The organism is Micromonospora sp. NPDC005299 (genome assembly GCF_042872345.1).
Taxonomy (GTDB): Bacteria; Actinomycetota; Actinomycetes; order Mycobacteriales; family Micromonosporaceae; genus Micromonospora.
Genome location: NZ_JBIAKG010000002.1, coordinates 1 through 57671 on the forward strand (window position 1 = coordinate 1; position 57671 = coordinate 57671).

44 protein-coding genes and 2 pseudogenes are annotated in these 57671 nt (G+C 71.0%); 30 read left to right on the forward strand and 16 right to left on the reverse strand.

The annotated features are described in order from the left end of the window. The 3 genes and pseudogenes from ACFYPD_RS05335 to ACFYPD_RS05345 form a co-directional block, all read right to left on the reverse strand. Positions 1-316 (reverse strand): annotated as a pseudogene (locus ACFYPD_RS05335) (short-chain dehydrogenase); the annotation flags it as partial. Between the two features lie 254 nt (positions 317-570). Then, a complete protein-coding gene (locus ACFYPD_RS05340; protein WP_387109233.1) occupies positions 571-1458 on the reverse strand; it encodes a hypothetical protein in 888 nt (295 codons plus the stop codon). Positions 1459-1625: 167 nt separating this feature from the next. Next, positions 1626-1874 carry a hypothetical protein gene (locus ACFYPD_RS05345; protein ID WP_387109236.1) on the reverse strand — a complete coding sequence of 83 codons (249 nt, stop codon included), beginning with the start codon at positions 1872-1874 and terminating at the stop codon, positions 1626-1628. Between the two features lie 179 nt (positions 1875-2053). Between ACFYPD_RS05345 and ACFYPD_RS05350 the strand changes: the two genes are divergently transcribed. Further along, positions 2054-2734: a TMEM175 family protein gene (locus tag ACFYPD_RS05350; protein ID WP_387109239.1), complete on the forward strand. Its 681-nt coding sequence runs from the start codon at positions 2054-2056 to the stop codon at positions 2732-2734. A gap of 73 nt (positions 2735-2807) precedes the next feature. Then, positions 2808-3215, forward strand: coding sequence for a DUF2267 domain-containing protein (locus ACFYPD_RS05355; protein ID WP_387109241.1), 408 nt, complete (start codon positions 2808-2810; stop codon positions 3213-3215). A gap of 80 nt (positions 3216-3295) precedes the next feature. Here ACFYPD_RS05355 and ACFYPD_RS05360 read toward each other — a convergent pair whose 3' ends face one another. Continuing rightward, complete coding sequence (locus ACFYPD_RS05360; RefSeq protein ID WP_387109244.1) at positions 3296-3490, reverse strand: DUF2267 domain-containing protein; 195 nt, start codon at positions 3488-3490, stop codon at positions 3296-3298. Between the two features lie 312 nt (positions 3491-3802). On the opposite strand from ACFYPD_RS05360, the pseudogene ACFYPD_RS05365 reads away from it, so the two are divergent. Then, positions 3803-4153 (forward strand): annotated as a pseudogene (locus tag ACFYPD_RS05365) (nicotinate phosphoribosyltransferase); the annotation flags it as partial. Positions 4154-4237: 84 nt separating this feature from the next. On the opposite strand, the gene ACFYPD_RS05370 reads toward ACFYPD_RS05365, so the two are convergent. Further along, entirely contained in the window at positions 4238-5197 is a 960-nt protein-coding gene (locus ACFYPD_RS05370) for an aldo/keto reductase (protein WP_387109247.1), read from the reverse strand. Between the two features lie 125 nt (positions 5198-5322). On the opposite strand from ACFYPD_RS05370, the gene ACFYPD_RS05375 reads away from it, so the two are divergent. Then, the gene (locus ACFYPD_RS05375; RefSeq protein ID WP_089011398.1) at positions 5323-5904 is read left to right on the forward strand and encodes a type 1 glutamine amidotransferase domain-containing protein; all 582 of its coding nucleotides are present in this window, start codon (positions 5323-5325) and stop codon (positions 5902-5904) included. Positions 5905-6547: 643 nt separating this feature from the next. Here ACFYPD_RS05375 and ACFYPD_RS05380 read toward each other — a convergent pair. Genes ACFYPD_RS05380 through ACFYPD_RS05390 form a run of 3 tightly spaced genes read right to left on the reverse strand, consistent with a single transcriptional unit; the run spans position 6548 to position 10023 of the window. Further along, entirely contained in the window at positions 6548-9076 is a 2529-nt protein-coding gene (locus ACFYPD_RS05380) for an ABC transporter permease (protein ID WP_387109249.1), read from the reverse strand. A 1-nt stretch (position 9077) separates the two neighbouring features. Next, positions 9078-9854: an ABC transporter ATP-binding protein gene (locus ACFYPD_RS05385; RefSeq protein WP_387109252.1), complete on the reverse strand. Its 777-nt coding sequence runs from the start codon at positions 9852-9854 to the stop codon at positions 9078-9080. 37 nt (positions 9855-9891) lie between these two features. Beyond that, entirely contained in the window at positions 9892-10023 is a 132-nt protein-coding gene (locus ACFYPD_RS05390; RefSeq protein WP_387109254.1) for a hypothetical protein, read from the reverse strand. A 137-nt stretch (positions 10024-10160) separates the two neighbouring features. Between ACFYPD_RS05390 and ACFYPD_RS05395 the strand changes: the two genes are divergently transcribed. Continuing rightward, a complete protein-coding gene (locus tag ACFYPD_RS05395; protein WP_387109257.1) occupies positions 10161-10412 on the forward strand; it encodes a heavy-metal-associated domain-containing protein in 252 nt (83 codons plus the stop codon). Here ACFYPD_RS05395 and ACFYPD_RS05400 read toward each other — a convergent pair. From ACFYPD_RS05400 to ACFYPD_RS05410, 3 genes are all read right to left on the reverse strand, one after another. Continuing rightward, a complete protein-coding gene (locus ACFYPD_RS05400) occupies positions 10409-13399 on the reverse strand; it encodes a BTAD domain-containing putative transcriptional regulator (protein ID WP_387109260.1) in 2991 nt (996 codons plus the stop codon). The genes ACFYPD_RS05395 and ACFYPD_RS05400 overlap by 4 nt on opposite strands. 128 nt (positions 13400-13527) lie before the next feature. Further along, positions 13528-14604: a flavin-containing monooxygenase gene (locus ACFYPD_RS05405; RefSeq protein WP_387109263.1), complete on the reverse strand. Its 1077-nt coding sequence runs from the start codon at positions 14602-14604 to the stop codon at positions 13528-13530. 13 nt (positions 14605-14617) lie between these two features. Further along, entirely contained in the window at positions 14618-14815 is a 198-nt protein-coding gene (locus ACFYPD_RS05410; protein ID WP_387109266.1) for a heavy-metal-associated domain-containing protein, read from the reverse strand. Between the two features lie 218 nt (positions 14816-15033). Here ACFYPD_RS05410 and ACFYPD_RS05415 point away from each other — a divergent pair, with 218 nt between their 5' ends. Both ACFYPD_RS05415 and ACFYPD_RS05420 read left to right on the forward strand, forming a co-directional pair. Next, a complete protein-coding gene (locus ACFYPD_RS05415) occupies positions 15034-18273 on the forward strand; it encodes a heavy metal translocating P-type ATPase (protein ID WP_387109269.1) in 3240 nt (1079 codons plus the stop codon). A 29-nt stretch (positions 18274-18302) separates the two neighbouring features. Continuing rightward, positions 18303-18938 (forward strand): DJ-1/PfpI family protein, encoded by a 636-nt coding sequence (locus ACFYPD_RS05420; protein ID WP_387109272.1) that lies wholly within the window; start codon positions 18303-18305, stop codon positions 18936-18938. 243 nt (positions 18939-19181) lie between these two features. Here the strand turns inward: ACFYPD_RS05420 and ACFYPD_RS05425 are convergent, their stop codons facing one another. From ACFYPD_RS05425 to ACFYPD_RS05440, 4 genes are all read right to left on the reverse strand, one after another. Further along, entirely contained in the window at positions 19182-19910 is a 729-nt protein-coding gene (locus tag ACFYPD_RS05425; RefSeq protein ID WP_387109275.1) for a DUF1345 domain-containing protein, read from the reverse strand. Positions 19911-20723: 813 nt separating this feature from the next. Beyond that, positions 20724-23366, reverse strand: coding sequence for an NPCBM/NEW2 domain-containing protein (locus ACFYPD_RS05430; protein ID WP_387109277.1), 2643 nt, complete (start codon positions 23364-23366; stop codon positions 20724-20726). A gap of 96 nt (positions 23367-23462) precedes the next feature. Further along, positions 23463-25394 (reverse strand): glycoside hydrolase family 97 catalytic domain-containing protein, encoded by a 1932-nt coding sequence (locus ACFYPD_RS05435; protein ID WP_387109280.1) that lies wholly within the window; start codon positions 25392-25394, stop codon positions 23463-23465. A 125-nt stretch (positions 25395-25519) separates the two neighbouring features. Further along, on the reverse strand, positions 25520-28402 hold the full coding sequence (locus ACFYPD_RS05440; RefSeq protein WP_387109283.1) for an alpha-L-fucosidase: 2883 nt from the start codon (positions 28400-28402) through the stop codon (positions 25520-25522). Between the two features lie 349 nt (positions 28403-28751). On the opposite strand from ACFYPD_RS05440, the gene ACFYPD_RS05445 reads away from it, so the two are divergent. The 14 genes from ACFYPD_RS05445 (at position 28752) to ACFYPD_RS05510 (ending at position 41178) form a co-directional block, all read left to right on the forward strand. Then, complete coding sequence (locus ACFYPD_RS05445; RefSeq protein ID WP_387109285.1) at positions 28752-28916, forward strand: hypothetical protein; 165 nt, start codon at positions 28752-28754, stop codon at positions 28914-28916. 87 nt (positions 28917-29003) lie between these two features. Then, a complete protein-coding gene (locus ACFYPD_RS05450) occupies positions 29004-30293 on the forward strand; it encodes an extracellular solute-binding protein (RefSeq protein WP_387109288.1) in 1290 nt (429 codons plus the stop codon). A 183-nt stretch (positions 30294-30476) separates the two neighbouring features. Further along, positions 30477-31349, forward strand: a complete 873-nt coding sequence (locus ACFYPD_RS05455) for a carbohydrate ABC transporter permease (protein ID WP_387109291.1) — start codon at positions 30477-30479, stop codon at positions 31347-31349. Beyond that, entirely contained in the window at positions 31346-32176 is an 831-nt protein-coding gene (locus ACFYPD_RS05460) for a carbohydrate ABC transporter permease (protein ID WP_387109293.1), read from the forward strand. The genes ACFYPD_RS05455 and ACFYPD_RS05460 overlap by 4 nt, the downstream gene beginning before the upstream one ends. An 88-nt stretch (positions 32177-32264) precedes the next feature. Beyond that, positions 32265-33113, forward strand: a complete 849-nt coding sequence (locus ACFYPD_RS05465; protein WP_387109296.1) for a fumarylacetoacetate hydrolase family protein — start codon at positions 32265-32267, stop codon at positions 33111-33113. Then, entirely contained in the window at positions 33110-34492 is a 1383-nt protein-coding gene (locus ACFYPD_RS05470) for an L-fuconate dehydratase (RefSeq protein ID WP_387109298.1), read from the forward strand. Before ACFYPD_RS05465 ends, ACFYPD_RS05470 begins: the two co-directional genes overlap by 4 nt. Continuing rightward, positions 34492-35265, forward strand: a complete 774-nt coding sequence (locus ACFYPD_RS05475; RefSeq protein WP_387109301.1) for an SDR family NAD(P)-dependent oxidoreductase — start codon at positions 34492-34494, stop codon at positions 35263-35265. Before ACFYPD_RS05470 ends, ACFYPD_RS05475 begins: the two co-directional genes overlap by 1 nt. A 14-nt stretch (positions 35266-35279) precedes the next feature. Beyond that, entirely contained in the window at positions 35280-35591 is a 312-nt protein-coding gene (locus ACFYPD_RS05480; protein ID WP_387109304.1) for an L-rhamnose mutarotase, read from the forward strand. Continuing rightward, positions 35588-36598, forward strand: coding sequence for an aldo/keto reductase (locus ACFYPD_RS05485; protein ID WP_387109306.1), 1011 nt, complete (start codon positions 35588-35590; stop codon positions 36596-36598). The genes ACFYPD_RS05480 and ACFYPD_RS05485 overlap by 4 nt, the downstream gene beginning before the upstream one ends. Further along, positions 36595-37446 carry an amidohydrolase family protein gene (locus tag ACFYPD_RS05490; protein WP_387109309.1) on the forward strand — a complete coding sequence of 284 codons (852 nt, stop codon included), beginning with the start codon at positions 36595-36597 and terminating at the stop codon, positions 37444-37446. Before ACFYPD_RS05485 ends, ACFYPD_RS05490 begins: the two co-directional genes overlap by 4 nt. Before the next feature lie 44 nt (positions 37447-37490). After that, positions 37491-38162: a FadR/GntR family transcriptional regulator gene (locus ACFYPD_RS05495; protein ID WP_387109312.1), complete on the forward strand. Its 672-nt coding sequence runs from the start codon at positions 37491-37493 to the stop codon at positions 38160-38162. A 216-nt stretch (positions 38163-38378) separates the two neighbouring features. Next, on the forward strand, positions 38379-39152 hold the full coding sequence (locus ACFYPD_RS05500; RefSeq protein WP_387109315.1) for a (Fe-S)-binding protein: 774 nt from the start codon (positions 38379-38381) through the stop codon (positions 39150-39152). 17 nt (positions 39153-39169) lie between these two features. Beyond that, positions 39170-40579 carry a LutB/LldF family L-lactate oxidation iron-sulfur protein gene (locus ACFYPD_RS05505; RefSeq protein ID WP_387110578.1) on the forward strand — a complete coding sequence of 470 codons (1410 nt, stop codon included), beginning with the start codon at positions 39170-39172 and terminating at the stop codon, positions 40577-40579. Beyond that, positions 40576-41178, forward strand: a complete 603-nt coding sequence (locus ACFYPD_RS05510) for a lactate utilization protein C (protein ID WP_387109317.1) — start codon at positions 40576-40578, stop codon at positions 41176-41178. The genes ACFYPD_RS05505 and ACFYPD_RS05510 overlap by 4 nt, the downstream gene beginning before the upstream one ends. 90 nt (positions 41179-41268) lie before the next feature. Here the strand turns inward: ACFYPD_RS05510 and ACFYPD_RS05515 are convergent, their stop codons facing one another. After that, entirely contained in the window at positions 41269-41799 is a 531-nt protein-coding gene (locus ACFYPD_RS05515; RefSeq protein WP_387109320.1) for a winged helix-turn-helix transcriptional regulator, read from the reverse strand. A 58-nt stretch (positions 41800-41857) separates the two neighbouring features. On the opposite strand from ACFYPD_RS05515, the gene ACFYPD_RS05520 reads away from it, so the two are divergent. The 9 genes from ACFYPD_RS05520 (at position 41858) to ACFYPD_RS05560 (ending at position 57487) form a co-directional block, all read left to right on the forward strand. Continuing rightward, the gene (locus ACFYPD_RS05520; protein WP_387109323.1) at positions 41858-43411 is read left to right on the forward strand and encodes an MFS transporter; all 1554 of its coding nucleotides are present in this window, start codon (positions 41858-41860) and stop codon (positions 43409-43411) included. A 187-nt stretch (positions 43412-43598) separates the two neighbouring features. Further along, positions 43599-46034, forward strand: coding sequence for a low temperature requirement protein A (locus ACFYPD_RS05525; protein WP_387109326.1), 2436 nt, complete (start codon positions 43599-43601; stop codon positions 46032-46034). A gap of 297 nt (positions 46035-46331) precedes the next feature. Next, a complete protein-coding gene (locus ACFYPD_RS05530) occupies positions 46332-47273 on the forward strand; it encodes an ABC transporter ATP-binding protein (protein WP_387109328.1) in 942 nt (313 codons plus the stop codon). Beyond that, the gene (locus tag ACFYPD_RS05535; RefSeq protein WP_387109331.1) at positions 47270-48625 is read left to right on the forward strand and encodes an ABC transporter permease; all 1356 of its coding nucleotides are present in this window, start codon (positions 47270-47272) and stop codon (positions 48623-48625) included. The genes ACFYPD_RS05530 and ACFYPD_RS05535 overlap by 4 nt, the downstream gene beginning before the upstream one ends. An 88-nt stretch (positions 48626-48713) precedes the next feature. Then, positions 48714-51386: a bifunctional YncE family protein/alkaline phosphatase family protein gene (locus ACFYPD_RS05540; RefSeq protein WP_387109334.1), complete on the forward strand. Its 2673-nt coding sequence runs from the start codon at positions 48714-48716 to the stop codon at positions 51384-51386. A gap of 266 nt (positions 51387-51652) precedes the next feature. Continuing rightward, complete coding sequence (locus ACFYPD_RS05545) at positions 51653-54118, forward strand: alkaline phosphatase D family protein (RefSeq protein WP_387109336.1); 2466 nt, start codon at positions 51653-51655, stop codon at positions 54116-54118. Positions 54119-54159: 41 nt separating this feature from the next. After that, on the forward strand, positions 54160-54315 hold the full coding sequence (locus ACFYPD_RS05550; protein ID WP_387109339.1) for a hypothetical protein: 156 nt from the start codon (positions 54160-54162) through the stop codon (positions 54313-54315). Positions 54316-54593: 278 nt separating this feature from the next. Next, the gene (locus tag ACFYPD_RS05555) at positions 54594-56429 is read left to right on the forward strand and encodes a glycoside hydrolase family 15 protein (RefSeq protein ID WP_387109341.1); all 1836 of its coding nucleotides are present in this window, start codon (positions 54594-54596) and stop codon (positions 56427-56429) included. A gap of 215 nt (positions 56430-56644) precedes the next feature. Then, positions 56645-57487: an enoyl-CoA hydratase/isomerase family protein gene (locus tag ACFYPD_RS05560; protein ID WP_387109344.1), complete on the forward strand. Its 843-nt coding sequence runs from the start codon at positions 56645-56647 to the stop codon at positions 57485-57487. Positions 57488-57671: the final 184 nt, after the last annotated feature.

The window sequence follows — 57671 nt, forward strand, 5'->3', positions numbered from 1 at the left end:
GCAGGAAGCCGGCCGTGGCACCCACGGTGGGGGAGGCGAGCGGGACGCCCTGGGTCTCGTCGTCGATCCGGCCCGGGGCGCCGGTGGCGGTGGCCTCCGTCACCGCGCGGTCGGCCGCCGCGATGGCATCTCGCCGTTCCTCGCGTCGCCGCTGCTTGATCATCTTGTAGAGCTTCGCGGTGGCCCGTTGCACCCGCACCACGTCGGGGTGATCGGGCGGCAGGTCCTCCAACGCCTCGAAGACGCTGAGACAGGTCTCCAGCCGCCTGCGGTCAATGCCGTATTGACCGGTTTCGGTAATGTTGTCCGCCGTCATGCCGTCGCTGTCTCGTCCCGTTCCCTGCGCCGGATCTACCCGGCCCACCCCAAGTCCGACCCGGAACTGTACGCACCGCACGGTCTCCGACGCATCCCGCGTCTGTTCAACAGCCCAAAGATCGTGGAGGCCAACCTCGCCCGGTGTACGGAAACTGTGCATATCCAGCCGCACGAAGCTCGGAGCAGCCATGGGCAGGCCGGCCGGCCGCGCCGCCACCGACATTTAGCGTTTGGCGCCACGGCGGACGGCGGTCAGCTCGGCGGCTGTTGCCCCTGCGGTCCTACCAGCCGCGCCGTGACCTGCCTCAGTGGGTGGCTGCTGTTGACGATCCTCTTCATCCGTTGCCACGCCGCTCGGGCCGGAGATCCGCCCAGCACGCTGCCCAGACCCCCACCGCCGCCAGCCGCCGCCCCGCTGTTCTGAGCCAGTTGCTGGGTGGTCTGTCCGAGCTGTTGACCGACCTGCTGGGTGGCCTGCTGCAGCGTCTGCGACAGCGGCCCGTTGGGCCCCAGCGCCTCCTGCGCCGTCTGCCCGACGTGGTCGAGCGTCCGCGCGAGCGGCCCCTGCGGCCCGAGCACCTGCTGAGCTGTCTGCCCGACCTGGTTCACGGCGGTGTCCACCGTCTTCACCACCGACTCGATGATCTGAGGGTTGCGCTCGATGGTGCGGAGGGCGCTGTCGAGAATGCCGCGGAGCTCCTCGAGCCGAACCTCGAGCATCGCCTCGGCCTCGACGCCCTTGATATCGATCTTCACCGTGCCGAGATGCGCCTGAACGCCCACGTCGAGCTGGAGCAGGCTACCCAGCCGGGCTCGCAGTGAGACGGAGGCGTCCAGGTTGTCGACCTCGACGTAGATCTGTTCGACCTTGACCTGCGGGATCTGAAGGACGACGTCCGGGTCTGACACCGTCTTGCTGCTGTGCCCGCCAGCCGGCTGGGGAAGGTCGTGCTCACCACGCTGCGGGGCGGCGGGGCGTTTGCCGGGCTCGACACCCGTTGGCCCGCCGGCGGGACCGAGGTTCTGGCCCCGACCGGCGACTTCCGCGCCCTCCTCGGCGTCGCGCTGCCGATCGACCTGCTCGCGCGGTTGCCCGGGCGACTCCCGTGCGCCCGTGTCCCGGCTCTCCGGTTCGGCCATCCCACACTCCTCGGGGCCTCGCCCAGCATGCGGACCGGATGGAGCCGACCATCGGTATGTGGCTCCGATCCTCGGCCCACCCCCTCGGACCGGGCCGCGGTCTACCCGTGTGCCGACGCATCAAACGACTCAGCGGTGCAGCCGAGGAGACGGCGGATCAGCTGCGGCTAAGAGCGAGGGGCGAGCAGGCGAGCACCTGCTCCCACCCGTGCCCGCGCCCACGACGATCCCCATGACAGGTCGGCGTGCCAGTAGCGATGGGTGTCGTCGTTGCTGGCGATGACGATCATGCCGGTCGCGCTGGTGACGGCCTGCTTGGTGGTCGTCACGTTGTTGAGATTGGGCGACTGGCTGTCCCGGATGCCGGCGTAGCACGCCCGTCGGGGAAGGCGGAGCTGCGCCACCAGGTCGTTCATGGCCGTGTGTACATCAGGCGCCGCCGTCGTTCCCCCTGCGGCGGCTCATGGCCCAACCGCGGGCCGCCAGGTCCATGATGCCCGCTAGGCCCCCTGGTTCGAGATCTGCACTATTGATTCGCATTCGGGGCGGCCGTGCCCGGCTGTTTACCGCGGGCGCCCCTGGGTAGGCGCGCTCGGTGAGCGGGCCAGACACGGACCTCGGCACCCGGTCGGACACCAGCCGTGCCGTGGCGTTCAGCGACGCCATCTTCGCCATCATCATCACGCTGCTGGTCCTGGATCTCCGGGTGCCGGACGTCCCGCCCGGCCGCCTCCTGTCCGGACTGCTCGGCCAGTGGCCGTCGTACGTCGCGTATCTCGCGTCCTACTCGTACGTGGCCGTCGTCTGGCTCAACCACAAGGCGGCGTTCAACCGCATCCAGCAGATCGATCGCGGCCTGCACTGGATGAACCTGCTCGTGCTGTTCACCACGGCGCTGCTGCCGTTTCCGACCATCGTCGTGTCACACGCGCTGCAGGAGCACGACAACGCGGACCAGCGTGTGGCCATCGCCTTCTACGCGCTGATCGGCGCGTTGCTGTGCGCGACTTGGCTGGCGTTCTACCACTACCTGGCCCGGCACCCCGACCTGCTGAAGGAGCAGGTCAAGGACGGGTTCTTCCACGTCGAGCGGTTCCGGGCCCTCGCCGGGGTCGTTCTGTACGTCCTGGCGGGGGTGGTCGGCTACCTGGTGGCGCCGCTGGTCGGCCTCGCCATCTTCCTCCTCCCGCCCGTCTTCTACGCCGTCACCAGCGCCGGCCTGTACCAGTTGCGGGTGACCCGCCGGATCACCCACCGCCCTCCGCCACCCGGCTGAGGGCGGGCGAACCGCCGTTTCACCCCGGCGGGCGCGGGTACCCGCCGCAATCCGGTTCGAGAGGGGATCCGAGGTGGACTACACCGAGTTCATCCAGTCCGTGGCAGCGCGACCGAAGGTTCCGCCGGGGCAGGCGGAACCGATCACCCGCGCCACGCTCGAGACGTTGGCAGAACGGATCACTGGCGGCCAGGCAAGGGACCTCGCCTCCCAGCTCCCTGAGGAGCTACAAGGCCTGGTGCGTAGGCCCACCGAAGATCCGGAACGGTTCGGGCTCGCCGAATTCTTCGAACGGGTGCAGTCACGGGCCGGGGTGGATCGCCAGGTGGTCACCGACGCAGCACGGGCGGTGCTGGATACCCTTCGTGAGTCGGCCAGCGCGAAGGAGTACGGAGACCTTGTCGACCAGTTGCCGCAGGAGTTCTGGCAGTTGACCGGGCCGGGGACGGGACGGCTCGAGCCCCGCCGGGTCGGCACCTAGGGCGCGCGGACCCGCCAGAAACCTCGGGCGGTAGCGGCGCAGGCGCCGCTACCGCCCGTTGGAATCGGCGGTGAGACCCGCTACCTGCGGCCGCCCTGCCCGTCGAACGGCGGCACCGGGCCGGCGACCTGCGACAGTTCGGTCGGGAGCTGCGCGACGACCTGGTCGTACTCGCCGGCGGAGACGGCCTCGCGGAGGGTGTCGAAGACCGCGCGGGCGCCCGCTTCCGCGAGAGCCCGGTCCACCTTGGCTCGTCCCGGCACCCATGTCCTCATGCCGGTACGGAAGCGGACCGGCGCCGGCCACGAGATGGGCGCCAGGGCCCTCGGGTTTCTCCTCGCCCGGCATCGCCGCGCTCACCAGTGCCACGGCAGCGATCCTGCAGTCCATCGGCGCGCGGCGGATCCCCCACCGCGCGCCTCGATCCCAGCATGTTCTGACGGCTGGTTCGCTGCGCCCCGTACGCCGCCGGGTCGGCGCTGGACGGGACGGGACCTCTTCCGGGCCGAGACTTCACGGCGCTGCGGTCCGTGCCGCTGTTGTCGTGCAGGCCGTGGGGGCGGCCAACCTGACCCCCAATTGCCGTCCGTCGCCTGCCGCCGCAACGCGGCTTCCTGGTCTCCGCCGGGCTGGCCGAGGCGCTGGCGTCTATCGAAGGCTTCGACTTCGCTGAGGAGGACCTGGGCTGTCTGCGGGATGTCGGCTTCGATCAGTCGTCCCTGGAGACGTTCGCCCGCCCGCTGCCGGCTGGCCGCCGCGCACGCACAGGTGATCGACTTCGCGTTTCACGTACCCACGGCATCGACGTCGGTGCGGCTGTGGCGCGGGCGTCCGCCATCGCCGCCACCGGCCGGTGGGCCACGTGGAGGCCGCCCGACGGTATGGGCTGCGGGCCGTCCGGCACGATGGCGCACTCTTACGTCGAGGCCTTCCCCGACGGCGCTCACCGCCCTCCACCGCCGGATCGCCGAGCGGATGGCGCCGACCTCGACCGGTGCCGTCCGCCGAAAAGGTCGGTGACGCTACAACATCTCCAGCGGTTGCGGGCCGGCCGGTGGCGGGAACGCCGTGTCGAGTGCCGCCACGTCCTCCTCAGTCAGATACAGGTCGCGCGCTTCCGCGTTCTCCCGGGTGTGTTCGGGCTTGGACGACCGAGGGATGGCCGCAACCATCTCCAGCCGCAGCAGCCAGGCCAGCGCCACCTGAGCGGGCGTGACCCCGTGCCGGGCGGCGATCTCCGCGATCTGGGGGTGGCCGAGCAGTCGGCCCTGCTCGATCGGCGAGTACGCCATCACCGGGATTCGGTGCTCGCGTAGCCACGGCAGCAGGTCGTACTCGGGACCGCGGCGGGTGAGGTTGTACAGGATCTGATTGGTCGCGCAGGAGTTCCCGCCCGCCTCGAGTAGCTCCGTCATGTCGGAAAGATCGAAGTTGCTCACACCCCACTGCCCGATGTCACCGGCGTCGACGAGTTCGGCGAACGCCTCGATCGTCTCCGCGAGTGGATGCGTGCCGCGCCAGTGCAGCAGGTAGAGGTCGATGTGGTCGACGCCGAGTCGTTGCAGGCTGCGACGGCAGGCCTGCACGGTTCCCCGTCGGCTGGCGTTGGACGGCAGCACCTTGTCGACCAGAAAGACGTCGTCGCGTCGTCCGATGATCGCCTCGCCGACGAGTTCCTCGGAAGCGCCGTCACCGTACATCTCCGCAGTGTCAATCATGGTCAGGCCCAGGTCGAGCCCGGTGCGTAGGGCGGCTAACTCGTCCCGCCGCCTCGCGGGGCGCTCGCCCAGGTACCAGGTTCCCTGGCCGAGCACGGGCATCGTCTGGCCGGACGGCAACTCGATCGCGGCGGCAGCGAGGGTCATGTCGACCTTTCCGGGGGCCTGGGTACCAGTGGGTTGCTGCGTTACCCGCTGCGACAGGCAGCACTCCCTCGTAGCGCGACCTTTCTCCGCGCGAGCCCTCGCTGGTGCAGCGGGCATGTGGCCGGATTGTCCGCCCTCGAGCGGCGTTCGCTGGCCTGTTTGCCGGTGCCCGCACCGGGAAGGCGATCGCGAGCGAGCGATGCGCCGCCGACGGGGCGGCGCCGCGAAGGGAGGCCGCAGAAATGGCGCAGAGCCAGCAGCCACTGACCGGCAAGCGAGTCGCTTGCCTCGCCGCCGACGGGGTGGAGGACGTGGAGTACACCCAGTCCCGGGCCGCCGCGGAGCAGGCGGGGGCCGAGGTCCACCTGATCTCGTTGAAATCCGGCGAGATCCAGTCGATGAACCAGGACATCAATCCGGCCAACCACTATCGGGTGGACCGGACCGTGAACGAGGCCAATGCGGCCGACTACGACGCCCTGTTGCTGCCGGGCGGGACGGTCAACCCTGACCGGCTCCGGATGAATCCGCAGGCGATGGACTTCGTCCGGGCGTTCTTCCAGCAACAGAAGCCGGTGGCGGCGATCTGCCACGGTCCCTGGTCGTTGGTCGAGACCGGGATCGTCAACGGCCGGACCGTCACCTCGTTCCCCAGCCTGCGCACCGACATCCGCAACGCGGGCGGGAACTGGGTGGACCAACAGGTGCAGGTCGACAACGGCCTGGTCACCAGCCGCAGCCCCAGCGACCTTCCGGCCTTCTGCGCCAAGATGGTCGAGGAGTTCGCCGAGGGCAAACACGTCCGCCAGATGGCGACAGCCTGACCTGGGTGGGGCTCAGGGCCGGGAGGATCAAGCCCGGCCCTGAGTCCCGGCCCGGCGGGTATGTCGCCAACCGGAACGGCGCCGCTTGCGCCGAGCAGCGGCCTTTGCCTCACTCCGCACCCGGCGCAGTAGTCGTACCGGGGCCGGCGTGGACGTTGCGCTTGTGTCCATCGCAGACGTTGCTCGCCCGCGCCGGCGTCGCCGAGGCGAGCAACGCCTATGCCGTCAAGACCGCCGGCGCTACCGGCTCGACCAGTTCACCGTCAACGTCGATGTCGGGACGCTGCGCGACCTGCTGCGCGACGCGATCATCGCCACCCGACCACGGCTCCGCGAACCGCTGCCTGTGACCATTACACCGTGCTGCTGGCCGAAGCCCAACACTACGAATGGCTTCAACCGCACCAGGAAGCCGTACGCCGCTGAGGCACCGAAGCCCACCCTCTGCTCGCCGAAGGCCTGCACGACAGCGCCCCGCAGGCGGCATCCGACCTGCTCGACAAGGCCATCGGACCGGGCTGCCGGCCCGGCGGATACCGATGGTGTCGTTCATGGTGCTCTCCTTGAAAAGCGTTCATGGTGCTCTCCTTGAGAAGGTGGCGGCCGGGCGGCACCGGACGTGGCCGGTGCCGCCCGGGAGGGATCACGGGGTGCCGATGGCGGCGAGGACGTCCAGCCGGGCGGCGCGCCGGGCGGGCAGCAGGCCGGCGAGCAGCCCGGCGGCGAGGGCGACGGCCAGCACCAGGAGCAGCCGGCCGGCCGGCACGGCGAGCACGGTCGGAGCATCCCGACCCAGCGCCCGGACCGTGGCGGCGGCGAAGCCGCCGCCCAGCGCGATCCCGAGGACGCTCGCCAGCGCGGCGACGAGGACAGCCTCGCCCCGGATCATCCAGCTCAGTTGTCGGCGGGTCATTCCCACCGCGCGGAGCAGCCCGATCTCCGCGGTGCGCTCGGTGATCGACAGGGCGAGGGTGTTGGTGATGCCGAGCAGCGCGATCAGCACGGCCAGCGTCAGCAGCACCGTCACCAGACCGAGCACCTGGTCGATCATCTGGGTCCGGCCGGCCACCGCGGCGGCCTGGTCGCGCAGTTGCGCGGTCGGGGTGTCGGCCAGGGCCGCCTTGATCGCCCGCTCGGCGGCCACCCGGTCGGTCCCATCGGCGGTGTGGATCAGCACGCTCGCGTCCATCTCCTCGCTGTAGAGCCGGGCGAAGGTGTCCAGCGAGATGAGGTAGTCGGTGGAGAGTGCCCGAGCATCCCCGTCCCGCAGCAGGCCAACCACGGGAAGGTTGCGGATGCCGGTGCGGGAGAACGTCATGCGGAGTTCGTCCCCGACGGTCAGGCCCCGGTCCCGGGCCACGTGCTCGGCCAGCACGATTCCCCCGCCGTCCAGCGCCGCCAGGTTGCCAGCGGTGAAGTGCAGGGACGTTACCCGGGGCAGTGTCGACGGGTCCACGGCGGTGAGTGCCTGAGTGGCGTCCCCGTCGCGCCAGTGGCCGTAGCGCAGCCGGGACGCGACCGCCACCTCGGGCAGCCGGCTCACCCGGTCGTACACGGCGGGGGAGAGGCCGCCGAGCATCTCGTTGCGGGCGCTCTCCACGACGTGATCGGCGGTGATCACCTCGGCGTAGGACGCCCGGACCGAACTGTTGACAGAGGTGCCGAGGACGGCCATGAAGCTGATCAATGCGAGTCCGAGCGCCAGCGCCAGGGCGGTCGCCGCGGTACGGCGCGGGGCGCGGGCCGCCGACGCGGTGGCCAGCCGGCCGGTCACCCCGGCGGCGGCCAGCGGCCGGCCGACGAGGCTTACCAGGGCGGGGGTGATGGCCGGGCCGAGCAGCGCGAGCGCGCCGACGGCGCCGAGCGCGGCGACGCCGAGGAGCGGGACCGGCGCATTGGCGGCGAGCACCGCTGCCGTCGCGGCCAGGCCGGCCGCGGCGGCCAGCGCACCCCAGACCACCCGGAGCCGTCCGGTGCGGGCGGCGGCCGCCTCCCGCAACGCCGCGACCGGCGCCACCGCGGCCGCGCGCCGGGCTGGCCCGACCGCCGAGCCGACTGTGACGAGGACGCCGACGGCGAACGCCACCAGGACGGTACGGGCGGTCAGCACCAGCCCGCCCTCCGGCAGCGGTACGCCGAACGCCCCGGCCAGGTCCCGGATGCCGGTGGCGGCGGCGACGCCGAGGCCGAGCCCGACGGCCGAGGCGGCGAGCCCGACCAGCAGCGCCTCGCCGAGGACGGAGCGCAGCACCTGCCCGCCGGTCGCCCCGGCGGCCCGCAGCAGGGCGAGTTCCCGGGTGCGCTGGGTGATGACGATGGAGAACGTGTTGGCGATCAGGAACGCGCCGACCAGCAGGGCCGCCGCCGCCAGGGCGAGCAGCACCAGTTGCAGCCAGCTGAGCTGGTCCCGGGCGGCCGCCGCCCCGGCCGCCGCGATGTCCCGGCTCGGGGTGACCTCGTAGCCGGCGCCGACGGCGGCGCTGATCCGGTCCCGTAGTTCCTCCGGGGCGACGCCGGGCGCGGCGACCACCGCCACCTCGGAGATGTCGGAGCCGAGCCGGAGGAGGCGCTGCGCCGACGGGAGGGTGACCAGGGCGACCGTGCTGTTCGGCAGGCCGTCGCGGGCACCGAACCCGGCCAGTCCGACCACCCGCAACCGGGCGGTGTCGGTCGCCCGGACCGTCACGGTGTCGCCGAGCCCGATCCGATGACGGCGGGCGGTGTCCTCGTCGATCACCACGTCGTCGTCGGCGGTCGGCGGCCGGCGGCTGCGGACGGTGAACGCGCCGACCGGCGCCGGCACCCAGGAGGAGAGAACGGAGGCCCCGCTCGGCACGACCGCCGTGCCGTCCACCTCCAGCAGGCCCTGGCCGCGGACCAGTGGCCGGGCGGCGGCCACGCCGGGCACCGCGCCGATCCGCTCCGGCAGGCCCGCCGGCAGTGGGTCCCGGGCGACCTCGACACCCATCGCGGAGTCGAAGGCGGCCGCGTCCCGCACGGTCAGGTCGACGCCGGCGGTCGCGGTGCGGAACTGGTCGTCAAGCAGCCGGCCGGAGGTGTCGGTGAGGATCAGGCCGCCGGTGGCGAAGGTGACGCCGAGGACGACCGCGAGCAGGGTCAGCGCCAGCCGGGTCCGGCGGGCGAGCGTGGTACGCAGGGTCAGGCGCCACATGTCAGTTCCCTCCGGTGGCGGCGGGCGTGGCCAGGCGCGCCATGTGAGACAGGATGGCCGGCACGGTCGGGGCGTCGAGCTCGCCGTCGATCCGGCCGTCGGCGAGAAACACCACCCGGTCGGCGTACGCGGCGGCGTGCGGGTCGTGGGTGACCATCACGATGCTCTGTCCGAGCTGGTTGACGGCCTGTCGCAGGAAGCCGAGCAGCGCCTCGGCCGCCTGCGAGTCGAGGTTCCCGGTCGGCTCGTCTGCAAAGACGATCTCCGGGCCGGTGACCAGCGCGCGGGCCACCGCGACCCGCTGCTGCTGGCCGCCGGAGAGTTCCCCGGGCCGGTGCCGTAACCGGTCGGTCAGGCCGAGGATGGCGACCAGGTGGGCCAGGCGCTCGGGGTCGGGCCGGCGGCCGGCCAGGGTGAGCGGGAGGACGATGTTCTCCCGCGCGGTCAGGGTCGGCACCAGGTTGAAGGCCTGGAACACGAAGCCGATCCGGTCGCGGCGCAGCAGGGTGCGCTGCCGCTCGGTCAGCTGGCCGAGGTCCGTGCCGCCGAGCAGGATCTGCCCGGCGTCGACGGTGTCGAGGCCGGCCAGCGCGTGCATGAGCGTCGACTTGCCGGAGCCGGACGGACCCATGATCGCGGTGAACCGGCCGGCCGGGATGGACACGGTGGCGCCGTCCAGGGCGCGGACGGCGGCGTCGCCGCGGCCGTAGGTGCGGACGACGTCCCGGGCCTGCACGGCGACGGTGGTGGCGGGTGCGGGGGCGGTGCTCGTGGTCATTGGAGATCTCCTGTCTGGTGCGTCGGGGGCGGGTGGCTCAGCGGGCGGTTCGGCGGTGCAGCGAGGTGCGGGTCGCGCGAACGATGGCGGCGTGCCGGTCCCGGCGCAGTTGGCGGACCAGCTCGGCGCGCTCCAGCTGGAACAGCTCGGCGGTGAGCAGGTGGTTCATGGCAACTCCTCGGTCAGGTGCGGATCGGTGACCCGAGGAGAGTGGCCCGACGCGCTGTTCGGACGCTGGCCGTCGATTGGCGGGGGCGGACGGCGGATGGACAGCCGACCGCCAGCGGCCCCGGCCAGGCTGGCGGCATGGTGGAACGGAACGACCCGACGGCACCCGCCGCGGGCGCGACGCGGGTCCTGATGGTGACGGTGCCGCCCGGCATGTGCCGGCGTTGCGTCCGCGCGGTCAGCGGGCGGGTGAGCGACCTGCCCGGGGTGGTGTCGCTGGAGTTCGACGTGGACGCCGGCACGCTGCGGGTGGGCGGGGAGGTGGATCCGGCCGCGCTGCGCCGGGCCGGCCTGACGGTCCGCCCGGACGGCCCGGACTGCTCCGGTTAGCGGCTTGCCTTCAGGTCCGCGGCGGCTCGCCGGGCCGCGTCGGCCTCCTGCGGCCGCCCCGCAGCCGTCGCCGCGTCGGCCGCCAGCGACCAGAGCCGGCGCCGCGCCCACGGGAACTCCCGCTCCTGGAACAGGTCCAGGGCCCGTCGGCACTCGTCCGCCGCGCCGACCGCGTCGCCCGCCGCGTACCCGATCCGGGCCCGGCCCCAGGCTGCCCAGGCCTGGCAGCGCGGGTTGCCGCTGCGGCGGGCCGTGTCGTCCGCCTCGGCGAGCATCGCCGCCACCCCGTCGACCTCGCCCCGGTCCAGCCGGCTGTGCGCGAGCTGCACGAGGGTGAACGCCGTCGCATGGGGGGAGGGGTTGCGCCGCGCCTCGGCCGCCGCTTCATCGAGCGTGGAGATCGCCTCGTCCGGCCGGCCGGCCTCGCGCAGCGCGATGCCGAGGTGCGCGAGGATCCCGGCGGGCAGCAGCAGGTCGCCCGCCTTCCGCGTCCACTCGAGGCTGCGGGCCCACTGTTCGGCGGACCGCTCGAAGGCGCCGGTCCGCAGATCCAGCAGCGCTTCGACGTAGTGGACCGTCCCGTGCCACCAGGGGTCGTCGGTGTCGCCCCGCTCCCGGATCGCCTGGGCGACCATCGCCCGGTACCGGTCCGGGTCGCCGTCGTACTGGCCCTCCCACGCGACGACCAGCCGCGAGGTGGCGGTGTTGACCCGGTCGCCCAGCTGCTCGAACGCCACCACGCTGTCCCGGGCCGCGGCCCGGGTCTGCGCGGTGGGGTAGTAGACGCCGAGCAGGCCGATCCGCTGCAGGGCGGCGGCCCGGGCGGCCGGCGTCGGGACGCCGGCGGCGAGCAGCGCGGTCAGGGCGCGGACCCCCTCGTACCGGGGGCCGTAGTTCCAGAACAGGAAGAGGGCGTCCGCCAGCCGCAGGCCGGCGTCGACCCCGTCGCGCCGGTCCAGGCAGCGGTCGATCGCGGCGCGGAAGTTGTCGTGCTCCTGGGTCAACCGCGCCCAGGCGTCGGCGTCGGACCGCGCGTGCGGTCCGTACCGCTCGGCCTGCTCGATGAAGTGGGTGAGGTGCCGGTCGCGGGCCGCCTCCGCCTCGCCCGCCTCGGCGAGCCGGGCGGCGGCGTACTCCCGGATGGTGACCAGCAGCCGAAACCGCCCGGTCGTCGGGTCCGGCACCACGAGGGACCGGTCGACCAGGCGGAAGAGCAGGTCGAGGACCTCGTCGGTGGCCAGGCCGTCGAACGCGCAGACCTGCTCGGCGGCCGCCAGGTCCCAGCCGCCGCGGAACACCGCCAGCCGGCGCAACAGGCGCCGCTCGGTTTCGGACAGCAGGTCGTGGCTCCAGTCCAGGGTGGCCCGCAGCGTGCGGTGCCGGGCGTCGCTGGTCCGCGCGCCCGCCGTGAGCAGCGCGAACCGGTCGTGCAGCCGGGCCGCGATCTCCCCGGGCGGCAGCGCCTTCACCCGCGCGGCGGCCAGCTCGATGGCCAGCGGCATGCCGTCGAGCTGCCGGCAGATGTCCGCGACCACCGGCGCCGTCGTCTCGTCGAGGACGAACCCGGGGCGCACCGCCCGCGCGCGATCGACGAACAGGGCCACCGCCGGGCTGTCGCCGAGTCGCGCGAGATCAGCCGGCCCGTCGGGTACGCCGAGCGGCGCCACCGCGAGCTGGGTCTCGCCGGGTACGGCCAGCGCCTCCCGGCTGGTGGTCAGCACGGTCACGGCCGGGCAGGCCGCGACGAGCTGCTCGACCAGTTCCGCGGCCTCGTCGATGACGTGCTCGCAGTTGTCGACCACGAGCAGGGTTCGGTCGGCGCCGAGCCAGGCCACCAGCGCGGCGGTGGCGGCCGGTCCCGACCCGCCGGCGGCCACGCCGAGCTGACCGGCGACCGTCTCGGGCAGGTCCGTCCCGCTCGGCAGGGCGGCCAGGCGGACCAGGTGCACCCGGTCGGCGAGGGCGTCGTCGGCGTGGCGTGCCACCTCCAGGGCGAGGGTGGTCTTGCCGACGCCGCCCGGTCCGGTCAGCGTCACCACCCGCGCCTCGCGCAGCCGGTCGAGCACCCGCTGTACGTCGTCCTGGCGGCCGATGATCGAGGCGAGCCGGCGGGGCAGGTCGTCGCGTTGCGGCGCCCAGGGGGCGGGGATCCGCGCCGCCTCCGTCCCGGCCGGCGCCGCGGCGGGCGGGGCGGGCGGGGCGGCCGGTGCCGGGGCGGGCACCTGCTGGCGCAGGATCGCCTCGGCGAGCGCTTGGAGTTCGGGTGCCGGGTCGATGCCCAGCTCGTCGGCGAGGCGGTGCCGCAGCGCGTGGTACGCGGTGATCGCGTCCGCCTGCCGCCCGCCCCGGTAGAGCGCCAGCATCAGCAGCCGGTGCAGCCGCTCGCGCAGCGGGTGGGTGGCGACCAGGCGTTCAAGGTCGGCCACCGCCTCGGCCTGCCGGCCGGCCTCCAGCAGCAGTTCCAGCCGGTCCTCCACCGCGCCGAGCCGCAGCTCTTCCAGACGGGCCACCTCCGCGAGGGCCCACTCGGCGTCCCCGGCGTCGGCCAGGGCCGGCCCCCGCCACAGCCGCAGCGCCTCGTCGAAGCGAGCCAGCGCCGCGGCCGGGCCGTCGCCGGTGGTCGCGCTGCGCGCCGCTACCAGCAGCCGCTCAAAGCGGTACGCGTCCACCGCGTCCGCGGTGACGGCGAGCTGGTAGCCGGGGGCGCGGGTGACCAGCAGGTCGCCGCCGGCCCCGGCGGCCACCAGGGCGCGGCGCAGCTTGGACACCCGCAGCTGCAGCGCGTTCGTGGCGTCGGCCGGGGGCTGCTCGCCCCAAAGCGCGTCGGTCAGCGCGTCGGCGGAGACCACCCGGCCCGCGGCGAGGACCAGCCGGGCCAGCAACGCGCGGACCGCCGGGGCGAGCGGCGTGGCGGGGCGGCCGGCCACCCGGAGCTCGACGGTGCCGAGCACCCCGAAGCTCACCGTGGGCTCGCTGTCCCGGCTCATCGCACTCCCGTCCGCCGCGGCGGACGCCCCCGGGCCCGCTCCGGTCGCCGGGCGGCTGCCCGGGCGGGCCCATGGTACGTCCCGACCGTCCTCGGAACGATCATCCGAGCGGCGGTGAGCTGCCCCGATCAGGCCGGGATCACCGGTCGGGCCGGTGCCAGCCGCCGGTCCTCGGCCAGCCGGGCGGCCAGCACGTCGGCGTCCTGGCCGACCCAGCCCAGCACCGCCGAGCCCCGGGCGCGTTGCCAGGGCAGGCCGAGGAAGTACAGCCCCGGCCAGTCCGTCACGCCTTCGCGCTGGACGGGCGCGCCGGACGGGTCCAGCACCGGCACCTCGAGCCAGGGGTAGTGCGGGCGGAAGCCGGTGGCCCAGATCACCGCGTCCACTCGCCGCTGCCCGCCGTCGGCGAACCGGAGGTTGTCCCCCTCGGCGTCCACCACCCGAGCGACCCGGTCCACCCGGCGCAGCAGCCCGGTCACATCGGTGCCGATGACCGGGTTCTGGGCGGCGATCCGGCGGCCCAGCCGGCTCTCCGGGCCCAGCCGCATGGTGCCCAGTCGGGAGAACCACCAGAAGATGTCCCGGCCCAGCCAGCGCTGCGGCAGCACCGGACCGAGGGTCGGTGCGGCAAGTACCACCCGGCGGCCGTCGTCGACGAGTTCGGCGGCGATCTGCACCCCGGTGTTCCCGCCACCGACCACCAGCACGTCGTGCCCCGGCAGTTGGCCCGGCCGGCGGTACCGGCTGCTGTGCAGTTGCGCGACCCGCGGCGCGAGCTTCCGGGCCACGTCGGGGATCCGGGGCGTGTGGAACGCCCCGGCGGCGACCACCACCCGCTGGGCGCGCAGGGTTCCGGTCGACGTGTCGACCGTGAAGCCGCCCGCCGTGCCGGGGCGTACCGAGGTGACCCGGTAGCCGAGCCGGATCGGCAGGTCGAAGTGGGTGGCGTACCGGGCGAGGTAGTCGGCGACCTCGTCCTTGCCGGGGTGCCCGTCGGGGTCGCCGGGGAACGGCAGCCCCGGCAGGGCGGAGAACCGGCGCGGCGTGAACAGGGTCAGCGAGTCCCAACGGCGCCGCCAGGCGTCGCCCACCCGCAGGTGGGCGTCGAGGATGGTGAAGGGTACGCCGGCGCGGCGCAGGTGGTGGCCGAGCGCCAGCCCGGCCTGCCCGCCGCCGACGACCACGGTGTCCGGTGCGGTGTCCATCGGTCCGGCCCGCTCACGCGACCTGGTGGCCGGCTTCGCCGATGGCGGCCACCACCGCGGCCCGGTCGGCGTCGCCGTCGACCCGGACCGTACGAGACGCCAGGTCCACCGCCACGGCGCGGACCCCGGCGACCAGGCCGACCTCCTCCCGGATCGCCTCGACGCAGCGGCCGCAGCTGATGTTCGGCACGGAGAGCACGAGCTGGTTCACGGTTCACTCCTTCGTTCGGCGGGCCGCGCTCCTGGCGACCCGGCGGTTCGAACCGTGCCGGGCAGCGCTGTCCGCGCCCTGTCGCGTACCCCGGGACGGGCCGACGGGACGCGGACAGCGGGCGGACAGCGGTGGCCGGGAGCGTGGCCTCACCGGCCGGCGAGGGCCGCCGGACCAGCGAGGGCGCCTGCGACGCCCGGTACGAGAGGAGCACTGCGATGACGACACCGACTGTCGTCTCCGGCACGCTGCACATCGGCGGGATGACCTGCGCGTCCTGCGTCCGGCGGGTGGAGCGGGCGGTGAGCCGGGTCGAGGGTGTGACCCGGGCCGAGGTCAACCTGGCGACCGAGACGGCGACCGTGGTCTACGAGCCGGCCCGGGTGACCCCACCGGCGCTGATCGCGGCGGTGGAGCGGGCCGGTTACACGGCCACGGTCCAGGCCGACGAGCCCCGCCGGCCGGACTTCCCGGCCGCCGAGAGCGCGGATGACGACGCCGAGCGGGCCCGGGCCGGGGAGCGGGAAATCACCCGGCTCAAGCGGACCTGGCAGCTCACCCTGGCCACCGGACTGTCCATGATGGTGCTGATGTACCTGCCGCTGCCCATCGACGCGATGGACTGGCTGATGCCGGCGCTGCTGGTCGTCGCGACCGTGGTGCAGTTCGGGGCGGGCCGGCCCTTCTACCGGGCGGCCTGGGCCGCGGCCCGGCACGGCGGCGTCAACATGCACACCCTGGTGGCCCTGGGCACCACGGTCGCTTACGCCTACAGCGCCTTCGTCACGCTCTGGCCGGCTACCGCCGAACGGCTCGGCCTGCCGCTGCACGTCTACTTCGAGATCTCCGTGGTGGTCATCGCGCTGGTGCTGACCGGGCGCTGGATGGAGGCCCGGGCGCGCCGGCAGACCGGCGCGGCCATCGGGGCACTGCTCGGGCTGCGCCCGCGGACCGCCCGGGTGCTGCGCGACGGCGTCGAGATCGAGGTGCCGGTCGACTCGGTCGTCGTGGGCGACCTGGTCCGGGTCCGACCCGGCGAGAAGGTGCCGGTGGACGGCACGGTCACGGAGGGCACCTCCACCGTCGACGAGAGCATGCTGACCGGCGAGAGCATGCCGGTGTCGAAGAGCGCCGGGGACGCGGTCATCGGCTCGACCGTCAACCGGACCGGCGCCCTGGTGTTCCGGGCCACCGCGGTGGGCCAGGACACCACCCTCGCCCAGATCGTCCGCCTGGTCCGCGAGGCACAGGGCGGCAAGGCGCCGATGCAGCGGCTGGTCGACACGGTCTCCGCCTGGTTCGTGCCGGCGGTGCTCGGGCTCGCGCTGCTCACCTTCGCCGTCTGGGCGATCGCCGGCCCCGCCGACGGGCGGCTGACCCTCGGCATCGGCACCGCCATCGCGGTGCTCATCATCGCCTGCCCCTGCGCGCTCGGCCTGGCCACCCCGACCGCGATCATGGTCGGCACCGGCAAGGCCGCCGAGCTGGGCATCCTCATCTCCGGAGGCGAGGCGCTGGAGCAGGCCCGGCGGATCACCACCGTGGTGCTGGACAAGACCGGCACGCTGACCCGCGGCCGTCCCGACGTCACCGTGGTGCACACCGTCGACGGTGTCGACGCCGACCAGCTGCTGGCCTACGCCGCGGCGGCCGAGACCGGCTCGGAGCACCCGCTCGGCGAGGCGATCGTGAGGCACGCCCGCGCCCGCGACCTCACTGTGCCGGCGGCGGAGTCCTTCGCGGCGGTGCCCGGGCACGGCGTCGAGGCGCGGGTCGAGGGCTGCGGCCTGCTCATCGGCAACGCCGCCCTGATGCGTCGCCACGACGTCGACGTGACCGCTCTGTCGAGCCAGGTCGCTGCCGTCGCCGCCGCCGGTGGCACCCCCGTGTACGTCGCCCTCGACGGCCGGCTCGCAGGCGTCGCAGGGGTCGCCGACACGCTGCGGCCCGAGTCCGTCGAGGCGGTGGCGCAGTTGCAGGCGCTGGGCCTGGAAGTGTGGATGCTGACCGGCGACAACCGGCTCACCGCCGAGGTGGTCGCCCGCGAGGTCGGCATCGACCACGTGATCGCCGATGTCCGGCCGGAGGAGAAGGACGCCCGGGTCGCCGCGCTGCAGAAGCGGGGCGCGGTGGTGGCGATGGTCGGCGACGGCATCAACGACGCTCCGGCGCTGGCCCGCGCGGACCTGGGCATCGCCATCGGCACCGGCACGGACGTGGCGATCGCCGCCTCCGACATCACTCTGGTCGGCGGGGACCTGCGCGGCATCGTCTCGGCGATCGCGTTGTCCCGGCGTACGGTCACCACGATCAAGCAGGGCCTGGGCTGGGCCTTCGGCTACAACGCCCTGCTCCTCCCGGTGGCCGCCGGGGTGCTCCACCCGACCTGGGGCATCCTGCTCGACCCGTCGCTGGCCGCCGCCGCGATGGCGATGAGCTCGGTCAGCGTGGTCACCAACGCGCTGCGACTGCGCCACTTCGGCCGCCCGGAGACGGCGGCGGCGCTGCGGCCCCGCCTGGGTGCCCGGCTCGCCGAGTGGGCGTACTTGACCGGGGTGGCCGCGCTCGCGCTCGCCGTGGGCGCCGGCTTCACCGCGCTCAGCCGCACCGACGCTGCCGCCCGGGGGATGAACGGGGTGCTGGCCTGGACGCAGAACACCGGCATGCCGATGCGGCCCGCGATGAGCACCATGATGACCGCTGAGACGGAACCGGTGCCTGCGGCGGACGCAGGGGTTCGGGTCGACGTGGGGATGCCAGCCGCGGTGGTGCCCGGCCAACCCGCCACGCTGCGGATCCGCATCACCGACGCGGAGAGCGGCCGGCCGGTCCGGGACGTGGGACGCAGCCACGAGGCCTGGATGCACCTGATCGCCGTGCGCGACGACCTGGCCAGCTTCGCCCACGTCCACCCGCAGCCGACGAGCCGGCCCGGCGAGTTCGACGTGACGCTCACGTTCCCCACTCCCGGCCGGTACATCGTGCACACGGAGTTCCGGCGCAAGGGCGAACTGACCGACGTGCTGCAGCGGCACGACATTGCGGTCGGCAACCCCGCGGAGGTTATCCACCAGCGGCCGGTGGTGTCCGGGCGGCAGCAGGTCGTCGACGGCGTGCGGGTGACCCTGGACGGGACCGCGAACGTCGGTGGCAGCCGCTTCACCTACCGCTTCGCCGACGCGGGCACCGGCCGACCGCTGACCGGGCTGCGGCCGTACCTCGCCGCCGCCGGCCACGTGGTCATCATGTCGGCGGCGGGCGACAGCTTCGCCCACGAGCACGCCGAGACCGAGGATGCCGACGGGCGGCCCGTCTTCGCCCTGCCGGGTCAGACCTACGGGCCGGACCTGGACCTGCACGTCGACTTCCCCCGCCCGGGCCGCTACCGACTCTGGGGCCAGTTTCGCCTCGCCGACGGCCACGTGATCACCGTGCCGTTCACCGTCGACGCCCGCTGACCGTCCCACACCCTGGAAAGGAAAACGCCATGCAGATCGCCGTCCTCCTCTTCGATCGGTTCACCGCCCTCGACGCCGTCGGCCCGTACGAGGTACTCGGCAGGCTCCCCGGCGCCCGTACCGTCTTCGTCGCCGACCGGCCCGGCCCGGTCACCACCGACGTGGGCACCCTCGCGCTCACGGCCACCGCCACCCTGGACGAGGTGACCCGCCCGGACGTGCTGGTGGTCCCCGGCGGGCCCGGGCAGATCGCCCGGATGACCGACGCCCGGCTGCTCGACTGGCTGTGCGCCGTTGACGCCACCACCACCTGGACCACCTCGGTCTGCACCGGCTCGCTGCTGCTCGCCGCCGCCGGGCTGCTCACCGGCCGCCGGGCCACCTCGCACTGGCTGGCCGTGGAACAGCTTTCCGTGTTCGGTGCCGAGCCGACCGCGGAGCGGGTGGTGGTGGACGGCAAGTACGTCACGGCCGCCGGGGTGTCGGCCGGCGTCGACATGGCGCTGACGCTGGCCGGCCGGATCGCCGGGGACGCCGTCGCCCAGGCGATCCAGCTCGGCATCGAGTACGACCCCCGGCCGCCGTACCCGGCTGGATCCCCGCGCACCGCGCCGGCGCCGCTGGTCGCCGCGCTGCGCGCGAATCCGCATCGGGTGCTGGGCTGAACAGGCTGCCCGGGTGGGCGCGCGACGGGCCCACCCGGGCGACGTGATCCGCGGGCCCGGCCTGCCGTCGGTTCTGGCGGAAGGCCGAGCACGAGGACCAGGAGGTAGGCGGGGTACAGGTCGCCGTCGCGGTCGCGGGATGAGGGAAACTTGCGTCGACGCGGTAGCCGCCGGTGGGGCGTGGCCCGGCGAGCCGGGTTCCACCGTGGACGGAAGTCCGTTCCCCGAATCGCCCCACGGAGGTCATGACTGGCCCAGGTTGGTGACCAGGTTGACGGCGACGGCCAGGATGCCGGTTCCGAAGGCATACGAGAGCAGCGCGTGCCCGAGCGCGATCCTGCGCATGCGGTTGCTGGTCGGTTCGTTCTCGCCCGGGGCGAAGGACATGCCAACCGTGAAGGCGACGTACGCGAAGTCCGCGTACGCCGGGGGGTCTTCCCGCTTGAAGTCGAACCCGCCGTCTTCGTCGCAGTAGTACAGCCGGGCGTACTTGAACGCGAAGACGGTGTTCACCAGCGCCCACGCCAGGACCACCGCGACGACGCTGAGGATCACCAGCGCGACAGCCACCATGTCCTGCTCGTCCGAGGCGCGGACGAGCGCCTCGGCCACTGCGGCGATACTGATAACCGACGCGATGAGGATCGCCGTGTCGGGGGAACGGGAGTGCCGCTCCGCCTCGGCGAGTTCCTCGGTGCGCTCCGGGCTCGCCGACCAGCAGGCCCGCCATACCCAGACGAGGTTCGTGCCCGCCGCGATCGTCCAGATCACCAGCGGCGTCAGCTCCGGCGCCCCGGCCAGCGCGGTGGCCGTCCCGGCGACGACACCGACGGCGAGCGACCACAGGGCGCGTCTGACGGACAGCAGGCGTCCCAACGCCGGTCGTCGCGATCGCTGCTCCACCTCTTCAGCGTTCCGACTCGACCGGGTCGCGCCGGGGAAACCTCGAGCGATCACCGGATCGGGGTGCATTGAGGATGGCGGGAAGCCGCGATGTTTCAAACATCTTGACCGCCGAAGTCCCAGGTCCGGAGGGTCAACTGAAGATCCTGCTTCGGGTGGACTTAGGGGTCCGAATTTCAATTCCGTGCGTTGTTGCCTGTTGTGAACAAACGCGTCCCCTCTAAGGACGGCAGCGAGCGACGTTTTACCAACATTTCCCTCGCCCAATAGCATGACCTTCGCCTCATACGGGGGTATGTCATCTCGGAGGCTCTACAAATATGAGGCAAGATCTGTGGTGGTGCGGCGTTAAATCAGGTGGCTGACCAGGTCCGGAGACATCGCCTCGGTCACAGCTCGGGCCTAGGCTTAATCGCCGTGACGGCCACGGCGAGGACGATGCCGAGCCTCCCCAGCTGCACCAGGGGCGCCCACACCGGCGCGCGTACCGTGAGCAACCCGCCGAGCGCCGCGCCCCGCGATCAGCCCAGGAGGGCGAGTCGCCGTACGCCAGGCGGATCCGCGCGGTGTCGTAGGAGTCCATGCGACGGCTGGTCAAAGGCCCGCCCGATCCGGCGGCGACCGCAGTGACGGTCCTGGGTGGCTATCAGCCGAGTGGGATGGCGCCGAGAAGGCGCAGCCCGTGTTGGGAATCGGCTCGTGTCGCCCATCGGACGCGAGCCGATTCCCCACGGCGTAGCACCGGCGCCGGTGGTTACCTGGGTGCCAGTTGTAGTTCTTCCCGGACGACGTGCGGTGGAACTCGGGTTGTTGACGACTACTTGCGGCCTTTGGACAGGCGTCCTTCTGAGGGAGCGTTCGACTTTCCGCCCGCGCCGCGCATCAGCTCCCCGGGAGGCGGAGGACCTTGGCGTCGGCCCAGTCCGCGTGGTCGCTGTTGTTCGTGTTACCGGCGTCCGTGACCCGCAGCACGAGCCGCTCGACACCGAGGACGTCGAGTTCGACGCGCTGCGGTGGCGAGTACGGCTGCGCGCGCATGAGGCCGCTGTCGTACACGACCTTGCCGTCGGCGAGCACCTGGAAGACGACCGACGCGTTGGGCGACGTGCGCTGCACGTCGTCGATGCCGACGATCGCGATGAACCTCGTGTCCGTCGGTTCGAGGTCGTAGACGACCTCCGAGTTCGCATGGGTGCCGATGCCCTTGGCGTACTCGGTGCCGGCGAGGCGGATCGGGCTCCCCGACACGGCGCGGTCCTTCAGCACCGACCGCCACCCGGCCGTCGCCGAGACCCAGTCACGGTCGCTGAGGTGTTCGGCGGGGCCGTCGGCGGGCGCCGCCTGCTCCTCGACGACCGTGCCCGGCCCCTCGCCGATTTCATTCGTCGAGGTCACCCGATATCGGTACGGTCCGCCGGCCGCCTCGCGATCCAGGAAGGACCTGCCGGTCTGCCCGGTCGCGATGGCCGTGAAGTCGTCGCTCCCCGCCGGCGCGCGGTAGACCGTCGACGTCAGCGCGCTCTCGGCCGCCGCCCAGGTGACGCCGACGACGTCACCGACGCGGTACGCGGCCACCGGGGACGGCGCTTCGGGCACGGCGGCGGGCAGGGTGCGGAACCCCCACTCCCCGCCGGGGACCACGAGTTCCTGTCCGGTCTTCGGGTTGACCGCCGTGACCTCCCAGTAGAAGGTTCGCCCGGCATCGAGGGAGGCGATCCTCGCGGTCGGTTCCGTGACCGTGGCCTCGGCGACGACGTCGGTCATCGCGGCGTCGCGAGCGACCCGCAGGCGGTACTCCCGCGCGTTGACCGCGGGCTCCCACGCGAAGGTCACACCCTTGGCGGGCAGGCCCGTCGCACCGTCGGCCGGCGAGAGCAGCGCGTAGTCCTGCGGGTGGGTGAGGATGAGGTCGCCGTGCCGGTTCGGGTTCACGTCACCGCTCGTGGTGACGGTGACGGACGCGCCGACGGGAACCGTCAGCGTGACCTGGGTGAGCGCCCGGCCGTTCACGTGCACGTACTCGGGCTTCACGGGTTTGCCGTCGACCTTCAGCTTCGGCCAGCCGCCGGGGAACTGCACGGTGACCTCGAGCGGTTGGGGTCCGGCGTTGTGGTTGACGACGGTCTTCGTCGTGCCGTCGTGGCGGACGCCGAAGTCGTGCTCGCCCACACGGATGTGGTCGAGGTCGAGCCATCCGATCTCGGCGGGCAGGTGCGAGCGGACCGACACCGCGTGCTCGGGCGCGTTGGGCCGGACCCCGGCGAGTCCCTCGACGGTCTGCGACAGGAGCGTGAAGCTGGTCTCGGGGTAGTCGCCGTTCGTGCCCTGCGTGGGCACTTCGTGCGGAAGGTGGAGCTTGGCGATGATGTCCTTCATCCAGGTCCACGCCTGCTCGTCGAAGCCGTAGTTGAACAGCGCGTCGGGCACGTACGTGGTCGCCTCGATGTTCGGTGGCCGGTCCTCGACGTACATGTGGTCGAGGTATGCGAGGTAGTCCCACGTGCGCTTGTCGTTGGCGTCGAGGAACTCCTTGACGGCGTAGAAGACAGAGTTCTCGCGGCCGAAGCCGGCGTACGGCTCGTTCGCCGGGCCGCGACCCCGCACGTACTCCCAGGTGCCCCGGACGACGCCCCAGTCGTCCTCGAAGTACCGCTTGAGCGCCGCGGCCTTCTGCTCAAAGGTCGCCGCCGTTCCGAGATCGCCCTTCTCCCGGGCGAGGTACGCGTAGGCGAGGTACGCCCGGTACTGGGAGGCGAGCCCGTCGCCGGCTTCGATCACGGCGTGGTCGCTACGTTCGTTGTAGCTCGCGGCGCCCTGGAAGATGCCCCGGCCGGTGCCCTCGGCGATGCCGTTGGGCAGCTGCGTGTCGTGGAGCGCGACGAATTCGGTGACCGCTTTGGTGTAGTACTGCCAGAGCACCGGGTCGTCGAGGTAGTCGGCGTCGCCGGTCCAGCGGTACTGTTCCTCGGCCTCCTGCACGAGTTCGAAGACCGCGGGCACCTCGCGCACGAAGTTCGTGTCGCTGCGGTAGTCCACGTTGTAGGGGCTGCCGTCGAAGTTCAAAGCCCAGAGTGGATACCACTTGCGCGCCTCGTTCGCGCTCGCCGCGAAGGCGGTGAGCATCGACTTGTTCTCCTCCTCGAGGCCAAGGAGGTGGCCGCCCGCGGCCTGGTGCACGAAGTCCCGTGAGTAGAAGGCGGTGCGGTGGGCGTAGCCCGCCCAGTACGACGGAATGTAGTCGGCCTCGCCGGTGCCGGGGTTGCTGCCGTTGCCGTTCACCGGGCCGCGCTTGCCGGTCTGCACGTGCTGCCGTGCGCGCGCCATGGCCCAGTTGACGGCGTCGGCGAGCTGCGGCGACGAACTCGCGACCGTGATGGGTCCCTGGTCGAGCCCGGCCGTGGTCTCCGGACCCGCGGCGCGGGCCGGGGCGGCGAGCGGCGCGAGCAGCAGTGCCGCGACCATGGCGGCGGCCGCGCCGATGGTGCTCCGCCGCGACGGCGGACTGCCTGGTGATGGTGTGCGCATCGCATCCTCCTCGGAAAGGGACTGGCTCGAACGGTCGAACGAGGCGCGTGCGATGCCGGGCCGCGCGGGCCCGGCATCGCATGCTGACGCGGACAGCTACGGTCGGTCGCAGGTGGTGATCTTCGGTTGCCACCGGCAGGCCAGCCCGGCGAAGCCACCGTCGGCGACCACGCCGACGGGCAGCGTGTCACCGGCCCGCATGACCCGCTGGCTGCGCACGAGCCCGCTCTCCCCGTCGGTGATCAGCTCCACCAGCCACCGCCCGGCAGGCAGGTTCAGCGGTACGTCCAGGGTCCGGGCGGCGCCGGCCGAACTCCCGCCCAGGAACCATCGCTCCCCGCTGCGGCGCGCGAAGACGGCGCTGTCGGCGGGACGGCCGGCGAGCAGCCTGGTCTCGTCCCAGACGGTCGGCACCTGTTCGAGGAAGCGCACCGCCTCCGGCCGCGCCTCGTACGACTCAGGAGTGCCGGCGAGGTCCTGCAGGCCGGACTCGAAGACGACCGACAGCCCCAACTCGTGGGCGTCGGAGGTCGGCCGGTTCCGGTGGAAACCCATCGGTGTGTAGTCCATCGAGCCGACCACGTTACGGGTGAAGGGAAGGGCGGTGATGTGGCTCGTGGTGAGGCTGCTCTTCTCGGCGCCGTGGACGCCCTCCATGGTCATGACGTGGGGCCAGACCCGGTGGATGCCCTTCGGGACGTTCGAGCCGTGGAAGTTCACGAGCAGCTGGTTCGCGGCTGTCGCGGGCAGGATCTCGTCGTACCACCGCAGCCGCTCCTGCGACTCGGAGTCCATAAAGTCGATCTTTACGCCCTTGACGCCCCACTCGTGCAGCGTCGGCAGCCACTCGGACCGCTCCTGTGGGGTGTCGAGGTCCCGGTAGTGGATCCAGACGACGATGCCGACGTTGCGCTCCCGCGCGTAGCGGACGAGTTCGGGCATCCAGCTGGTGGTACGCCAGTTCGGGTCGGTCACGTCCCACTGCTGCGGGTCGAAGTACCAGCCCGCGTCGACGGCGACGTACGGCCAGCCGCGCTGGGCGGCATAGTCGACGTACCCCATCTGCTTGGTCAGGCTCTGCCCGGCGGCCCGCCCGCCGGCGAGCCAGGTCCAGAGCACCTGGCCGGGACGAATCCACGAGGTGTCGGTGATCCGCGACGGCGGCGCCAGGTCGTCGACCAGCGTCGAGGTGGCGATCGTGCCGAGATCGCCGACGACCATCACCCGCCACGGGGTCGCCAGCGGCCCGTCGACCAGGACGTTCTGGTCCCACAGCTTCACCCGGTAGGTGCCGGTGCCGTCGTGCACCAGGCTGCCGCCGGAGTACCGTCCGTCGAGGTTGGACTCGGCGAGCATCAGGTAGGTGCCGTCGACGTCGAACAGCGCCGGGGCGAGATACTCCCGGTCGTCCGCGGCGGCGGCGGTGGTCTGGACGTAGGGGTTCTCGTAGTCCCGCCGGTGGTTCGCCAGCCAGGCCGTGCTGTCGGGGGGAACCGTGAACGCGGACGCCTCGCCGAGCACCGACCCGTAGTCGCCGGGCAGTTCGTACCGGTAGGCGACCCCGTCGCGGGCGGCCCGGACGACCAGGTCGACCCGGGCGCCACCCGCGCCGGCGAACCGGAACCGTGCCTCCCGGAAGATCGCGAGCCGCCGCACCTGCTTTCCGACGGTCGTCGTGTAGCGCTCGATGTCGGTGCGGTCGCTGCGACCGAGGAACCGCAGTCCGCCGGTCAGGTCGGCGCCCTCGGTGCGGATGCCCAGCGTGCTGGGCGCCAGTACGGTCCGGCCGCCGCGGGACACGGCCAACGAGATGGTGCCCGCCGCCTTGTCGTGAATGACCTCCGCCCTCGGGGCGCCGGGTGCGGAGTCCGCAGCGACGGTCCATCGGGCGGTGCCCGCCCGAGCGGGTGTCGCCGTGAGAGTTCCGGCGAGCAGCGTGGCGATCAGGGCGACCGCGAGGGCCGCGATCCGGGGGGCCGGACGGGCGACGGCAGCCCGCCGCGCCGACCGATCTGGTGTGTGCTTCACAGGTGACTCCTCCTCGATTGTGGTGGGGAGACCGGTGGTCGGCGCGGGTGAGCGCCTCAGTCGATGCCCTGCTCGCGCACCTGGCGGAGCAGGGCATCGACGGTGGGTGGGTGCCGCGGGGAGGGTCAGCCCAGCGACAGCCGGTCGAGGTCCGGTGCGGAGTCCTCGTCGTTGTGAATCTTGATGGTGTTGGCGCCCGCCTGAAGGGTGACGGGGACCGAGGTCGTGTAGGGCGTGTTGTTGCCGACGCCGCTCACCTTGACCTCGATGGGCGTACCGCCGTTGACGGTTACGAAGAACGAGCGGTCACCGTTCACCGTGAAGTCGATGAACAGGGTGTACTGGCGAGCCGTGTCGACGGTGACGTTCTCGAACAGCACGTAGGCGTCCGAGCTGCCGCCGATGTTGCGCACCTTCTGTCCGCCGGAGCAGGGCGAGCAGCTGGTGATGCCGGAGCTGCCGAGCTGGTTGCCCGAGTCCTCGGCCTCCCGCATGAACACCCGGTCCGTCGGGCGCAGTTGCACACGAAGGTCGCGGCTGACCTGGCTCGGCCTGCCGAGCGTCTCGAACGACGCCACGACCGGGATCTTCGCCGAGCTGACGTCCTGGCCGGCCGGCGAGGTGATGGTCCAGCTGCCCTCCAGAACCTGCCCGAGGCGCATCTCCCTGGACGTCGCGGCGCCGCCGGTGATCGACCAGCCGGAGGGGACGACCGGGGCCATGCTGACCTGGTCGAGTGCGTCGTCGACGTCGAGCCGCAGCCGCGCCGTGACGGTGATCGACTGCTGCCCCGGGCCGACCCACTGAACGCCGGCCGGCTCCACCGTCATCGTGGTTCGCGGCACGGAGGACGCGGGTGGCAGGGGCCCGACCGCGATCCGGTCGATTCCCGGCCCGCGGGCGGCCGAACTGAACAGCGTGATGGTGTTGGCGCCGGCCCGCAGCGGCACGGGGACCGCCGAGGCGACGGGCACGTCCGGGTTGTCCGCGGCGAGCGGCACCTCGACCGGGGCGCCGCCGTTGACGCTCACCGAGAGCGAGCCGCCGGCGCCGGCGGCGGTGTGGTCGATCTGCAGCCGGTAGGTACCGGCCTCCGGTGCGGTGACCCCCCGGTAGGTGACCGAGTTGCGGGTGCCGCCGCCGAGCCCGACGACCTGGTGCGAACCGGAGCAGGCGAGGCACTTCGCCGGCTTCGCCTTGCCGTTGAGCGCGTTGCTGCGCGACTCCGCCTCCAGCGGCAGTTGGGTGCCGACCGGCCCCGGGTAGTCGTAGGCCACCTTGACCTCGTCGATCCGCAGCTGCCGGTAGAACGTCGGCGCCTGCGGACCGCTCCAGGTGTTCAGGACCTCCAGCTTGATGAACCGGGCGTGCTGGTCGCCGAGGTCGATGAACTGCGCCCCACGGGCGCTGGGCATCGCGCCGCTGCGTACCGGCTGCCCCCATCGCACGCCGTCCTTGCTGACGTAGACGCGGTAGTCCTTGATCCGCGCCGAGTCCTCCGGCCGGCCGAACGACTCCCGGGCGTAGGTCGGCGACCACTCCCGCTGGTTCACCGCGAGGTACCTCGCCTTGCGGGTGTCTCCGAGGTCCAGCGTCAGCGAGACCGGCAGCTGCCCGTTGCTGTCCCAGTAGTTCTCGAAGCTTCCGTCCACCAGGGCTCCGGCCGGGTGGCCGTCGCTGGAGGAGGACGCGGACGCCTTGATCATCGACTGGGGGTAGAAGGACTGCTGGCCGGCCGTGCTCACCTGGAACACCGTGTCGTAGGTGTCCCAGGTGTCGATGCCGAGGATCGTCAGGTACCCGCCGGACTGGCTGAACCGCATCCGCTCGCCGGTCCTCAGGTCATTCACGCCGGTCACCTGGTAGCCGTTGTCGCGCAACCGGACCTGATCCGTGCGCGGCCGGGTCAGTACGTGCACGTACTGGGTCCTCGCACCGGGTTCCACGGTGATGACACCGTGAGCCCCGTCGTTCCAGAAGCCGGGCTGCATGCCTCCGTACAGGTAGCCGCCGCCCTCGGTTCCGACCAGCGAGGACCGGATCGGTGGCACCCATTCGGCCATGAAGTTGTTGAACGCCTCCTGCTGGGCGGGGAACTTGCCGTTCACCATCGGTGTCTCCGCCATGAGGGACTTCATGGACGAGCCGGCGTTGGTGATGTAGCGACCGGTGCTGAGCCGGACGTCGACGGCGTGGTCGCCGCCGTCGTACCACCAGGAGCCGGTCGTTGGCAGCTTGTAGTCGGCCTCGGTGAGGCGCGGCATGGGGGTGAAGGCGGCCTGCGGGTAGTCGTAGGCCGGCGTCATGCCGGTCTTCTGCTCATTGCTGACCGTGTCCATGATCGGCGTGTCCTCGTTGTTGTTGCTCAACAACCAGGACGGTCGCTTCTCGCGGATCTGCTCGTAGAGGTTGTTCCGCTCCCAGTAGGCGTTGTCGTTGTCGATCCAGAACCCGCCCAGGTCGGCGTACTTCTCCATCACCTCGAAGAACAGGTCGTAGCTGAACATGCCGAACCCGTCGCGGGTGGTCAGGTCGACCTGCTGGCCCTTGTACGCCGAGTAGGCCGCCGAGTCCAGCGTCTCGACGCCGAGCTCGTTGTGCCACTGGGGGTCGTCGGTCATGTAGAGGATGACCCGGACCCCCTTGGCCTTGCCGGCCTCGATGAGCTCGCCGAGGATGTCGCGCTCGGTCGCACAGCTGCCGGGGATTTTCGACGGCCAGGGGCGGGCGTACCCGAGCCGGCTGTGGAAGGTGGCCAGGACGATGTAGGAGGCGCCGAGTTTGCGGGCCTCGTCCACCCAGTAGTCCGGGTTCCAGCCGCCCTCGGTGACGTCGTCCTCCCACTCCGCGCAGTCGCGGTGGGCCGGGGCGGTGAACATTCCCCAGTGCAGGAACAGGCCGGCCGTGGATTCACGCATCCACTGTTGTCGCGGATGCTGGACCTCCGCGTGGGCGGCGGGGGCGCCGATGAGCCCCGCGGTCAGGACGAGGACGAGCGCGGCGCCCAACAGGCGCCACCTGCTCCACGCCCGCTCGGATCGTGGTCGGGTACCGCCGTGCGGTCGAAGTCTCATGGGGACATCGCCTCTCGATGGTCTGTCTGGTCAGTGGTTACATCGAGGTTTCGAATAAAGACATCCGATGATTACAACTGCCATCGGCGATGGTCAAGACCTCTGTAGACCCGTCGTAGGGCGCGATGAACATCGGCGCAGGCAGATCGCACCATACGAGGGGGAGGCGGCCAGGTCGGTCCGCCGTCGGGCGAGCGTGGTGAGTGGTCATCCGATCATTGCCGGCCCACCCGTGATTCATCGGATGACCCGGGCGTGCCCCGCTGGTGGAAGCCAGCAGCCGGTGGACGTCCCCGTGCTGCACCACCGCATCGATTCGCTTGTGCTGCGCCACCAAGCGCCCTGGTCCAAACAGGCGAAGTCGCTCGAATCCGAGAAATGCCGTTCATCGGGCAGTCATCCGATCGATCCGGCGTTGGATGACGTCTTTTCCGGGTTCAGGCGTTGACACTCCGCCCAAAGATCGGATGTACTGCGCTCCGGCGTTGACCCTTCGCCACTCCCACCACTGTCCGACCTCACGAGAGGTGGCTCAATGCGGAACAAGCCCCGAGCATTCCGGGTGGCGGCCGCACTCGCGGCCGTCGTCGCCCTCAGCGCCTGCACGGTCGGTGACAACCCGTCCACCGTGGACGGCAAGCAGGAGGTCACCTTCCTGACCTTCGAGACGCCGAACCTCACCCCCGGGTACTGGGATGCCGCGATCAAGCGGGTGACCGACAGGAACCCCGACGTCACCGTCAAGAAGCTGGTGGCCCCGACCGCGGACGGTCGGACGGCGTACGCCAAGCAGCTGCTGCAGTCGGGCCAGTTCCCGGACGTCATGATCGCGGTTTCCCCGGCGGGGTTCGCCGAGGCCGGAAACCTCTACCCGTGGCAGCCGGACGAGTTGAAGGACTTCCTCTACCCGACGGCGAACCCGATCAACGGGAAGTACTACCAGCTGCCGGCCAACACCCAGACCATCCCGCCGATCTACTACAACAAGAAGATGTTCGCCGACGCCGGCGTCACCTCGACCCCGAAGACCTGGGCCGAGCTGCTCGACGCGTCGGCGAAGCTGAAGGCGAAGGGGATGACGCCGTTCGTCATCGGCGGTGGCAAGGATGGCTTCGCCTCGTCGATGATCCTGTCCGGCCTCGTGAGTGTGGACCTGTACGCGAAAACGCCGGACTGGCTGACCAAGCGACGGTCGGACCAGGCGAAGTTCGCCGATCCCGACTTCGAGAAGGCGCTCGGCAAGTTCGCCGACCTGGCCGCCAAGGGCTACCTCGACAAGTCGGCCGTCTCCCGGGACTACGCCGCCACAGAGCAGGCGTTCCTGGACGGCAAGGGTGCGATGTATCCGATGGGGAACTGGTTCGCGGCGAACGCCGACACCAAGAAGCCCGGCTTCGAAATCGGCGTGTTCAACTTCCCGACCGAGGACGGCAAGGTCGTGGCGCCCGCCTACACCGGCGGCGGCATGATCGTCAGTGCGAAGGCGAAGAACCTCGACGCGGCCAAGAAGTTCGCGCTGGCGTTCCAGCTCGACAAGGAGCAACTCGACGCGTCCGTCAAGGCTGACGGACTCTTCCCCGCAATCAAGGGCTACACGCTGCCCTCGGACGTGGGTCCGGTTTTCAAGGCGGGATACGAGCTCTACCAGCAGGCGCAGGCCCAGCAGGCCGTCGTGCACGCATTCCGCTGGGAAACGGCCGACGACGGGCTGCTGCCCGGAATGACCGACAAGGTCGACTCGGCCGCACAGGATCTGATCACGGGACGCAAGACGCCCGCTCAGGCCGCCGCCTTCCTGGACACGGAGTGGTCGAAGGCCGGCTGATCCGGCGACGCGTTCGACCGGGTGTGGAGAGCGCGCTCGCTCTCCACACCCCTCGGTCGCACCGAAGCTGGCGACGGTCGACCGGTAAGGATGGAAGGAGTAGGCGCAATGGTTGCCCAGGTCGCTAGGCCTGCCACACGGCCCGCATCGGAGGAGACGACAAGAACCCGGCGACGACGCCCGTTGGGGCCGGCCCTCGGGCACTTCGCATCGTTCGCCGCGCCCGGGGTGCTGATCTACGCCTGCTTCGTCCTGGCGCCCATCCTGGTCAGCCTCGGCTACAGCCTGACCAACTACAACCCGTTCAACCCGCCGACGAAGTACGTGGGACTGGAGAACTACCAGCTGCTGCTGCGCGACGACCAGTTCCTCACGGCGCTGCGGGTGACGACCATCCTCACCGTGATCGTGGTGATCGTGCCGAACGTGCTCGGGCTGGCGGTCGCGCTGCTGCTCGACCGGCACGGGTGGCTCTACAACGCCCTGCGCAGCGTCTTCTTCACCCCGGTCATCCTGAGCTCCGTGGTCGTGAGCGTCATCTGGTCGCGCCTGCTGGACAGCGAAGGGCCGCTCAACGAGACGCTGAGGGCCCTCGGGGTCGACCAGCCCCCCGGCTGGCTCTCCGACCCGGCCGTCGCCCTGTACTCGGTGGCGTCGATCATCAGCTGGCAGATGCTCGGCTTCTGTGTCGTGGTCTACCTCGCCGGCCTCCAGGGTGTGCCCGTCGAGCTGCAGGAGGCCGCGGCGATCGACGGCGCCGGCCCGGTCCGCCGGTTCCGCGCCGTCACCTGGCCGATGCTGGCGCCCGCCCTGACCGTCAACACCGTCGTCCTGCTGATCTCCGCGTTCAAGGCATACGACTACATCAAGGTGATCACCAACGGCGGGCCGGGATCCGGCACCACCGCCACCATCGCCTTCAACGTGCTCCAGACCGGCTTCGACGCCAACCACGGTGGATACGCCTCCGCCATGGCGATCCTGATGTTGCTCATCGTCGCGGTCGTGACCGCGATCGCGCTGAGGTTCCTGCAGCGCCGGGAGGTGGACCTGTGAAACATGGCAAACCGTCGTTCCTGCGCCCCGGTGTAGCGATCACGCTCGCCGCGCTATTCTTCGTGCCGCTGTACTTCGTCCTGGCGAACGTCTTCAAACGCGGCGACCTGATCGCCAAGCAACCCGCCCAGCTTCCGCTGCCGCCCACACTGGCCAACATCCAGGCGGTGCTCACCCGTCCGGACCGCCTGTTCTGGGTCAGCCTCACCAACAGCATCGTCGTCACCCTCCTGTCGGTGCTGGTGCTCATCGTGCTCTCCGCGATGCTCGGCCACTACCTCGCCCGCACCCGCAATCGGTGGACCCGGGCGCTGACCCTGCTGCTGCTCTGCGGGCTCATGATCCCTCCACAGGTGATCCTGATACCGATCACCGATGTGCTGCGGTTCACCCACCTGATGGCGACACTGCAGGGTCTGGTGCTGTTCAACGTCGGCTACTACGTACCGTTCGGCATCTTCGTCTTCATGGGCTTCATCCGCGCCGTGCCGGTCGAACTCGAAGAGGCGGCGCGCATCGACGGTGCGAGCCGGATGCAGGTCTTCTGGCGGGTCGTCTTCCCGTTGCTGCGCCCCGCGACCGCGAGCGTCGTCATCTTCCTCAGCGTGTGGATCTGGAACGACTTCATCAATCCACTGATCATTCTCGGCCCGAGCCAGGGAACCACGATCACCACCGGCATCTACCGCTCGATCGGGCAGTACCAGGCGGATTTCGGCAGCCTCTTCGCGCTGATGTTCCTGGCCACGCTGCCCGTGCTCATCTTCTACCTGGCCCTGCAACGACAGTTCGTCAAGGGCCTGACCGGAGGCGCCACCAAGGGGTAGCCGGGGCGCCGCAGCGCCGCGGTGCATTGACGTGAGCTGACAGAGAACCGACGTATTGGATGTGCGACATGAATTCTGGGGGCGACGCATGAGGCTCTTGCGGGTGGGCGCACCAGGACAGGAGCGGCCGGCACTGCTGGACGAGGCCGGGCGACTGCGCGACCTCAGCGGGTTGATCGACGACCTGGACGCATCGTTCCTCGCCACCCACGGCATCAGGCGGCTGGCGGAACTCCCGACGGCCGAGTTGCCGCTGCTCACCAGCGGAGGACTGCGCATCGGACCACCGCTGCGACCCAACAAGATCGTTTGCATCGGCTTGAACTACCGGGACCACGCCGCCGAGACCGGTGCCCCGCTCCCGACCGAGCCGGTCGTCTTCCTGAAAGCCCCGGACACCGTGGTGGGGCCCGATGACACGGTTCTTGTTCCGCGTGGCAGCACGAAGACCGACTGGGAGGTCGAGCTCGCCGTCGTCATCGGACGCACCGCTCGCTACCTGTCCAGCATCGACGAGGCGATGGACTGCGTCGCCGGCTACGCCGTAGCCCACGACGTCTCCGAGCGGGAGTTCCAACTCGAGCGTGGCGGCCAGTGGGACAAGGGCAAGTCCTGTGAGACCTTCAACCCGCTCGGACCGTGGCTGGTCACCGCCGACGAGGTGCCCGACCCGCAGGCCCTGAGGCTGCGGCTGTGGGTCAACGGTGCACTGCGGCAGGACGGCACCACCGCCGACATGGTCTTTCCGGTGGGGGAGACCATCCGCTACCTGAGCCAGTTCATGGTCCTCCACCCGGGCGACGTGATCAACACCGGCACCCCGGCCGGAGTGGCACTGGGGCAACACGAACCGAAGCCGTACCTGGTCGCGGGCGACGTCGTCGAGCTGGAGATCGACGGGCTGGGGCGCCAGCGCCAGGAGGTGGGGCAGGCATGAACTTCACCGAGCTGGAGGTCCTCGACGTCCGCTTTCCGACCTCGCGCGAGTTGGACGGCTCCGACGCCATGAACCCCGACCCCGACTACTCGGCCGCCTACCTCGTGGTGCGCACCGACGAGGTGGACGGACACGAGGGGCACGGCTTCGCCTTCACCATCGGCCGCGGCAACGAGGTGCAGGCGGCCGCGATCGCCTCGCTGCGGCCGTACCTGCTCGGCAGGTCGGTGGAGGCGGTCCTGGCCGACCTCGGCGGCCTCTGGCGCGAGCTCGTCCACGACTCGCAGCTGCGCTGGCTCGGCCCGGAGAAGGGCGTCATGCACATGGCGATCTCCGCCGTGATCAACGCCCTGTGGGACCTGCGGGCCAAGCGGGAGGGGCTGCCGCTGTGGCAGCTGCTGAGCCGGCTGAGCCCGGAGGAGCTCGTCGAGCTGATCGACTTCCGCTATCTCACCGACGCCCTGACCCGCGACGAGGCGCTGCGGATCCTGCGCACCGCACAACCGGGACGCGCCGGGCGGGAGGAGTTGCTGCGGCGCGAGGGGTTCCCGGCCTACACCACGTCGCCGGGCTGGCTGGGCTACGACGACGACAAACTGCGCCGCCTGTGCAAAGAAGCGGTGGCGGAGGGCTTCACCCAGATCAAGCTGAAGGTCGGCGCAAATCTGGCCGACGACATCCGGCGGATGGACATAGCCCGGCAGACCTGCGGGCCGGACATCCGCATCGCGGTCGACGCCAACCAGCGCTGGGACGTGCCGGAGGCGATCAGCTGGGTGCGCGAGCTGGCCCCGTTCGACCCGTACTGGATCGAGGAGCCGACCAGCCCGGACGACGTCGTCGGGCACGCCGCCATCGCCCGCGGGGTGGCACCGATCCGGGTCGCGACGGGCGAACACATCGCCAACCGGGTCGTCTTCAAGCAGTTGCTCCAGCTCGAGGCGATCTCCTACGTGCAGATCGACGCGGCCCGGGTCGCCGGCGTCAACGAGGTCCTCGCGATCCTGCTGCTGGCGGCGAAGTTCCGTGTGCCCGTGTGCCCGCACGCGGGCGGGGTGGGACTCTGCGAGTTGGTCCAGCACCTGTCGATGTTCGACTTCGTCGCCGTGTCCGGCTCGATGCAGGACCGGGTCATCGAATACGTCGACCACCTGCACGAACATTTCGTCGATCCGGTGGTGGTTTCGCGTGGCCGCTACCTCGCCCCGACCGCACCGGGCTTCGGCGCCACCATGCGGCCGGAGACGCTGGCCGAGTACGTATTCCCGCACGGCCCGGTCTGGTCCGCCGCGGGCGCGCCCGGTCCGACGGTGAGTGGGAGTGGCGGCGGGCGGCACCGCGACGAGGACGACCGGACCGATGGTGAGGTGGAACGGTGATGGGTGATCGAGGCGAGTTCACCGGGTTGAGGGCCCTGGTGACCGGCGGGGCGTCGGGCATCGGGCTGGCGACGGCGACCCTGCTCGCAGAGCGCGGCGCCGCCGTGGCCTGTCTGGACCTACGTCCCGAGGCGGTGCCCGAGCCGCTGCTCGGTTTCGCGGCGGACGTCGCCGACGACCCCTCGGTGCGCGAGGCCGTGGCCGCCGCCGCCCAGGCGCTCGGCGGCATCGACGTGCTGGTGAACAACGCCGGCATCGGAGCCCGCGGCACGGTGGAGAGCAACCCGGACGACGAGTGGCACCGGGTGCTCGACGTGAACGTGGTCGGGATCGTCCGGGTGACCCGCGCTGCGCTGCCGCACCTGCGCGCGTCGTCCCACGCGGCGATCGTCAACACCTGCTCCATCGCGGCGACCGCCGGACTGCCGGACCGGGCGCTCTACAGCGCCAGCAAGGGCGCGGTGCAGTCGCTGACGTTGGCGATGGCGGCCGACCACCTGCGGGAGGGGATCCGGGTCAACTGCGTCAACCCCGGCACGGCGGACACGCCGTGGGTGCGTCGGCTGCTGGAGGCGGCCGAGGACCCGACGGCGGAGCTGGCCGCGTTGCAGGCCCGCCAGCCCCTCGGCCGGTTGGTCAGCGCGAACGAGGTGGCGGCGGCGGTCGCCTACCTCGCCAGCCCGCTCGCGGGGTCGACCACCGGCAGTGTCCTCGCCGTCGACGGCGGCATGCAGGGCCTGCGGCCGCGCCCCGCCGCGGACCGTCCTGACTGAGGGAAGGAGCTGCCATGCAACGGATCGCCCTGCACACCCGGCTCAAGCCGGGCAAGGAAGGCGAGTACGACACGGTGCACCGGGTCATCCCCGCCGAGCTGGACAGCGCGCTGCGCGCGGCCGGGGTGCACTCGTGGCGGATCTGGCGGGACGGGCGCGACCTGTTCCATCTGGTCGAGGTCGAGGACTACCAGCGGATGCGACACGAGTTGCGGGATCATCCCGCGAACGTGCCCTGGCAGGCCCGGATGGCGGAGTTGCTGGAGGTCGAGGACGACTACTCGGGTACCGACTCGGGGCTGCGCCTCGTCTGGGAGCTGCCGTGACCGTCGTCAGGTTGGGCCGGTCCGAGGTGACCGTGAGTCCGCAGGGTCTCGGCTGCGCCCAACTCGGCAATCTCTACACGGCGCTGAAAGACGCCGAGGCCGCGGACACCGTGGCGGCGGCGTGGGAATCCGGCATCCGGTACTTCGACACCGCACCCCACTACGGGCTCGGGCTCTCCGAGCGCCGGCTCGGCAACGCGCTGCGCAGCCTGCCGCGGCCCTCGTACACGGTCAGCACCAAGGTGGGTCGCCTGCTCGTGCCGGATCCCGCCGGTGCGGCGCGACGTGACCCGGCGGGCTTCCACGTGCCGGCCGACCACCGTCGGGCGTGGGACTTCAGCGCCGACGGGGTGCACCGTTCGCTGGAGGCGAGCCTGGTCCGGCTCGGCCTGGACCGGATCGACGTGGTGCTCATCCACGATCCGGAGGACCACCAGGTTCAGGCACTCGAGCAGGCCTATCCGGCCCTGCACGACCTGCGGGCACAGGGTGTCGTGGGCGCGATCGGAGTCGGGTCGATGCAGTGGCAGGTGTTACACCGGTTCGTCACCGAGACCGAACTCGACGCCGTCATGGTCGCCGGCCGGTACACGCTGTTGGAGCAGCCCGCCCTGGACACGCTGCTGCCGGAGTGCGCGCAGCGCGGCGTCTCCGTACTCAACGCGGGCGTCTTCAACAGCGGCCTGCTCGCCGTCGACCGGCCACACACCGGGCTGCCCTACGACTACCACGCCGCGCCAGCCCCGATGGTCGACCGGGTGCGGGCGATCGCTGCCGTCTGCGCCCGGCACGGGACCTCGCTGCCGGCGGCGGCGCTCGCCTTCGCCGGCGCACACCCCACGGTGGCGTCGGTGGTGGTCGGGGCGCACGACCCAGGGCAGGTGCGGCGGAACGCGGCGCTGCAGGCAGCCGCACCACCGCCGGCCGACTTCTGGTCCGAGCTGGTCGCCGAGGGGCTGCTGCGCCCGGACGCACCGGTACCCACCCATCGGGTGCGTACGCCGTGATCGTCGACGCGCACCACCACCTGTGGCGGATCGACGACGGCTACCGGTGGCTCGACGAGCCGGAGCTGGCTCCGATCCGCCGGTCGTTCCTGCCCGCCGACCTCCAGCCGGAGCTGTCCGTCGCCGGCGTGGACCGGACGATCCTGGTGGAGGGCGGACGCTGCGACACCGCGGAGGCGGCCATCCTGCTCCGGTACGGGAGCAGCACCGCAGCGATCGGCGGGGTGGTCGCGTGGGCCGATCCGGCCGACTCCGCGCTCGCCGACACCATCGCCCGCTACCGGCAGCTGCCCGGGGGCGAGCTGCTGGTGGGCGTCCGGCCGCAACTGCAGGGCGAGGCGGACCCGGAATACCTCGACCGCCCGCAGGTCCGGCGCGGGCTTCGTGCCATCGCCGAGGCCGGCCTGGCGTTCGACGTCGTGGTCCGGGTCGACCAGCTCGCGGCGGTGGCCCGGGCCGCCCGGGACGTCCCGGAGCTCGGCTTCGTCCTCGACCACCTGGGCAAACCCCGCATCCGCGACGGCGCGGCCGGCCTGGCCGAATGGTCGGGTCCGGTCGCGGAACTCGCGGCACTGCCGAACGTCACCGCCAAGATCTCCGGGCTGGTCACCGAGGCGGACTGGAACCGGTGGCGGGTCGCGGACCTGCGCCCGTTCGTCGGCGCGGCGGTGGAGCTGTTCGGACCCGAGCGGCTGATGTTCGGCTCGGACTGGCCGGTCTGCCGGCTGGCCGCCGACTACGGCGCGGTGCTGTCGGCGGTGGCCGAGGCGTTGCCTCCGCTGTCACCGCAGGAGCGGGCGGCGGTGTTCGGCGGCACAGCGGCGCGAACCTACCGACTCGGCCCCTGAGCACGTATCGGTTTTCGTGGTAGATAGGGACGGTGAAGGAACGCATGGCGGTCACCGACGAGGCGATCGGCAAGATTAAGCAGATGATCGTCGCGGGCGAACTGCGCCCCGGTGATCGGTTGCCGCGCGAACCCGACCTTGCCGAGCGGCTCGGCCTGTCCCGCAACTCCCTGCGCGAGGCGGTCAAGGCGCTGTCGCTGATCCGGGTGCTGGACGTACGCCAGGGCGACGGCACGTACGTGACGAGCCTCGATCCGGCGATGCTGCTCGACGCGTTGAGCTTCGTCGTCGACTTTCACCGCGACGACACCGTCCTGCAGTTCCTGGAGGTACGCCGCATTCTCGAGCCGGCCGCCACCGCGCTCGCGGCGCAGCGGATCAGCGACGAGGAACTCGGCAAGCTCCGGAGCGTCCTGGACGCGCTCGGCGAGGATCCGAGCATCGACGAACTCGTCGCCAACGACCTGGAGTTCCATCGGCAGATCGCGGCCTGCGCGGGCAACAAACTGCTCACCTCGCTGCTCGACAGCCTCTCCGGCCCGACCACCCGCGCCCGCATCTGGCGGGGACTGACGCAGGAAGGCGCCGTCCACAAGACCCGCGAACAGCATGCCGCGATTCTGGAGGCCATCGCCTCCCGGCAGCCCGAGCTGGCCCGATCCTGGGCGACGGTCCACATCGCCGGCGTCGAGGAATGGCTGGGCCGCATTGTCTGAGCGTGCCGATCGTTGGACGTACCGCTACCGGCATCCCCGTGACGAGAGAGCGGCCCCCGGGCTGTGGCTCACCGGCGTGGCTGATGGCCGCCAGCTGCACCCGGACCTGCCGGCACTGCTGGCCCTCCGGCCCGATACCCCGCACCCCGTCCGGTACGAGCCGCGAGGTGACCAGGCGGCCCGCCGAGCCGCCGAAGACCGGATGGGTGGCTGACGATGCGGATCGCCCTGTTCGTGACCTGCCTCGCCGACACCCTCTTCCCGGAGGCGGCCAAAGCGACAGTACGGCTGCTGGAGCGCCTGGGCCACGAGGTGGTCTTCCCCGAGGACCAGACGTGCTGCGGGCAGATGCACGTCAACACCGGCTATCCGGACGAGGCGTTGCGGCTGGTCCGCCGGCACGTGCGGGTGTTCGCCCCGTACGACGTCGTGGTGGCGCCGTCGGGCTCGTGCGTGGGATCGGTGCGGCATCAGCACGCGATGGTGGCGCGTCGGGCGGAGGACGAGTGGCTGGCGCGTCGGGCGGAGGAGGTGGCCGCGCGGACGTATGAGCTGTCGGAACTGCTGGTCGACGTGCTGGGGGTGACCGATGTCGGGGCGTACTTTCCGCACCGGGTGACGTACCACCCGACGTGTCACTCCCTGCGGATGATCCGGATCGGGGACAAACCCTTGCGCCTGCTGCGCGAGGTGCGTGGTCTGGAGCTGGTAGAGCTGCCGCAGGCGGAACAGTGCTGCGGCTTCGGAGGCACCTTCGCGCTGAAGAACGCGGACACCTCGACGGCGATGCTGGCGGACAAGATGCGCAACGTGCTGGCCACGAGGGCGGACGTGTGCACCGCCGGAGACGCGTCGTGCCTGATGCACATCGGCGGCGGGCTGTCCCGGCTGAGAGCGGGGGTGCGGACGGTGCATCTGGCGGAGATCCTCGCCAGCACGGAACGGTCGGGGACAGCCGGTGAGCGGGACCGGTGGGAGGTGCGGTCGTGAGCAGGACGTTCCTGGGCATGCCGACGCCTGCGCCGCGCGGGGTGGGGCATTTGCGTGGCGACGAGCCGTTCCCGGCCGCGGCCCGGCGGGCGTTGGGTGACGCCCAGCTTCGCCGGAACCTGCGGCATGCCACCACGACGATCCGCGGCAAGTCGGGGGCGGTGATCGATGAGGTACCGGACTGGCCGGAGTTGCGGGCCGCCGGCCGGGCGATCAAGACCGACACCATGGCCCGCCTGCCCGAGCTGCTGGAACAGTTGGAGGCGGCGGTCACCGCGGCCGGCGGCACGGTGCACTGGGCGCCTGACGCGGTCGAGGCCAACCGGATCGTCACCGACCTTGTCCGGGCCACCGGCGCCGACCGGGTGATGAAGGTCAAGTCGATGGCCACCCAGGAGATCGGCCTGAACGAGGCCCTGGAGGCCGCCGGGATCGAGCCGGTGGAGACCGACCTCGCCGAGCTGATCGTGCAGCTCGGACGGGACAAACCGAGTCATATCCTGGTGCCGGCGATCCACCGCAACCGCGCGGAGATCCGGGAGATCTTCCTGCGCGAGATGCCCGACGTCGACCCGGGGCTGACCGACGAGCCGCCGGCGCTGGCGGCGGCGGCGCGCCGGCATCTGCGGCAGACCTTCCTCAGCACGAAGGTGGCGATCTCGGGGGCGAACTTCGCCGTGGCCGAGACGGGCACCCTGGCCGTGGTGGAGTCGGAGGGCAACGGGCGGATGTGCCTCACCCTGCCCGACACTCTGATCACCGTGATGGGCATCGAGAAGGTCGTCCCCACCTGGCGGGACCTGGAGGTCTTCCTCCAGTTGCTGCCGCGGGCGTCGACGGGGGAGCGGATGAACCCCTACACCTCGATGTGGACCGGCGTCACGCCGGGCGACGGCCCGCAGACGTTCCACCTGGTGCTGCTGGACAACGGCCGCAGCGCGGTGCTCGCCGACGAGGTGGGCCGGCAGGCGCTGCACTGTATCCGCTGCTCGGCCTGCCTGAACGTCTGCCCGGTGTACGAACGCACCGGCGGGCACGCGTACGGGTCGGTCTATCCGGGGCCGATCGGGGCGGTGCTGTCCCCGCAACTGACCGGTGTGGCCGACAACGCCTCGCTGCCGTATGCCTCGTCGCTCTGCGGTGCCTGCTACGACGCCTGCCCGGTGATGATCGACATTCCGTCGATCCTGGTCCACCTGCGCGCCGAGGCCCCCCACCCCCGCGCCGAGGCGGTGGCGATGGCCGCGGCCGCGTACACGATGGACCATCCGGCGCTGTACGCGGCCGCGCAGCGCGCCGCGAAGCTGAGCCGGCTCGCCGGCCCGCGCGGGCGCGGCCTGCCGCCGCCGCTGTCCGGCTGGACGGCCAGTCGTGACCTGCCGCAGCCGCCGCCGCAGAGTTTCCGCCAGTGGTGGGCCGAGCGGTGACCGGACGGGACCTCATCCTCGATCGGCTCCGTGCCGCTCTCGGCGAGCCTCGGACCGCGCCGGCCGCGGCGCCCCGGGACTACCGGCCCGCCGGCACGGTCGCCGCCGATCTCGACCTGCTCGTGGACCGCCTCACCGACTACCGGGCCACCGTGCACCGGTGCGCCGACGCTGACGTCGCCCGCACCGTCGACGAGGTACTCGGCGGCCGGCAGATCGTCGTGCCACCCGGACTGCCCCGGCACTGGCTGCCGGCCAGCGTCACCGCGGTGCCGGACGACAACCTCACCGCGGCGCGGATCGCGGCCCTGGACGGGGTCGTCACCGCGGCGGCGGTGGCCGTGGCCGAGACCGGCACGATCCTGCTCGACGGGGCCCCCGACCAGGGCCGCCGGATCATCACGCTGCTGCCGGACGTGCACGTGTGCGTGGTGCGGACCGAGCAGGTCGTCGCCACCGTGCCGGACGCCCTCGCCCGGGTCGATCCGCACCGACCCCTGACGTGGATCAGCGGGCCGTCGGCAACCAGTGACATCGAACTCAACCGGGTCGAGGGCGTCCACGGACCTCGGAACCTCCACGTGATCGTCACGACCTGAACCGGGCCAGCGGGCGTGACGATCGGGCCGGCCGCTGGACTCGATCAGCCGGCAGTAGAGATCGTCGGCGGGGGAGGTGTGCCGGTCCAGTTACGGGAGTTCGGTGCTGTTTCCGTCCGTCACCAGCCGGGCGGCCGTGTCGGGTAGCGCCACCTCGTGCCCGTTTGCACACTTCACCACGACGCCGAGCGGACTCCCGCAGCCGGCGTGCACGAGTTCGACGCCGCCGTCGCGGCCGAGCCGCTCCCCCCACTGCATCAGGGCGACGAGCACGGGGAAGAGCTCTCGGCCCAGTTCGGTGAGGACGTACTCGTACCTGGTCCGCTTGCCCGGCTCCTGGTAAGGCCGTCGCTGCAGCAGACCGTCGGCGACCAGCCGCTTGAGCCGCTTGGCGGCCACCGCCTCGGTCAGGCCGGTATGCCGGGCCAGTTCGTCGAAGCGACGGCCACCGTAGTAGATCTCGCGCATCAGGATCATCGCCGACCGGGTGCCGATCAACTCCAGCGCGTGCTCGATGTGGCACCAGCCCTCCGCCTGCCACGCGTCGCGATCGGCGAAGCGGCCGGTCAAGGTGATGACGGCCTCGGTGTCGGGCCCGGCCGGCCCGGCTGGCTGTGTCATGGGTACCACACCCCTCTGGCTAGGCATTTGCATAGCCAGGGGTGCTACCGTCCTGGCTATGGTTTCCACTAGCCAGCATAGCGCCGCCGCAGCGCCCCGCCCGGCGTCCACCACCGGGGCACGGCGACGATGGTTCGCCCTCTTCGTCGTCTGCCTGGGCGTGATGATGACCTTCGTCAACGTGTCGTCGACCATCTCGGCGCTGCCGCCGATCCAGGACGACCTGCACCTGTCCGCCAGCACACTGGTCTGGGTGAGCAGCGCCTTCAGCCTCGCCGTGGTGAGCCTGGTCCTCTCCGCCGGCGCGCTGAGCGACCTGCTCGGGCGGCGGCGGGTCTTCTGCTACGGCGTTGTTCTCGTCACGCTCGGCAGCGCGCTCGCCTTCGCCGCGCCGAACGCGGGTCTGCTCATCACGGCCCAGGCCGTGATGGGCGTCGGCGCCGCGGCCGTGCTGCCATCGAGCCTGTCGATCGTGAGTCACGCCTTCACCGACCCCAACGAGCGGACCGGCGCCATCAGCGTCTGGGCCAGCTGCGCCGGCCTCGGGCTGGCGATCGGGCCGCTCGTGGCGGGCGCGCTCCTGGACCAGGCATCCTGGCACGCGGTCTACCTCACCAACCTCGTCCTCGGGGTGCTCGCCCTCGTGCTCGCCCCGCTGTTCGTGGCAGAGAGCAAACATCCGACCCGCCGACTCGATCCCGCCGGCGTGCTGCTGGGCACCATCGCGATCGCGTCGGCGACATACGCCATCATTCAAGGCGGCGCCAGCGGCTACGGCCGGCCCCCGATCATCGTGGCTTACGCGGTCTTCGCCGTCTCGCTGGTGGCCTTCGTCCGGCTCGAACTCCGCCACCACGATCCCATGCTGGACCTGCGGCTGTTCAAGAGCGCCTCGTTCGCGACCGTGATGACCATCGGCGCCGCCACCATGTTCGGCTTCGTCGGCATCTCGCTGCTCACCGTCCTTTACCTGGAACGGATCGCCCACGCGAGCGCCCTGGAGACCGGGGTGAAGCTGCTTCCCATGTTCGTCTCCTACATCGTCGTCAGCGCACTCGCCGGACGCCTGGCCCGCCGGGTCGGCATCGCCCCCGTGCTCGCCGCGGGGCTCGTCCTCATGGGCGCCGGGGCCCTCGCGCTGCTGATGGTCGGCCCGTTCAGCGGGTACGGGGCGATGTGGCCGGGGCTGTTCGTCGCCGGCGTCGGCTCGGCGCTCCTGGTGGCGCCGTCGACCGCCGCCGCCGTCAACAGCGTGCCACCGCTGCAGGCCGGCATGGCCGCCGGCTCGGTCAACATGTTCCGCCAGCTGGGCAGCGTGCTCGGCCCGAGCATTCTGGGCACCCTCGCGACGACCCGCTTCCCGAAGTACCTGCACGAGCAGCTCGCGGCGGCCGGAGTGCCGTCCGACAAGGCCCAGGCGGTCGTCGCGGGAGCCACGCACCCCGGCAGCACCGACCAGCTCCCGGCCCCGCTGGCACACACGCTCTCCCTGGCCGTGCCGCGGGCCTTCACCGACGCACTCCACCTCGGCTGGCTCGTCGGCGGCGTCGTCCTGCTCGTCATGGTGATCCCGACGGTGCTGTTCGTCCGACACCGCCCAGCAACTTCCTGATCCACCGGTCGCCCGCTCGTCACTGACGATCGAGAGAGGCGTCCCGGCTCCGGCTCGGACGCCCCGTCTCCCGCCGATCGAAGCGCGACTTCGGTCGCCGATGATCACGGGCCGGTTGCCGCCGTCCCCCTCGCCTGGATGAGGCGATCACGCGGTCGCGGGGACGGCTTGTTGGCAGAGTGAGGTCGTGCGGAGCTTCGGTCGACTCCACCTGGCCCGGGGAGAGGGCAGTGTTACTCGGCTGGAGCTGTTCCTGGACCTGATCTTCGTTTTCGCGTTTCTGAACGTCACGGGTGTGACTGCCGAGCAGCTCAACCCGGCCGGTCTCCCACGAGGTCTGCTGCTGCTCGTACTGCTGTGGGGTTGTTGGGCACCGTACGCGTGGCTCGGCAACATCCTCCGGCTGGACCGGGGCATCATGCCCGTGTTCATGTTCGGACTCAGCGCGACCCTCTTCGTGATGGGCCTGACGGCCCGGGAGGCCTTCGCTGACCGTGTCGGCGGGCTCTCCGGGCCGGTCGTGTTCGCGATCTGCTACATCGTCGCCCGCAGCGGCGCCCTCGTGTTCGCCACCGCCGCCGGCGTGGCGGAACCCGGCACTCGCCGGCGACAGTGGAAGGCCTGGCCATTGCTCGTGGCCGGTGAGCTGGCACTGCTGGCCGCTGCCCTCGTGCCATCGTATGAGCACAGTGAGCAGGCATTCGCCGACGGTGTGGTGGCCCGCGAATGGCTCCGGTTCGCCCTCGTTGCGTGCGCGATCATCGCCGGCTACGGCGGTACCTTCCTGCTGGGTGCCGGAACCTGGCAGATCAGATCCATCCGTTACTGGGCGGAACGGCACAGCTTGATCATCCTGATCGGTGTCGGCGAGGCCATCATCTCGGTCGGGCTGGGCCAGGGTGTTGCCGTGGCGCATCCCCTCACCCTGGAAGTGCTGGCTGGCGCGCTGCTCGGCGTCATGCTTGCCGGACTGCTGTGGTGGACCTACTTCGACGTGGCCCGGTACGCCGCAGAGCTGGCGCTGGAACGGGTATCGGACGCGCGACGGGCGCTCCTTGGACGCGACGCGTACAGCTTCCTGCACCTGCCGATGATGGCCGGGCTCATCCTGGTCGCTCTCGGCATCCAGCACACACTGTCCGAGCAGCGCGTGCCGTCGGAGACGTCGGCCGCGATCCGGCTGATGGTGCTCTACGGCGGGGTGATCCTCTACCTCGTAGGCCTGATCCTGTTCGAGGTACGTACGCTGCGCCTGCTCGGGCGGTCACCCATCCTCGGAATCCTCCTGGTCGGATCCCTGGCGACGATCGCTCCTCACGTGCCGGTGCTGGCCCAACTGGCGCTGTTGACGGCAGCGGTGGGCGCCATGGCGCTGGCCGACGCCACGGTCTTCCGGCGCCGCCATCGCCGGCTGCACGCCGAGATACAACCCGTCATGAAGCAGTCCGGGGTGACGCCGAAGGAGCTCTTCTTCGACCTGGTCTACGTGTACGCATTTCTGCAGGTCGCCGCCCTGATGGCGGACGACCCGACCTGGCGTGGCGTGTTCCGGGGGCTGCTGGTGCTCATCGTTCTCTGGACTGCCTGGTGCGCCTACACCTGGCTGGGCATCGCGGTCCGCTCAGAGCACCCGGTGGTACGCCTGGTGCTGGTGCTCGTCGTCGCGCTCACCGCGCTGATCACCCTGGCCAGCCCGGAGGCGTTCAGCGCCGACGGCACCGGCCTGCCGGGACCGCTGGTCTTCGTGACCTGCTACGCGCTGATCCGGCTGCTGTTTCTCGGCGCGTTCTGGTACACCGTCCGACAAGATGCCACGCGACGGGCCGCCCTGATGCGCTACGCCGTGCCGACCCTGCTGGCGCTCGCCATCCTGCTTGCCGCCGCGTTGATCCCGCAGCCCGTCGGTGATGTCCGGCTGCTGACTCCTGTGCGCGCCGGGCTCTGGATCGCCGCTATCGCCGTGGATCTCGTCGGCAACCGACTCGCCGAAACCCGCCACTCGTGGACCTGGTCCGCCGAGCACTGGGCCGACCGGTACAGCCTTGTCATCATCATCGCGCTCGGCCAAGCGGTCATCTCCATGGGCACTGCCGTGGCCTACACGCCCGTCTCCGCGCGAATCATCGTCGCTTCCGCAGTGGGTACGGCCCTGCTCGCCGCACTCTGGTGGATCTATTTCAGCACGACAGCCGTCTACGGTGGGCGCGTGCTGGCGGCAAGCGGCAGAGACCGGCGTGCGGCGCTGGCCCAGGACGCCTACGCGCTGCTGCACCTGCCGATGATCGCCGGCATCGTGCTCGTCTCGCTCGGGCTCGGCAAGACGATGTCCGTGCTGGGCAACCGGGGCCTGTTCGAACTCGGCGTCCCGCTGTACCCGCTCTCGCACCTGGCCCTCTTCGGCGGCGTGATCGTCTACCTGCTCGCAGACCACGCCATCCGGTGGCGGCTGACCCAGCGTGCTGACCCACAACGGATCACACAAACGTTGGTGATCACAGCACTGGCATCCGCCACCGTCCATGTGCCGGCGCTAACCACGCTCGCCGCACTGACCGCAGTCTGCCTCGGGTTCATCGCGATTGAAGTGAAACGCCGAGGTTGGTTGGCCCGACGAGGTCAGTGAGGAAACGGCCGTCGACTATGCCGGGCGAGCACCTCGGCAGTTCCACACCGCCCCGTCCAACCGATGCCCGCACCACAGCATCGGCCTCGACGAATTCGCCGTGAGGCACCCCTGACCTTCACCCGTTCCATACGTCTGGGGTCGTAGCGGGCGATCAGCTCGGCGAGCTATCAGGACGGAGGCCCGGGCGGCGCCGTGGTTGCCCGTCGTCTGCCGTTCCCCGAACGTTCAAAGTCTGTCCCTGCCTGGGGATGGGTCCCTTCCCTAAGTTGCTTGGGGCTACGAAAGAAGGGGCTCATGGACGGACTCCTCGGCATCCGGGCTCGCGGTATCACCAAATGTTTCGGCGACGTCGTCGCCCTGGACGGCATCGACCTCGATGTGGCGCAGGGGCAGATTCACGGCCTGGTCGGGCCCAATGGCGCCGGCAAGACCACCTTGCTCGGCCTCCTGCTGGGCCTGGCCGTCGCCGACGGCGGCCGTCTCGAGATCCTGGGTACGCCGGTCGGGCGGGCGCTCGCCGCACCCGAGGGTGTCGCGGGCTTCGTGGACGGGCCGGGCCTCTACCCCTCGCTCACCGCCCGGCAGAACCTCGCCGCGCTGGCCGCCCTCCGCGGCCATGACGTCCGGGCGACGGGGATCGATGACCTGCTCGACCAGGTCGGACTCACCGATGTCGCGGATGACCGGGCCCGCGGCTTCTCCCTCGGCATGCGTCAGCGGCTCGGGCTCGCCGCGGCGCTACTCACCAAGCCCCGGCTGCTCGTGCTCGACGAACCTGCCAACGGCCTCGACCCGGCCGGCAAGAAACACGTACACGGCGTTCTCGCCGGGCTCGCGGCCGACGGAACCAGCGTCGTGCTGTCGAGCCACCGCATGGACGATCTCGAGGCGCTGTGCTCCGAGGTCACCATCCTTGCCACCGGACGTGTCGTCTTCTCCGGCCCGCTGAGCAAACTGGCCGCCGAGACCCGTGACCTCGACTACCGGCTGCTCACCTCCGACCCACAGGCCGCCCGCCGGCTGGCTGCCGACACGGCCGGGATCCGCGTCGTCGCCGGTGCCGGGACACGGCCCGACGCCGAGGTGCTGGTCGTGCACGCGCTGGTGCCCGCCCTGGACGACCTGGTGGTGCGGCTCGTGCACGCGGGCATCGCGGTGCGGGAGCTCGTGCCCGTGGTGTCGCCGCTCGAGGCCGCCTTTCTCGCCCTCACCGAGCAGCAGGAGGTCAGCCGATGACCGCGACCATCGCCGACGCCCATGTCGCCGGTGTCCGCCGCGTCTCCGTGGCGCGCGGTTACCGCTTCGAGCTGGTCAAGCTGGTCTCGCAGTGGCGGATCCGCCTGCTGGTCCTCGCCTGCTGGATCGCGCCGGCGCTCTTCGTCGCCGCGGTCAGCCAGCAGAGCTCGCTACCGGTCGACACCCTCTTCGGTCGCTGGATGCACGCCACGGGGTGGGCCGGGTCGCTGGTGACGCTCGGTTTCGCAGGGACCTGGGCGCTTCCGCTGGTGACCTCGGTGGTCGCCGGCGATGTGTTCGCCTCCGAGGACCGGCTCGGCACCTGGCGTCACCTGCTCGTAGCGGTCCGGTCGCCTCGACGGATCTTCGCCGCGAAGGCACTGTCCAGCCTCACCGTCATCCTGCTGCTCGTTGCCGGGCTGGCCTGCTCCAGCGCGGTGGGCGGGATCGTGGCAGTCGGCAACCAGCCGCTGGTCGGCCTCGACGGCCACCTGCTCACGGCCGGGGATGCGGCCGGGAAGGTCCTGCTCGCCTGGGTCTGCGTACTCGCCCCGACCCTGGCGCTGGCCGCCATCGGGCTGCTCGGGTCCGTGGCGCTGGGCCGGTCCCCGATGGGACTGCTGCTGCCCGCGCTCGTCGCGCTCGCCATGCAGCTCGCCCAGATGCTGCCACTGCCCGTCGCCGTGCGCCTCGCGCTGCCCGGCTACGCCTTCATCGCCTGGAACGGCCTGTTCACCAGCCCGGCTCAGGTCGGCCCGCTCCTGATCGGCATCGGAGTCAGCCTGCTGTGGGCCGTGACTGCGACGGCGCTGGCGTACCTGTTGTTCGTCCGCCGCGACTTCACCAACCTGACCTGTGACGGCTCGGGGCGCCGCGCGGTCACCGCCGGAGTGCTGCCGCTGGTCGGGTTGCTGGCCGTGACGATCGGGGCCGTCGCCGCAGCGACGCCGGCCACGGGCTCCGGTATCGAGCAGGACAAGGTGCAGCGCTCGGTGGCGATGGCATTCGCCCACCTCTACCGCCTGCAGACCGAGCAGCTCAACCGCCCGGATGTCACCGAGGCCCAACTGAAGGCGACAGCGACGTGCAACAAGGGCGGCGGCGAGCTCGCCACCGAAGGTCCGGGCAACGACTGGCGTTGCGTCGTCTCCTGGCACCTCCCCGACGTCGAGGCCGCAGGGACGGCCATCTACCAGCTCGACGTCACCCCCGATGGGCGGTTCGTGGCCGATGGCGACGGACCGAAGGAAGTGAACGGCTACTTCCTGGTGCGGACCCCGACCGGGGACGCACCGAACCCGCTCTGGCAGTTCGACGGCAAGGTCGAACTGCTCCACACCACGAAGGGATGACTTCATGCAGGTAACACGCCGCCGTCGGCGTGTCGAGAAGGGCGCTCCCGGCCTTCTCCGTCGACGCATCGGCCGCCGGCTACCCCTCGTGACGGCAGGCGCCACCGCTGTCGTCGTCGCCGCCGGCACCGGCATCAGCTTCGCCCAGACGCACCAGTTCGGCACCGACCAGGTCGGCCAGGTGACCGCCAAGGGCCAGGTCGTGTCCGACGACCAGTACATCGACCCGATCGGCGAGCGCCTCGTCATCAACAATGGCAAGATCATGTCGTCCTCGGTCAGCCCGGACGGCACGCACCTGGCGGCCTCGGTCACCGACGGTGGCATGGCGCTGGCCATCGTGGACCTGAAGACCTGGAGAGTGCAGCAGCTCGTCGGCAACAACGCGGCGGCGAACCTGCGCATCAGCGGCAACGACGTGGGCCAGGAAGGCCCCACGTACTCGCCCGACGGCTCCCAGCTGTGGCTGGGCCAGGCCGACGGCTACCGCCGGTTCACCGTGAACCCGGACGGCAGCCTGGCCAACCCGGCGTTCATCCAGATCCCGCAGGACGGACCCAGGCGCGCGCTGGTGGCCGAGGCGGTGTTCTCGCCCGACGGCTCCACCGTGTACTCCGCCGTCAACGGCCAGAACCGGGTGGTCGCCATCAACACGGCGACCGGCGCCATCCAGCAGAGCTGGGCAGTGGGCAACGCCCCGCGAGACCTGATCATGGTCGGCGGGAAGCTCTACGTCAGCAACGAGGGCGGGCGTCCCGCGAAGCCCGGCGAACCCACCATCAACTCGTACAACACCCAGGTACCGGCCGACCAGGTGACCGCCTCCACCACCACCGGCACGGTCAGCGTCATCGACCTGGCGAACCCGGCCGCCGCCGTCGCGAGCATCGACGTCGGTCTGCACCCGACCGCCCTGTACGCCAAGAACGGGGTCCTGTTCGTCACCAACACCAACAGCGACGACGTGTCGGTCATCGACACCGCGCGCAACAAGGTCGTCCAGACCATCGCCACCCAACCGTGGCCGGAGGCGACGGTGGGCTACCAGCCCAACGCCGTGACGCTCACCGACGACGGCCGCCTCCTGGTGACCCTCGGCCGCGCCAACGCGGTCGCCGTCTACCGCTACACGACCCCGCTGGAGCCGGTCAGCTACGTCGGCCTGCTCCCGACGGACTACTCCCCCGCGGAGATCACCGCCACCGGGAACCAGGTGCTGATCTCCAACACCCGTGGTATCGACGCCCGCCGCCCCGCCAACAGCGCCGGGCACGGCACCCACGACACGACGTCGAGCCTGCAGCGATTCACTCTGCCCAGCGACAAGGTCATCACGTCCGGGACCGGCAAGGTCTTCAGCCAGAACGGCTGGACCGGCGGCTCGGTCAAGCTGGCCAAGGGCAGCAAGGCGAAGCCCGTGCCGGTCCCACAGCGGCTCGGCGACCCCTCGACGATCAAGCACGTCTTCCTGATCGTCAAGGAGAACCGGACCTACGACCAGGTCTTCGGTGACGACCCGCGGGGCAACGGCGACCCGTCGCTGGCGCAGTTCGGCGAGAACGTGACGCCGAACCAGCACGCGATGGCTCGGCAGTTCGGGCTGTACGACAACACCTACGACATCGGCACGAACTCGGCCGAGGGTCACAACTGGCTGATGCAGGCCGACAACCCGGAGTACACCGAGTCCACGGCCGGTGAGTACATCCGCAGCTACGACACCGAGGACGACGCTCTCGGTCACCAGCGCACCGGCTTCATCTGGACCGGGGCGCAGGCGGCCGGCAAGACGGTGCGGGACTTCGGCGAATTCCACCAGTTCCTGACCAAGCCGACGGGCTCGAGCTGGCAGAACCTGTACTGCGACACCAAGAACATGGCCGCGACCGGGCAGGACACCGCCTACCGCATGGTCTCGTCCTCGCCGATTCCGTCGCTCAACAGCGTGTCGGTGCCCGGCTTCCCGAAGTACGACACCAGCGTCCCGGACATCTACCGGCACGAGATCTGGAAGCGGGACTTCGAGAAGAACGGGCCGGCGAACCTGAACATGTTCTGGCTGTCCAGCGACCACACCGGTGGCCCGCCGAACGCGGCGGCTCAGGTCGCGGACAACGACCTCGCGGTCGGCAGGATCGTCGACACGATCTCGCACAGCCCGTACTGGAAGGACTCGGCGATCTTCGTTGTCGAGGACGACTCCCAGGCCGGCCTCGACCACGTCGACGGCCACCGCGCCCCGATCCAGATCATCAGCCCCTGGGCCCAGCGCGGCGTCGTCGACAGCCGCTACTACACGCAGATCACGATGATCCGGACCATCGAGCAGATCCTCGGCATCCACCCGATGAACCAGAAGGACAGCGCGGCCAGCCCGATGCGTCAGGCGTTCACCAAGAAGCCGAACATCACACCGTTCACCGCGTTGCCCAACCGGACCTCGCTGACCGCCGGCCTGGCCACCCCGCCTGCCTGCGGCCCGGACACCCCCGCGCCGCAGAACCCCCTCGCCGCAGCCGCACCGTCGGCGACGGTGCCGGCAGACAAGCAACAACTGGCGGCGCAATGGGACGAATGGAAGTCGCACCAGCGGCTCAGCGGGCCCGACGCCAAGCCCGACTACGCCAACCCCGCGCAGATGAACCACTTCACGTGGTACCAGGCGCACGACTGGACGAAGCCGTACCCCGGCGAGAACAAGATCGTCGCGCCGGAGGACGTGCCCGGCGCCTACATCCCGTCGTCGGAGTCCGACGGCTGACGTAGCCTGATCGCTCCACGAGGCCCCTGACCGGCGTGACCGCTGGTCAGGGGCCCCTTTCGCCCTCGTAGGGCCGTCGCGCTTGCTACCTGAGTGGGATTCTCACTCGCCGGACTGCTGCCCTTCACATGATCTTCATGAGTCGGGCGACCAGACTGTCCACGCTGTCGGGACTACGTTGTCCCGATCAAGGCAGGTGTGGCAGTGGCCGACGCATCCCCCTCAGCCGGCGACGGTTCCTGGCCCTCGCGGGCGGCACCGCCGGCATGGTTGCCGTCAGCCAACTGGTCGCCGAACTCCCGGCGGCATACGCGGACGACCTTGATCCGGCGCCGTTCGCCCTCGGGGTCGCATCCGGTGAGCCGGACCACGAGAGCGTCGTGCTGTGGACGAGGCTCGTGCGCGATCCACTGAACGCCGTCGACGGCGGCATGCCCGCAGATCCCGTGCCGGTCCAGTGGGAGGTGGCCCGCGACCCGCAGTTCCGCCAGGTCGTCCAGTCGGGCGAGGTCACGGCGGCGCCGGCCTCAGCGCACACCGTGCACGTAACCGTGGACGGCTTGGCCCCCGATCGCTGGTACTGGTACCGCTTCCGCGCCGACGGGGTGTACAGCCGCACCGGGCGTACCCGGACCATGCCGCCGCCCGGCGCCAAGGCCGACCACATGCGGTTCGCCTTCGTCTCCTGCCAGTCCTGGGTCGGCGGTCCGTACCCTGCGTACCGGGACCTGGCCGAGCAGGACCTCGACTTCGTCGTCCACCTCGGCGACTACATCTACGAAACCACCAACGGCAGCCTGACCGAGTTCCGCCGGCTGCACGCCCTCTACAAGACCTCCCCGGACCTCCGTGCCGCCCACGCCCGGTTCCCGTTCATCCTCACCTGGGACGACCACGAGGTGCAGAACAACTACGCCGGCCCAGTCCCGCCCGGCCCGGCCGACGGTCGGCCTTTCCTGGAACGCCGCGCCAACGGCTACCAGGCCTACTACGAGCACCTGCCGCTCCGCCCCGAGCAGCGCCCCAACGGTCCTGACGCGCTCATGTACCGCCGGGTCAACTTCGGCCGGCTGGCCCAGTTCAGCGTCCTCGACACCCGGCAGTACCGCAGCGACCAGGCGCTCGGCGACGGGCGTAAGGAACCGACCGGCGAGGTCTTCGATCCGACCCGCACCATGACCGGCCCCGCGCAGGAGCGCTGGCTGCTCGACGGGCTGAGCCGGTCGAAGGCACGCTGGAACGTCATCGCCCAGCAGACCATCATGGCCGCCTTCGACTACGACCTCGGGCCCGGGCAGATCGTCAACCTCGACCAGTGGGACGGGTACCCGCCGGCCCGGTCCCGCATTCTCGACTTCATCGCTGCGCACCAGGTACGGAATCCCGTCGTGCTCAGCGGGGACTGGCACACCCACTGGGTCAACGACCTGAAGACCGACTTCTCAGACTCCCATTCGAAGACGATCGCCACCGAGTTCGTCGGCACCTCGATCTCCTCCGGTGCTGGATGGGACGCGGACGTCCGGGCCGGGCTGGCGGCCAACCCGCACGTCAGGTTCTACAACGGCAGCTACCGGGGCTACGTGATCTGTGACGTGACGGAGGAGCGTTGGCGGGCGGACCTGCGTGTGGTGCTGAACGCCCGCGATGCCGGCTCGCCGGCGTACACAATCGCGGCGTTCGAGGTGCGCGACGGCCTGCCGGGGGCGTACCGGATCGACGCCGGCGACGGCATCGTCGCCCGCGTCACCGACGCGGCCACCGGCGCCGCCCTGCCCAACGTGCAGGTGACGGTGACGACGACCGACGGCAGCCAGCCGGTGGCGAACACCACGGACCCGGCGGGTGAGGTCCTCACCTTCGCCCCGCCCGGCAACTACCTCGTCGCCGTCAACGGGGTCGGCTACGAGCCGGAGAACCGACCGGTGACCGTCGTCCAGGGCACGCCAACGAAGCTCGACCTGCGGCTGCGCCGTGCCGCGACCACGGCTGGCACCGGTCGCACCGTCCCCGGCCCGCAGTCCGAGGGCAAACCGTCCGACCTGGTGCTCGGCAACGACCTGGTGGCCCTGTCCGTGTCCGCCGGGACCGAAGACCCGCAGTTGTCCGGGGTCACCGTCGGCAAGCCACTGGACCTGGCCGCGGTCGGACGCCTCGACCAGCTCGACTGGATCAACCTGCCGTACGCCTCGGCGGCCCAGCCCCGCGGCGGCAACGCCTGGCAGCAGCGCACCGTCCGTTCCACCGCCGTGGAGGTGCTCTCCGAAGGCGGCTCGGCGGCGACGGTACGAGCCACGGGTGCCAGCACCGCAGTGCCCGACCTGCGGGTCGTCACGACGTACGCCATCCGGCCGAACCAACCGTGGGTGACGGCGGAGAGCGTCTTCACCAACCTCGGCACGGCCGCGCACACCTTCTGGACCGGCGACGCACTCGACCACGACGGCGCCGGCCAGCGCAGCGGGGTCCCCGGGCACGGCACGATCACCAGTGGCACGCCGGCCGACTACCCGCCCACCGCGCCCTGGATCGGCATGACCGGCTCGGACCGGCAGACCTACGGGCTGCTCTACGACGACACCGACTTTGTCGCGTACGCCGCCTACAACTGGGTGATGAGCCAGCGGCAGGTGACCCTCGCACCGGGCGGGACATTCACGCTGCGGCGCCGGATCGCGGCCGTCGACAGCGGCGAGGACGTCGACCCGTTCGCTGTGCTCGGCCAGCTCTGACCGAACGGAGCCGGATCGGCGACGCCTCTCCCTCCGTACGTGTGGTCGAGTCGGGGGAGGCCTTCCAGCGCCTCGACCGCACCAAGAAGGCTGCGGAGGCCGACGTCGTCGCGCTGGGCGTCAGCCGGATCGAGCAGCCACTCGTTCTGGCGGCGCACAGCGTGCTGCGGGCACCGGTCACCCACACGGCGAGCTGAGGCCGGCGGGGGCGAGGCGAATTCTGGCCGCGACGGCGACCACCGTGGCGAGGACACTGCGTCCATTGTCGACACGCGGCCGGTGTCCGTGTCCGCGATCGGGCCAGGGCTGGTGCTGGTCTCGCTGGAGCGCGCCGGCATCACCAAGCTCATGGCCACCGGCCGGGCGTCGCCGGAACGGTTCCGCGTCAAGGCGGATTCTGGGGCCCGTGCCGTTACAGGCGTTTCGCCCGATCCAGGGTAACCTGGCCGGAATGAAATGAGGCGGGGAGGACTGGGTGCATTCGTACCCTGCGGTGGAGGCCCACGGCTTGATCGGCGACCTGCAGACCGCGGCGCTGGTGGCGATGGACGGGACGCTGGACTGGTTCTGTGCCCCTCGATTCGACTCGCCGAGCCTGTTCGGTGGGCTGCTCGATCGGCGCAAGGGTGGGCACTGCAGGGTGTCGCCGGAGGGCGTCGAGTACGTGAGCAAGCAGTTGTACCTGCCCGGCACGCCGATCCTGATCACCAGGTTCCTCAGCGCGGACGGCGTGGCCGAGCTCGTGGATTTCATGCCCGTCGCGGGCGATCAGGCCACCGACCGCCACCGCCTGGTGCGGATGCTCCGGATGGTCCGAGGCACGATGCGGTTCCGGATCGACTGCGAACCCCGCTTCAACTACGGACGGGATCCGCACGAGCTCGACGTGCACCCCGAGGGGCAGGTGTTCCGTAGCCGTGCGCTCTCCCTGTCCGTGAACATCGTTCGATACCCCGAACCCCCGCCCGGCGAGCAGGACTTGCGGCGCAGCGAGGAGGGCGGCTTGTGGACGATCGCTACCCTGCGCGAGGGCGAGGCGGGGGCTGTGGTCCTGGAAACAGGAGTGTCGCCTGACCGGCCGCGCTCCTACGCCGCGGGCGAGGTGCAGGAGCTGCTGGCGCAGACCCGCGACTTCTGGCGGCGTTGGCTGGGCCGTTCCCGTTACACCGGTCGTTGGCGGGAGATGGTCGAGCGGTCGGCGATGACGCTCAAGCTCATGACGTACGCGCCGACCGGCGCGCTCGTCGCCGCTCCCACCGCCGGGCTACCCGAGCAGATCGGCGGCCAGCGCAACTGGGACTACCGCTACACCTGGATCCGTGACGCGTCAATCTCCGTACACACCCTGCTCACGCTGGGCTTCACCGACGAAGCGTGGCGGTACATGCACTGGGTCGACGACCGGGTCCGGGAGGCCAGGGACCGGGAGGTGCCGCTGCAGATCATGTACCGCGTCGACGGCTCACCGGATCTATCCGAGGAGGTGCTCGACCACTTAGAGGGTTACCGCGGATCAGCGCCTGTGCGGATCGGCAATGGCGCCGCGAACCAGTTGCAACTCGACATCTACGGCGAGGTGCTCAACGGCCTCCACGAGGCCGACAGGCATGGTCTGCAGGCCTCTCACCAGTTGTGGCTGGACACCGTGCGACTGGTGGACTGGGTCTGCGAGCACTGGGACCAGCCCGAAGACGGGATCTGGGAAACCCGTGGTGGCCGCCAGGACTTCACCTACGGACGGCTGATGTCCTGGGTCGCCCTGGACCGGGCTGTCCGCCTCGCCCACCGGCGCGGACGACCGGCCGACATCGCCCGGTGGGTGCGCAACCGAAACGAGATCTACCAACAGATCATGGCTCGGGGCTTCCATCCCGGACGGGGCGCCTTCGTGCAGCACTACGCGACCGACGTCCTGGACGCGTCGCTGCTCGCCATGCCCGGCGTCGGACTGGTCTCGTCAAGGGATCCGATGTGGCGGTCCACGCTGCGGGCGATGGACGCCGAGCTGGTGTCCGACAGTCTGGTGTACCGGTACGACCCGGCCGCCTCACCCGACGGCCTGCCGGGCCAGGAGAGCACCTTCACCATGTGCACCTTTTGGTACGTCCGAGCCCTCGCCGAGTCCGGACGGCTCGACGACGCCACACTGACCTTCGAGAAGATGCTCACCTACAGCAGCCCACTCGGCCTCTACTCAGAGGAGATCGCACCCACCGGTGAGCAGACCGGCAACTTCCCGCAGGCTTTCAGCCACCTCTCGTTGATCGGCACGGCCGTGAACCTCGACCGCCTGCTCGACGCCCGCCCCTGAGGGGCCGCGCGGCGCTGGGTGGAAGCGCCAGTCAGGGGCGCGGGGTGCGCTCGGGATCCGGCGAAGCGCCACGACCGGGCGGAGCCAGTCCGTACGATCGACTGCGACCATCGGGCGCCCATCCGTCCGGCGACCAGGGGCCCGGCGTTGGCCGCCCCGCGGATCCCGCCGCCGCTGGCCGCGGCCCGGGTCGCGCGACGGAGAGGAGCGGGCGGGTGAACGCCTCGTTCGAGACCCTGCGTACGGAGCTGACCGACGGTGTCCTGACGGCGACCCTGGACGCACCGCCGATCAACATGATCGGCCCGGAGTTGGTGCGGGACCTGGTCACCCTGCTCGGTCGACTGATCACGACCAACGAGGTGCGGGTAGTCGTCTTCGACAGCGCCGACCCCGACTTTTTCATCTCTCATGTCGATCTGACCAAGGTCGCCGAGTACTCGGCCGAGGCGGCCAAGGCGGGCGGGGGTCCGCAGGATGCCTTTCTCGGCATGCTGCTGCGCAAGCTGAGCGAGGTGCCGGTCGTTACGATCGCGAAGCTGCGCGGACGGGCTCGGGGAGCGGGCAGTGAGTTCGTGCTCGCCTGTGACATGTGCTTCGCGGCGCGGGAGAACGCGCTGCTCGGCCAGCCGGAGTGTGGTTTCGGCGTGGCGCCCGGGGCTGGTGGCGTGCAGCACTTGGCACGCCTGCTCGGCCGAGGACGGGCCATGGAGATGATCCTCGGCGCGCAGGACGCGGACGCTGACCTCGCGGAGCGGTATGGGTGGATCAACCGGGCGCTGCCGGATGCCGAGCTCGATGAGTTCGTGGCCACGCTGGCTCGACGAATCGCGTCCTTTCCCTCGGCGGCGATTCGGTCCACGAAGCGGGCGATCAACGAGCTGACACTCGCGCCGGCCGAGGCCGTACGCGCCGACGGCCGCCGGTTCCAGGAGTTGGTCGCCGCCCCGGAGGTGCAGGACCGGTCGAAGGAGTTGTTCGGCCGAGGCTTTCAGACCCGGGGCCCGCTGGAGCTGGACCTCGGCGCACGGATCGCCGAGCTGCCGGCGGCCGGGTGAACGCCGCCTGTCGGCGCAATGGGCTGCCGGTGCCACGCACGCCCGGTCGCGAGCCCACTCAGGCCGTACCCGCCGCGGTGGCCGACCGCGTAGGTACAGGAGCCCACTGAAGACCGTGATCCACACAAGGGCGATGATCGGCGCGATGAACCGCGAATAACCCCCGTCCGGTGCCCAGAACCCG

Excerpts from the sequence above, each read along its gene's own strand:
- ACFYPD_RS05340 (WP_387109233.1), bottom strand. The coding sequence starts at position 1,458 with ATGGCCGAACCGGAGAGCCGGGACACGGGCGCACGGGAGTCGCCCGGG.
- ACFYPD_RS05345 (WP_387109236.1), bottom strand. The coding sequence starts at position 1,874 with ATGAACGACCTGGTGGCGCAGCTCCGCCTTCCCCGACGGGCGTGCTAC.
- ACFYPD_RS05360 (WP_387109244.1), bottom strand. The coding sequence starts at position 3,490 with ATGAGGACATGGGTGCCGGGACGAGCCAAGGTGGACCGGGCTCTCGCG.
- ACFYPD_RS05370 (WP_387109247.1), bottom strand. The coding sequence starts at position 5,197 with ATGCCCGCTGCACCAGCGAGGGCTCGCGCGGAGAAAGGTCGCGCTACG.
- ACFYPD_RS05375 (WP_089011398.1), top strand. The coding sequence starts at position 5,323 with ATGGCGCAGAGCCAGCAGCCACTGACCGGCAAGCGAGTCGCTTGCCTC.
- ACFYPD_RS05380 (WP_387109249.1), bottom strand. The coding sequence starts at position 9,076 with ATGTGGCGCCTGACCCTGCGTACCACGCTCGCCCGCCGGACCCGGCTG.
- ACFYPD_RS05385 (WP_387109252.1), bottom strand. The coding sequence starts at position 9,854 with ATGACCACGAGCACCGCCCCCGCACCCGCCACCACCGTCGCCGTGCAG.
- ACFYPD_RS05390 (WP_387109254.1), bottom strand. The coding sequence starts at position 10,023 with ATGAACCACCTGCTCACCGCCGAGCTGTTCCAGCTGGAGCGCGCCGAG.
- ACFYPD_RS05395 (WP_387109257.1), top strand. The coding sequence starts at position 10,161 with ATGGTGGAACGGAACGACCCGACGGCACCCGCCGCGGGCGCGACGCGG.
- ACFYPD_RS05400 (WP_387109260.1), bottom strand. The coding sequence starts at position 13,399 with ATGAGCCGGGACAGCGAGCCCACGGTGAGCTTCGGGGTGCTCGGCACC.
- ACFYPD_RS05405 (WP_387109263.1), bottom strand. The coding sequence starts at position 14,604 with ATGGACACCGCACCGGACACCGTGGTCGTCGGCGGCGGGCAGGCCGGG.
- ACFYPD_RS05415 (WP_387109269.1), top strand. The coding sequence starts at position 15,034 with ATGACGACACCGACTGTCGTCTCCGGCACGCTGCACATCGGCGGGATG.
- ACFYPD_RS05420 (WP_387109272.1), top strand. The coding sequence starts at position 18,303 with ATGCAGATCGCCGTCCTCCTCTTCGATCGGTTCACCGCCCTCGACGCC.
- ACFYPD_RS05425 (WP_387109275.1), bottom strand. The coding sequence starts at position 19,910 with ATGCACCCCGATCCGGTGATCGCTCGAGGTTTCCCCGGCGCGACCCGG.
- ACFYPD_RS05430 (WP_387109277.1), bottom strand. The coding sequence starts at position 23,366 with ATGCGCACACCATCACCAGGCAGTCCGCCGTCGCGGCGGAGCACCATC.
- ACFYPD_RS05450 (WP_387109288.1), top strand. The coding sequence starts at position 29,004 with ATGCGGAACAAGCCCCGAGCATTCCGGGTGGCGGCCGCACTCGCGGCC.
- ACFYPD_RS05465 (WP_387109296.1), top strand. The coding sequence starts at position 32,265 with ATGAGGCTCTTGCGGGTGGGCGCACCAGGACAGGAGCGGCCGGCACTG.
- ACFYPD_RS05470 (WP_387109298.1), top strand. The coding sequence starts at position 33,110 with ATGAACTTCACCGAGCTGGAGGTCCTCGACGTCCGCTTTCCGACCTCG.
- ACFYPD_RS05475 (WP_387109301.1), top strand. The coding sequence starts at position 34,492 with ATGGGTGATCGAGGCGAGTTCACCGGGTTGAGGGCCCTGGTGACCGGC.
- ACFYPD_RS05480 (WP_387109304.1), top strand. The coding sequence starts at position 35,280 with ATGCAACGGATCGCCCTGCACACCCGGCTCAAGCCGGGCAAGGAAGGC.
- ACFYPD_RS05495 (WP_387109312.1), top strand. The coding sequence starts at position 37,491 with ATGGCGGTCACCGACGAGGCGATCGGCAAGATTAAGCAGATGATCGTC.
- ACFYPD_RS05500 (WP_387109315.1), top strand. The coding sequence starts at position 38,379 with ATGCGGATCGCCCTGTTCGTGACCTGCCTCGCCGACACCCTCTTCCCG.
- ACFYPD_RS05505 (WP_387110578.1), top strand. The coding sequence starts at position 39,170 with ATGCCGACGCCTGCGCCGCGCGGGGTGGGGCATTTGCGTGGCGACGAG.
- ACFYPD_RS05515 (WP_387109320.1), bottom strand. The coding sequence starts at position 41,799 with ATGACACAGCCAGCCGGGCCGGCCGGGCCCGACACCGAGGCCGTCATC.
- ACFYPD_RS05520 (WP_387109323.1), top strand. The coding sequence starts at position 41,858 with ATGGTTTCCACTAGCCAGCATAGCGCCGCCGCAGCGCCCCGCCCGGCG.
- ACFYPD_RS05530 (WP_387109328.1), top strand. The coding sequence starts at position 46,332 with ATGGACGGACTCCTCGGCATCCGGGCTCGCGGTATCACCAAATGTTTC.
- ACFYPD_RS05535 (WP_387109331.1), top strand. The coding sequence starts at position 47,270 with ATGACCGCGACCATCGCCGACGCCCATGTCGCCGGTGTCCGCCGCGTC.
- ACFYPD_RS05545 (WP_387109336.1), top strand. The coding sequence starts at position 51,653 with ATGGTTGCCGTCAGCCAACTGGTCGCCGAACTCCCGGCGGCATACGCG.